The organism is Pseudomonas sp. NPDC087336 (assembly GCF_044744285.1).
Classification (GTDB): Bacteria; Pseudomonadota; Gammaproteobacteria; order Pseudomonadales; family Pseudomonadaceae; genus Aquipseudomonas.
The window spans coordinates 169541-227211 of record NZ_JBIUYA010000005.1; the positions used below are offsets into that span (position 1 = coordinate 169541).

General features: G+C 61.0%; 35 protein-coding genes and 3 pseudogenes (2 of these 38 running past the window's edge). 15 read left to right on the forward strand and 23 right to left on the reverse strand.

What is annotated here, in order from left to right:
* Positions 1-42, reverse strand: partial view of a TorF family putative porin gene (locus ACIO0C_RS07180; protein WP_401309611.1) — the beginning only. It extends 696 nt beyond the left edge of the window; the window shows 42 of its 738 coding nt (coding positions 1-42); it begins with the start codon at positions 40-42; its stop codon lies off the left edge, out of view.
* A gap of 107 nt (positions 43-149) precedes the next feature.
* A complete protein-coding gene (locus tag ACIO0C_RS07185) occupies positions 150-1892 on the reverse strand; it encodes an amidohydrolase (protein WP_401309614.1) in 1743 nt (580 codons plus the stop codon).
* 103 nt (positions 1893-1995) lie between these two features.
* On the opposite strand from ACIO0C_RS07185, the gene ACIO0C_RS07190 reads away from it, so the two are divergent.
* From ACIO0C_RS07190 to ACIO0C_RS07210, 5 genes are read left to right on the forward strand one after another with little or no spacing between them, the layout of a single operon-like run.
* Complete coding sequence (locus ACIO0C_RS07190; protein WP_401309617.1) at positions 1996-2913, forward strand: LysR substrate-binding domain-containing protein; 918 nt, start codon at positions 1996-1998, stop codon at positions 2911-2913.
* Positions 2914-2951: 38 nt separating this feature from the next.
* Positions 2952-3569 (forward strand): transcriptional repressor LexA, encoded by a 618-nt coding sequence (lexA, locus tag ACIO0C_RS07195; RefSeq protein ID WP_401309620.1) that lies wholly within the window; start codon positions 2952-2954, stop codon positions 3567-3569.
* Positions 3569-4186 carry a translesion DNA synthesis-associated protein ImuA gene (gene imuA, locus ACIO0C_RS07200; RefSeq protein ID WP_401309622.1) on the forward strand — a complete coding sequence of 206 codons (618 nt, stop codon included), beginning with the start codon at positions 3569-3571 and terminating at the stop codon, positions 4184-4186. Before lexA ends, imuA begins: the two co-directional genes overlap by 1 nt.
* 7 nt (positions 4187-4193) lie before the next feature.
* A complete protein-coding gene (locus ACIO0C_RS07205; RefSeq protein ID WP_401309625.1) occupies positions 4194-5609 on the forward strand; it encodes a Y-family DNA polymerase in 1416 nt (471 codons plus the stop codon).
* A complete protein-coding gene (locus ACIO0C_RS07210; RefSeq protein WP_401309628.1) occupies positions 5585-8683 on the forward strand; it encodes an error-prone DNA polymerase in 3099 nt (1032 codons plus the stop codon). Before ACIO0C_RS07205 ends, ACIO0C_RS07210 begins: the two co-directional genes overlap by 25 nt.
* Positions 8684-8806: 123 nt before the next feature.
* Here ACIO0C_RS07210 and ACIO0C_RS07215 read toward each other — a convergent pair whose 3' ends face one another.
* From ACIO0C_RS07215 to ACIO0C_RS07245, 7 genes are all read right to left on the reverse strand, one after another.
* A complete protein-coding gene (locus ACIO0C_RS07215) occupies positions 8807-9469 on the reverse strand; it encodes a flavin reductase family protein (RefSeq protein ID WP_401309631.1) in 663 nt (220 codons plus the stop codon).
* Between the two features lie 12 nt (positions 9470-9481).
* Positions 9482-10969, reverse strand: coding sequence for an amidohydrolase family protein (locus ACIO0C_RS07220; protein WP_401309634.1), 1488 nt, complete (start codon positions 10967-10969; stop codon positions 9482-9484).
* On the reverse strand, positions 10966-12162 hold the full coding sequence (locus tag ACIO0C_RS07225; protein WP_401309637.1) for an amidohydrolase family protein: 1197 nt from the start codon (positions 12160-12162) through the stop codon (positions 10966-10968). Before ACIO0C_RS07225 ends, ACIO0C_RS07220 begins: the two co-directional genes overlap by 4 nt.
* A 148-nt stretch (positions 12163-12310) precedes the next feature.
* Entirely contained in the window at positions 12311-13363 is a 1053-nt protein-coding gene (locus ACIO0C_RS07230) for an extracellular solute-binding protein (protein WP_401309640.1), read from the reverse strand.
* A gap of 17 nt (positions 13364-13380) precedes the next feature.
* Positions 13381-14169: an ABC transporter permease gene (locus tag ACIO0C_RS07235; RefSeq protein ID WP_020795454.1), complete on the reverse strand. Its 789-nt coding sequence runs from the start codon at positions 14167-14169 to the stop codon at positions 13381-13383.
* Complete coding sequence (locus tag ACIO0C_RS07240; RefSeq protein WP_401309643.1) at positions 14166-15083, reverse strand: ABC transporter permease; 918 nt, start codon at positions 15081-15083, stop codon at positions 14166-14168. Before ACIO0C_RS07240 ends, ACIO0C_RS07235 begins: the two co-directional genes overlap by 4 nt.
* 1 nt (position 15084) lies before the next feature.
* A complete protein-coding gene (locus tag ACIO0C_RS07245; RefSeq protein WP_401309646.1) occupies positions 15085-16167 on the reverse strand; it encodes an ABC transporter ATP-binding protein in 1083 nt (360 codons plus the stop codon).
* Between the two features lie 140 nt (positions 16168-16307).
* Between ACIO0C_RS07245 and ACIO0C_RS07250 the strand changes: the two genes are divergently transcribed.
* The 4 genes and pseudogenes from ACIO0C_RS07250 (at position 16308) to ACIO0C_RS07265 (ending at position 23895) form a co-directional block, all read left to right on the forward strand.
* A complete protein-coding gene (locus tag ACIO0C_RS07250; protein ID WP_020795451.1) occupies positions 16308-16997 on the forward strand; it encodes a GntR family transcriptional regulator in 690 nt (229 codons plus the stop codon).
* A 500-nt stretch (positions 16998-17497) separates the two neighbouring features.
* Positions 17498-18826, forward strand: a pseudogene (gene tssF, locus ACIO0C_RS07255) (type VI secretion system baseplate subunit TssF); the annotation flags it as partial.
* 261 nt (positions 18827-19087) lie between these two features.
* A complete protein-coding gene (locus tag ACIO0C_RS07260; RefSeq protein WP_401309650.1) occupies positions 19088-21199 on the forward strand; it encodes an ATP-binding protein in 2112 nt (703 codons plus the stop codon).
* A gap of 50 nt (positions 21200-21249) precedes the next feature.
* Positions 21250-23895: an excinuclease ABC subunit A gene (locus tag ACIO0C_RS07265; RefSeq protein WP_401309652.1), complete on the forward strand. Its 2646-nt coding sequence runs from the start codon at positions 21250-21252 to the stop codon at positions 23893-23895.
* Positions 23896-23980: 85 nt separating this feature from the next.
* Here the strand turns inward: ACIO0C_RS07265 and ACIO0C_RS07270 are convergent, their stop codons facing one another.
* From ACIO0C_RS07270 to ACIO0C_RS07285, 4 genes and pseudogenes are all read right to left on the reverse strand, one after another.
* Positions 23981-25924, reverse strand: coding sequence for a response regulator (locus ACIO0C_RS07270; RefSeq protein WP_401309655.1), 1944 nt, complete (start codon positions 25922-25924; stop codon positions 23981-23983).
* Positions 25914-26679 (reverse strand): annotated as a pseudogene (locus ACIO0C_RS07275) (sensor histidine kinase); the annotation flags it as partial. The pseudogene ACIO0C_RS07275 and the gene ACIO0C_RS07270, both read right to left, overlap by 11 nt.
* Positions 26672-26920 (reverse strand): annotated as a pseudogene (locus ACIO0C_RS07280) (ATP-binding protein); the annotation flags it as partial. The pseudogenes ACIO0C_RS07280 and ACIO0C_RS07275, both read right to left, overlap by 8 nt.
* A 60-nt stretch (positions 26921-26980) precedes the next feature.
* Positions 26981-27502 (reverse strand): DUF4142 domain-containing protein, encoded by a 522-nt coding sequence (locus tag ACIO0C_RS07285; protein ID WP_401309658.1) that lies wholly within the window; start codon positions 27500-27502, stop codon positions 26981-26983.
* Between the two features lie 217 nt (positions 27503-27719).
* Here ACIO0C_RS07285 and ACIO0C_RS07290 point away from each other — a divergent pair, with 217 nt between their 5' ends.
* Together ACIO0C_RS07290 and ACIO0C_RS07295 are read left to right on the forward strand one after the other, a co-directional pair.
* Positions 27720-27953 carry a DUF465 domain-containing protein gene (locus ACIO0C_RS07290; RefSeq protein ID WP_008059225.1) on the forward strand — a complete coding sequence of 78 codons (234 nt, stop codon included), beginning with the start codon at positions 27720-27722 and terminating at the stop codon, positions 27951-27953.
* Positions 27954-28063: 110 nt separating this feature from the next.
* The gene (locus tag ACIO0C_RS07295; protein WP_401309661.1) at positions 28064-28291 is read left to right on the forward strand and encodes a hypothetical protein; all 228 of its coding nucleotides are present in this window, start codon (positions 28064-28066) and stop codon (positions 28289-28291) included.
* A gap of 82 nt (positions 28292-28373) precedes the next feature.
* Here ACIO0C_RS07295 and ACIO0C_RS07300 read toward each other — a convergent pair whose 3' ends face one another.
* The 6 genes from ACIO0C_RS07300 to ACIO0C_RS07325 form a co-directional block, all read right to left on the reverse strand.
* The gene (locus ACIO0C_RS07300) at positions 28374-29459 is read right to left on the reverse strand and encodes an SMP-30/gluconolactonase/LRE family protein (RefSeq protein WP_401309664.1); all 1086 of its coding nucleotides are present in this window, start codon (positions 29457-29459) and stop codon (positions 28374-28376) included.
* Positions 29456-30607 (reverse strand): SRPBCC family protein, encoded by a 1152-nt coding sequence (locus tag ACIO0C_RS07305; RefSeq protein ID WP_401309667.1) that lies wholly within the window; start codon positions 30605-30607, stop codon positions 29456-29458. The genes ACIO0C_RS07300 and ACIO0C_RS07305 overlap by 4 nt, the downstream gene beginning before the upstream one ends.
* 193 nt (positions 30608-30800) lie before the next feature.
* Complete coding sequence (locus ACIO0C_RS07310; RefSeq protein WP_401309670.1) at positions 30801-31664, reverse strand: LysR family transcriptional regulator; 864 nt, start codon at positions 31662-31664, stop codon at positions 30801-30803.
* Positions 31665-31759: 95 nt separating this feature from the next.
* Positions 31760-33598: an amidohydrolase gene (locus ACIO0C_RS07315; RefSeq protein ID WP_401309776.1), complete on the reverse strand. Its 1839-nt coding sequence runs from the start codon at positions 33596-33598 to the stop codon at positions 31760-31762.
* Between the two features lie 303 nt (positions 33599-33901).
* Positions 33902-34216 (reverse strand): SCP2 sterol-binding domain-containing protein, encoded by a 315-nt coding sequence (locus tag ACIO0C_RS07320; RefSeq protein ID WP_323606383.1) that lies wholly within the window; start codon positions 34214-34216, stop codon positions 33902-33904.
* Positions 34217-34294: 78 nt separating this feature from the next.
* Positions 34295-35005, reverse strand: coding sequence for a histidine phosphatase family protein (locus ACIO0C_RS07325; RefSeq protein ID WP_401309673.1), 711 nt, complete (start codon positions 35003-35005; stop codon positions 34295-34297).
* A gap of 201 nt (positions 35006-35206) precedes the next feature.
* On the opposite strand from ACIO0C_RS07325, the gene sohB reads away from it, so the two are divergent.
* From sohB to ACIO0C_RS07340, 3 genes are all read left to right on the forward strand, one after another.
* On the forward strand, positions 35207-36229 hold the full coding sequence (gene sohB / locus ACIO0C_RS07330; protein ID WP_401309676.1) for a protease SohB: 1023 nt from the start codon (positions 35207-35209) through the stop codon (positions 36227-36229).
* A 129-nt stretch (positions 36230-36358) separates the two neighbouring features.
* Positions 36359-41224 (forward strand): NEL-type E3 ubiquitin ligase domain-containing protein, encoded by a 4866-nt coding sequence (locus ACIO0C_RS07335; protein ID WP_401309679.1) that lies wholly within the window; start codon positions 36359-36361, stop codon positions 41222-41224.
* A complete protein-coding gene (locus ACIO0C_RS07340) occupies positions 41221-45120 on the forward strand; it encodes a dermonecrotic toxin domain-containing protein (protein ID WP_401309681.1) in 3900 nt (1299 codons plus the stop codon). Before ACIO0C_RS07335 ends, ACIO0C_RS07340 begins: the two co-directional genes overlap by 4 nt.
* Before the next feature lie 84 nt (positions 45121-45204).
* Here the strand turns inward: ACIO0C_RS07340 and ACIO0C_RS07345 are convergent, their stop codons facing one another.
* From ACIO0C_RS07345 to ACIO0C_RS07355, 3 genes are all read right to left on the reverse strand, one after another.
* Positions 45205-45699 carry a DUF934 domain-containing protein gene (locus ACIO0C_RS07345; protein WP_272602423.1) on the reverse strand — a complete coding sequence of 165 codons (495 nt, stop codon included), beginning with the start codon at positions 45697-45699 and terminating at the stop codon, positions 45205-45207.
* A complete protein-coding gene (locus tag ACIO0C_RS07350) occupies positions 45683-47341 on the reverse strand; it encodes a nitrite/sulfite reductase (protein WP_401309684.1) in 1659 nt (552 codons plus the stop codon). The genes ACIO0C_RS07345 and ACIO0C_RS07350 overlap by 17 nt, the downstream gene beginning before the upstream one ends.
* Positions 47342-47839: 498 nt before the next feature.
* The gene (locus ACIO0C_RS07355) at positions 47840-48070 is read right to left on the reverse strand and encodes a DUF2970 domain-containing protein (protein WP_401309687.1); all 231 of its coding nucleotides are present in this window, start codon (positions 48068-48070) and stop codon (positions 47840-47842) included.
* A gap of 152 nt (positions 48071-48222) precedes the next feature.
* Here ACIO0C_RS07355 and ACIO0C_RS07360 point away from each other — a divergent pair, with 152 nt between their 5' ends.
* Complete coding sequence (locus tag ACIO0C_RS07360; protein WP_401309690.1) at positions 48223-55182, forward strand: NEL-type E3 ubiquitin ligase domain-containing protein; 6960 nt, start codon at positions 48223-48225, stop codon at positions 55180-55182.
* Between the two features lie 55 nt (positions 55183-55237).
* On the opposite strand, the gene metH is transcribed toward ACIO0C_RS07360, so the two are convergent.
* Positions 55238-57671 carry the 3' portion of a methionine synthase gene (gene metH / locus ACIO0C_RS07365; RefSeq protein WP_401309693.1) on the reverse strand. It continues 1277 nt past the right edge of the window, so only the last 2434 of its 3711 coding nucleotides appear in the window; its start codon lies beyond the right edge, outside the window — the gene reads right to left on this strand; its stop codon occupies positions 55238-55240.

A 57671-nucleotide genomic window follows, 5' to 3' on the forward strand; every position in this document is an offset into this window, starting at 1 on the left:
CAGACTCAAGGAACTGAGGGCGAACAGGGTGAAAGCTTTCATGGGGGTACGTCCCGCTATTGTGATTGTTATGGGCAGAAATCGGGGAAGGCTGCGCCGTGCCCCGTGTTGAAAAAAAACACGGGGTCGGGCAGGGGGGGCAGTTTTTATCAGAGGGTTGGCGCGTAGACCTGCCGACCGGCGAACCAGGTCTGCAGCACTTGAGTGTCGTGCAGGGCTTTCTCATCGACGCTGAACACATCACGGTCGACCACGATGAAGTCAGCCTGCTTACCGGCGCTCAGCGAGCCGATCTGTTTGTCCAGGCCAATGGTGCGTGCCGCATTGAGGGTGTAGGCGTAGAACATGGTTTCGCGGTCGATGCGTTCATCGGCGTTGAGTACCCCTAGCGGACCTTCCCGGGTGATGGCCTGGGCCATGGCGTTCCACGGGTTGGGCGAAGACACCGCCCAGTCACTGGCCCCGGCGATGGTCGCGCCCTGTTTGAGCAACGAGTGCGCCGGGTATTGGTAACGGAACGCCAGGGCACTGACGTAAGGCTTGATCATGTCGGTGGTGTAATCGTCGGCGCTGGCCCAGAGCAGTTGCATCGAGGCGATGACGTCGAGCGGTTTGAAGCGGGCGAACTCTTTCGGATTGACGATCTGCAAGTGCGTGATGGAGTGGGGCACGCCGCTCTGTCGGTCCTTGCGCGCCTGGGCGATGCCGTTCAGCGATTCGCGTACCGCGCGGTCGCCGATGGCATGGATGTGCACCAGCCAGCCGCGCTGATCGATGGCGCTGACCAGCTCGCCGAAGTGTTTCGGATCGATCAACAGTTCGCCCGGTTTGTGCGAGTTGGTGTAAGGGTCGATCATCGCGGCGCTCTGGGCCGGGTATTCGATCACGCCGTCGGCGAAGATCTTGATGCCGGGCAGCGTCAGGTTGGGGATGCCCTGGAACTGTTGGCGGACCTTGTCCAGAGTGTCGAGGTCGGCGGGCGCGCTTTTCGAATTGGCCACCAACAGTGCGGCGACGTGGGCGGTCATGCCACCACTCTCGGCCAACGCCTTGTACGTCGGCAGCACGCCGACGGTTTTCTCCGTGGGCTTCATTGCAAACACCGGCTCGCCCGGCGCGGCGTTGGCAGCGGGGTCCATCCACGCGGTGATGCCGAGGCTGTTGTTGTAGCTCACGGCGGTTTGCGCCGCCTTGAGCAGGTCGGCGGCACTCGGCGAGGGCATTTTCGAGGCGACCCGATCCCAGCCGGCGTCCACGAGGAAGCCGTTGGGGCTGCCGTCGGCGAGTTTGCCAATGGTGTCTTTCTCGGCGTCCGGCAGGATTTTCAGCAGCGCGGCATCGATGCCTGCGCGTTTGAGCATCACGTTGTTGACCCAGGCCGTGTGATGGTCGCTGCCGATGAACACCACGGGCACCTCGGCCCATTCGCCGCTGTTGAATGTCCTGCCCAGGTCGTGGGCCTGCGCCCAGTAGGCCGAACTCATGCCGGCCACGCTCAGGACGTCGCCGTGCCTGGCCTTGCCGTCTTCACGCCAGGCCAGCAGGCGTTTTTCCAGCTCGTCCAGGTCGACCACCTCATCTTCCATGTTGGCCGAGCTCATTTCCAGGCCGCCGAAAATCGCGTGGGAGTGGCTGTCGATCAAGCCGGGCATCAGGGTCTTGCCACCCAGGTCGATGACCTGGGTGGCCGAATCGATCAGGGCCTTGATCTGTGCATCGCTGCCCACTTGCAGCACTTTGCCATCCTGCACCGCGAGCGCCTGGACCTTGGGCTGGTTGCGGTCGGCGGTGAAGATCTTGCCATTGAACAGCACCAGGTCAGTCGCCGCCATGGCTTCCAACGAGGCAAAACTGACGGCCAGCATCAACAGATTCGGGATGAATCTTTTCATTGAGTGTTTCCTTGTTATTGCGTCTGATGGTCAGATTAGTGACTTGCCGTGGTTGGCAGAACGCCACACTCACGAAAAACGTTTTTGCCTGAATGGAAAAGGAATGGACAAGCTGGGTGCACTGAAAATGTTCGTGGTCACGGCGCAACTGGGTAGCTTCAGCCGCGCCGCCGAGCAATTGGGCAAGACCCCGTCGGCCCTGACCAAAGCGGTCAATCACCTGGAGGCGGAACTTGGCGCGCGTTTATTCGAGCGCAGTACCCGGCGAATTGCTCTGACGGAGTCGGGGCGGCTCTACCTGGAAACCGCGCGCCAGGTGTTGCAGCGACTGGACGAGGCCGGTGAGGAAATCGAGCAGTTGCAGCATGGTTTGCGTGGCAGCCTGAAAATCACCGCGCCGCTGGCCTATGGGCAGGCCTTTCTCGATCAGGTGTGTGGCGGTTTTCTTGAGCAATACCCGCAGATCAACCTGCAAGTGGACCTGTGCGATGACTTCGTCAATCTGCTGGAGAGCGGCTACGACCTGGCCTTGCGCGAAGGCCATGACGACTTGCCGGGGCTGATCGCCCGTGTGGTCGGCAGCAATCGCCTGGCACTGTGCGCCAGCCCGCACTACCTGGCGCGCAAGGGGCTGCCGGTCACCCCGCAGACCCTCGATGAGCACGAATGGTTGCTGTATCGCCATCCATTGCTCAGTCGCGAGTTCTGGTGGGCCGAGCGTGACGGCCAGCGGTTGAGCCTGCCGCAGCCTCAGTCGCCACGCTTGCGCAGCGATAACTACAACTTGTTGCTGGCCAATGCACTGGCCGGGCGGGGGTTGCTGCATACGCCGTTGTGGAGCGCGGCACCGTACATCGCGGACGGACGGCTGGTGCGGGTGATGGCCGACTATGACATCGACCCGGACAGCTTCGGCCCGCACATCCTGGCGGTGTACCCGAGCCATCGGCGGGCCACGGCCAAGGTGTTGGCGTTTATCGATTACATTGCGGCGTTTCTGGTGTCCCGCGGTTTGAATTGATTGGCGGTGCTTGCCAGGAAATTGCGGAAAGAGTACAAATGTACTCCATGACGACATTAACTCCCCGCCGTACCGCCATCCTGACCTTCATCCGCGAACGCATCGCCGAACACGGTCAGTCCCCGAGCCTCGCTGAAATCAGCGAGGCGTTCGGTTTCGCCTCCCGCAGCGTGGCGCGCAAGCATGTGCTGGCACTGACCGAAGCCGGATTTATCGAGGTCAACCCGCATCAGGCCCGGGGCATCCGCGTGCTCGGGCAGCCGCCGCGCCCCGAACTGCTGGACATCCCGGTGCTCGGCCGGGTGGCGGCCGGTGCGCCGATCGGTGCCGATGCCGAGATCCATAGCCGCTTGCTGCTCGATCCGTCGATGTTCTCGCGGGTGCCGGACTACATGCTGCGGGTTCGCGGCGACTCGATGATCGAGGACGGCATTCTCGATGGCGACCTGGTGGGCGTGCACCGCAGCCCCGAGGCCGTCAATGGCCAGATCGTCGTGGCGCGGCTCGACGGCGAAGTCACCATCAAGCGCTTCGAGCGGGTCGGCGAACGGGTTCGCCTGTTGCCGCGCAACCCGGCCTATCAACCGATCATCGTCGAAGCCGACCGGGACCTGGCCATCGAAGGGGTGTTCTGCGGCCTGGTGAGGCAAGGCTGATGGGTGCCGTCGTCGCGCTGGATACGCTGTTCAATGGCGGCCAGGTCTGGAGAGGCCGGCCTGCGCCGCCGGCCGTCAGCCCGCAACCCACCGGGCATGCCGCACTGGATGCGGCGCTGCCCACGGGCGGCTGGCCGGAGGCGGCGCTGACGGAAATCCTCCTGGCCGGGCAGGGCGTGGGCGAGTTGCAACTGGTGTGGCCGGCGCTGGCGCGGCTATCGGCGGCGGGCGAGCGCATCGTGCTGGTGGCGCCGCCCTGCGTGCCATACCCCCAGGCCTGGCAAAACGCCGGGGTCGATCTGCGCCAGTTGTCGATCATCCAGGCCAGCGAGCGCGATGCGTTGTGGGCGGCGGAACAATGCCTGCGTTCGGGCAGTTGTGGCGCGGTGCTGTGCTGGCCGCACAAGGCCGATGACCGCGCCTTGCGTCGCTTGCAGGTGGCGGCGGAAACCGGCTCGACCCTGGCGTTCGCCTATCGCTCGCTCAGCGAAGCGATCAACCCTTCGCCCGCGGCCCTGCGCATCGCCATCGATGCCAAGCCCACGCAATTGCGGGTGCTCAAGTGCCGCGGAGGATTGGCCCGCTCGGCACCGATTGCCTTCGCCGTGGGGCATTGAGGTTGCCATGCGCTGGGTCTGTATTCTGTTCCCGCAATTGGCGCTGGACGCGGTACTGCGTCAGCGCGCCGACCCCCAGGAGCCGCTGGCGCTGCTGACCGGCCCGGCCCAGCGTCGGGTGCTGCAGGCGGTCAACGGGCCGGCGCGGGCGCTGGGCCTGCGCCCCGGCCAGTCGATGAGCGCCGCCCAGGCCTTGAGCAAGGGCTTTGCCACCGCCGAGTACGACGTCGCCGACATCGAACACTGGCAGCAATTCCTGGCCGCCTGGGCTTATCGCTTCAGTTCCCAGGTCAGCGTGCATTACCCGCGGGCGCTGGTGTTCGAAATCGAGTCCAGCCTGGGGCTGTTCGGCCCCTGGCCGCAATTGGAGGCACGCCTGCGCAGCGAACTCGGCGAACTGGGCTTTCGTCACCGCATCGTCGCCGCGCCCAATCCGGTGGCGGCGCGGATGCTGGCCAACGCCTATGACGGCCTGGTGGTGCCCGACGAGCAAGCCTTGCAGCATTACCTGGGGCAAATGCCCGTCGACCGCATCGGGCTGCAGGCCAGCGTCGCCACGGCGCTATCGCGCATGGGCCTGCGCACCTTGAGCCAGGTGCAGGCGTTGCCCCGGCATAGCCTGGCCCGGCGTTTCGAGGCCCAAGTGCTCATGCACCTGGATGCCTTGCAGGGTACACGACGTCTGGCGCTGGCATTCTACCTGCCGCCGGACCGTTTCGACGTACGCATCGAGCTCAATTTCGATGTGCAATCCCATCAGGCCTTGCTGTTTCCGTTGCGCCGCCTGACGGGGGACCTGTCGGCGTTCCTGTGCGGTCGGGACAGCGGTGTGCAGCGTTTCGACCTGCACCTGGAGCACGCCGGATTGCCGGACACGCTGATCAAGGTCGGCCTGCTCAGCGCCGAGCGCGATCCGGCGATGCTGTTCGAACTGGCCCGGGGGCGTCTGGAGCAAGTCCAGGTCGAGGCCCCGGTGCGCGGTTTTCGCCTGCGCGCCGAAGACTTGCCGAGCTTCGTCCCGCAATTTCAGGAATTGTTCGACGATCGCCCGCAGCAGACCTTGCCCTGGGAGCAACTGCGCGAACGCCTGCGCGCACGGCTGGGGGATGACGCCGTGCATGGCCTGCGCTTTCAGGCCGATCACCGGCCCGAGTGCGCGTGGCAGGCCAGTGCCGACAGCCAGCCCGGTGCGCGATTGCCGACCGTGCAGCGACCGGGCTGGCTGCTGACCGAGCCGCTGGCGGTGCCCGAAGGCTCGACGCGCATCCTCATGGGACCGGAACGTATCGAGTCCGGTTGGTGGGACGGTGATGACGTGCGCCGTGATTACTACTTGATCGAAACCCGTGCCGGCCAGCAAGGTTGGGCCTACCGCGCAGTGGGCGAGGGTGGTCCGTTGTGGCTGCAGGGCTGGTTCGCATGAGCGCCGACTATGCCGAGCTGCACTGCCTGTCGAACTTCAGTTTCCAGCGCGGTGCTTCCAGTGCCCTGGAGTTGTTTCAACGGGCGAAAAAACAGGGCTACCAGGCCCTGGCGATCACCGACGAATGCACCCTGGCCGGTATCGTCCGCGCCTGGCAAGCGGCGAAGTCCGTGGAGCTGCCACTGATTATCGGCAGTGAAATGCGCATCGAGAATGGCCCAAAACTGGTGTTGCTGGTGGAAAACCTCGAGGGTTACCAGACCCTGTGCCGACTGATCACCCGAGCCCGACGTCGTACTCAAAAAGGTCAGTATCAAGTGCTGCGCGAAGACTTCGGCGAAGCGTTGCCAGGGCTGCTGGCGCTGTGGGTACCGGACGCGGTCAATGACGTCGAACAGGGGCATTGGTTGAAGCAGGCCTTCGCCGAGCGGCTGTGGCTGGCGGTCCAGTTGCATCGCGGCCAGGATGATACCCGGCGGCTGAACGATCTCCTGGCGCTGGCCAGGGAACTGCGGATACCCGCGGTGGCCAGCGGCGATGTGCACATGCATGCGCGCGGGCGCCGGGCCCTGCAGGACACCATGACCGCGATCCGTCATCACTTGCCGGTGGCAGATGCCGGGCTGCGCCTGCACCCCAACGGCGAACGGCACCTGCGCAGCCTCGATGTGTTGCGCGAGCTCTATCCGCCAGCCTTGCTCGACGAAACCCTGGAGATCGCCCGGCGCTGCACCTTTGACCTGGGCCAGTTGCGTTATCAGTACCCGCGGGAGCTGGTGCCCGATGGCCACAGCGCAGCGTCCTGGCTCCGGGAATTGACCGAGCGTGGCATTCGCCAGCGATGGCCCCAGGGTGCGAGCGAGAAGGTCCGTGGGCTGATCGACAAGGAGCTGGGGCTGATCGCCGAACTGGGCTATGAGAGTTATTTCCTCACCGTCCAGGACATCGTCGCCTTCGCCCGGCGCGAAAAAATTCTCTGCCAGGGCCGAGGTTCTGCGGCCAACTCGGCGGTGTGTTTCGCCTTGGGCATTACCGAAATCGACCCCGACCGGATGAACATGTTGTTCGAGCGCTTTCTCTCAAAGGAGCGCGACGAACCGCCGGACATTGATGTGGACTTCGAGCACGAACGCCGCGAAGAAGTCCTGCAGTACGTGTTCCAGCGCTATGGGCGGACCCGCGCGGCATTGACTGCGGTGGTCAGCACCTATCATGCCGCCGGCGCCGTGCGTGATGTGGCCAAGGCGTTGGGGTTGCCGCCGGACCAGATCAATGCCCTGGCCGATTGCTGCGGTCACTGGAGTGATGAAACACCGCCCGTGGAGCGCCTGCGTGAAGGCGGTTTCGATCCCGAGAGCCCGGTGCTGCGTCGGGTGTTGAGCTTGACCCGGCAATTGATCGGTTTCCCCCGGCACTTGTCCCAGCACCCCGGCGGTTTCGTGATTTCCGAGCATCCCCTGGACAGTCTGGTGCCGGTGGAAAACGCAGCCATGGCCGAGCGCACCATCATCCAGTGGGACAAGGACGATCTGGACGCGGTCGGCCTGCTCAAGGTGGATATCCTGGCATTAGGCATGCTCAGCGCGATTCGTCGTTGTCTCGATTTGCTGCGCCGTCATCGCAACCTGGACTTGAGCCTGGCGACGATCCCCTCCGAAGACCCGTTGACCTACGACATGATTGGCCGCGCCGACACCATCGGCGTGTTCCAGATCGAGTCCCGGGCCCAGATGTCGATGCTGCCCAGGCTCAAGCCCCGCGAGTTCTATGACCTGGTGATCGAGGTGGCCATCGTTCGCCCCGGTCCTATCCAGGGTGGCATGGTGCACCCGTACCTGCGTCGGCGAAACAAGGAAGAGCTCGAAAGCTATCCCTCCGAAGAATTGCGCGAGGTGTTGAAGCGCACCCTCGGCGTGCCGCTGTTCCAGGAGCAGGTCATGCAGATCGCCATCGTCGCCGCCGACTACAGCCCCGGCGAAGCCGATCAGTTGCGCCGGTCCATGGCGGCCTGGAAACGCCATGGTGGGCTGGAGCCCCACAAGGATCGCCTGGCCGCCGGGATGAAGAAAAAAGGCTACACCGCCGATTTCGCCGCGCAGATCTTCGAGCAGATCAAAGGCTTTGGCAGCTACGGTTTTCCCGAATCCCATGCCGCCAGTTTTGCCTTGTTGACCTACGCCAGTTGCTGGTTGAAATGCCACGAACCGGCGGCCTTCGCCTGTGCCCTGATCAACAGCTGGCCCATGGGTTTCTACAGCCCGGACCAGATCCTGCAGGACGCGCGCCGTCACCATTTGCAGATTCGTCCGGTAGACGTGCGGGCCAGCGACTGGGATTGCAGCCTCGAACCGATTGCCGGTGCGCAACCGGCGATTCGCATGGGGTTGCGCATGATCAAGGGCTTTCGCCAGGACGATGCCCGGCGCATCGAGGCGGTGCGTTCGAAAGGCGCCTTTGTCGACATCGCTGACCTTGGCGAACGGGCATGCCTGGATGCCCGCGCCCAGGAACAACTGGCCGATGCCGGTGCATTGCGGGGGCTGGCCGGTGATCGGCATCGAGCACGCTGGGAAGTGGCGGGGGTGCAAAAGCAGCTCGGCCTGTTTGCCGGCCTGCCCCGTCAGGAGGAAGGCGCGGTGGCGCTGCCCAAACCCACGGTCGGCGAGGACCTGCTGGCCGATTACAACAGCCTCGGCACCACCCTCGGGCCGCATCCGCTGGCCTTGTTGCGTGGTGAGTTGAAAGCCCGGCGCTGCCGCAGTTCGAAGGAGTTGCTGGAGGTGGAGCACGGGCGACCGGTCAGCGTCGCCGGGCTGGTAACCGGCCGACAACGCCCGAGCACCGCCAGTGGCGTGACCTTCGTCACCCTGGAAGACGAGTTCGGCAACGTCAATGTGGTGGTCTGGCGCGACCTGGCTGAGCGCCAGCGCCAGGTGCTGGTGGGCTCGCAGTTGCTCAAGGTCGATGGACGCTGGGAGAAGGAGGGAGAGGTGCGGCATTTGATTGCCGGGCGCTTGAGCGACTTGAGCCCACTGCTCGACGGCATCACTGTGCGCAGCCGCGATTTCCATTGACCCTCCGTACGCTGATCGTTCCCATGCTCTGCGTGGGAATGCCGCCAGGGACGCTCCGCGTTCCGCTTCTGGAAGTGACGCAGAGCGCCACGGGATGCATTCCCACGCAGAGCGTGGGAACGATCATTTACCTGTCGGCCAAAACCGTTCGCCACCCCCCGGTGCGTCCGTCCACGCCTGCAACGAGCGGGTCGGCAGGTCGAAATAGTCCCGGGTACGCGCATACCCATGCCCACCCATCCGTCCGATTGCATCAAGCCCGAGTTGATCGATGTACAACGTCTTCGGGTCGATCAGCTCATCACGCACATGGGCCATCAGCACTTCACCAAAAATGATCTCCCGCGACTGACCAATGTTCAGCGCCATCATCCGCCGGCACTCCAGCGCCACCGGAGCCTCGCCGATGCGCGGGCATTTGACCGTGGTGCCAGGGATGGCGGTGAGGCCGGCGGCGGTCAGTTCGTCGAAACCCGGTGCGAAGGGGACGGCGCAGACGTTCATGGCTTCCACCAGGGCATCGCTGACGATGTTCACGGTGAACTCCTGATTGAGCTGGATGTTGCGGGTGGTGTCCTTGGGACTCTGGTCGCCGTAGTTCTCCACGCCCAGCGCCAGGATCGGTGGGTCGGCCGACAGCGCGTTGAAAAAGCTGAACGGCGCGGCGTTGACGCGGCCTTCAGCGTCGACGGTGGTGACCAGGGCAATCGGCCGAGGCACCACGCTGCCGATCAGAATCTTGTACTTGTCCCGAGGGCTCAGTTGGCTGAAGTCGAAGCTTTGCATGGGCAGGATTCTCTAAAGGAGTGGATCAATGGCGCACAGCGGTGCCTGTGCGCTGTAGTCGTCGGCGAACGGGATGGCCGGTTGGAACAGGGTCTTCCAGTCCGGTTGGCCGAAGGCCCGGTCGCTGTGGCTGCGCATCAGTTTCTCGAATTGCTGTTGGGCCTGGCGTTGCAGGGCGGGGTAGTCGACACCTTGAACCTGACCGTCCTGCATCACGCAGCGGCCATTGATATAGCTGGCGATGCAATCGTCGCCGCGCCCGGCCAGGACCAGGTTTTTCAGCGGGTCGAACAGCGGCCCCAGGTGCAGTCCGCGCAGGCTGAACACGGTGATGTCGGCCTTGGCCCCCGGCGCCAGGCGACCAATATCGTCGCGGCCCAGGGCCTTGGCGCCACCGAGGGTGGCGGCGTTGTACAGGTCCAGCGTGCTGGTGAGCGAATTGCCGCCTTCCATCAAGCGCGCGATGTTCAAACCCTGGCGCATGTTATCCAGCAAGTCCGCCGGCCAGGTATCGGTGCCCAGGGCGAAGTTGATGCCCTTGGCGCGATAGCGACCAAACGAATTCAGCGCCTCGCCATCGCGGGCAAACACCACCGGGCAATGCACCAGGCTGGCGCCACCATCGACCACGCGTTGCAGGTCGTCGTCGCCGTGGGTGTAGATGCCGTGGGGCAACAGGCTGCGCGGGGTCAGCAGGTCCAGGTCCTGCAGCCAGCCCAGCGGCGAACAACCGCGAAGTTGTTCCACCATCGCCACTTCACCGAGCCCCTGGCAGCAATGCAAGCGCATCGGCGCGTTGAGTTCCCGGCTCAATGCAGCAGTGCGTTGCAGCAATGCTGGCGTGCACGTCTGGATGCGATCCGGCAGCAGAGCGCCGCGGATCAACCCTTGATGAGCACCGTCGAAGTCCTGGAAAAATCGCTCGGCCGTATCAAGCCCGGCCAGGCCCCGGGCTTCGTCCCAGTGATGGCCCAGCGTGCCGTCGGCCTGCCAGTAACTCATGCCGCTCATGTAGCAGGGGCCGAGGTAGGTGCGCAGTCCCAACTCGGCCGCCACGCCGGCCACCGCGGCAAACTCGTCGTAGGTCTCGGCCCACTCGCGGTAGTACATCGAGGTAATCGGCATGGCTGTGGTGATGCCGTTACGGATCAATTGGGTGAAGGCGTAGCGGTACTTGAAGACTTCTTCTTCGGGGCTGTAACTTTCCCGTGGGCCGCGCGCCAGATACTGCGCCGACCACATCCGGCCCATGTCGCGCTCATCAAAGTTGTCCAGGGTCAGCACCGTGGAGTCGAGATCGCCCAGGGCATCCAGATCGATGAAGCCGGGACCGATCAACGCGTTGCCGTAATCGATCCACTGATCCACCGGCCCGGCATAATCACGCCCGACAAACACAATGCGCGAGCCTTCGAACACCACTTCGCCGTTGCGCCATAGCACATGTTGCGTGCCGTCGAAGCCGACCACGCAGCTCGCTTTAAGGGCGATGCGTTTCACAGGCGACTTTCCAGCAAGCGCCCACCGCAGGCAATCAACTGCCCACCGCGATAGACCTCGCGCAGCGGCCGCGCCACCACGGCCTCGCCCAAGGTCTGCACGGGCATCAACAGGAAGTTCGCCGGTTGGCCAATCTCCAGGCCAACACTTTCATGACCCAGCGCCCGGGCACCATTGACCGTTGCCGCCTCAAACGCCGCCGCCAGTTGATCGTCCTTGTTCAGATCGAAACGAAACGCCAGCAGCATCGCTCGCTCCAGCATGTCGCCGTTGCCCATGGGCGACCAGGCGTCGCGGATACCGTCCGAGCCCAGGCACACATTCACGCCAACCTCGCGCAACGCCAGGAACGGCGGCACCGCGCAATCGGCCGGCGCCGAACTCATCAGCGAAATGCCCAGTGTTGCCAGGCGTTCGGCCACCGGTTTGACCTGGTTCCACGGCAACATCCCCAGGCAATAGGCATGACTGATCATCACCCGGCCTTGAAGTCCGAAGCGCTGGGTGTAATCGGCGATCAGGGCGATCTGCCACAGGCCCAGCTCACCCTTGTCGTGCAGGTGAATGTCGACGCCACGGTCGAACTCACTGGCCAGTTTGAACACAAAGTCGAGTTGCGCGATCGGGTCGTTGTCGATGCCGCACGGATCAAGACCGCCGACGTTCTCCACACCCAGGGTCATGGCTTCGCGCATCAGCTCGGCGGTGCCGGGGCGGCTGATCAGGCCGGTTTGCGGGAATACCACCAGTTGCAGGTCGATCAGGTCGCGGTATTGTTCCTGCAGTTGCTGCATGGCTTCGACATGGCGCAGGCCGAATTCAGGATCGATATCGACGTGGCAGCGCAGGGTCAGCGAGCCGCGGGCGATGCAGTTTTCCAGCAGGGCACCGGCGCGTTGCGCGATCGGTGCGCTGACTTCACGCAGGATGCACCGCTCGTTGGCGATGTAGTCCTTGAGGGTGGGACCTGCGCTGTTCGGGCGCCAGGGTTGGCCCCAGAGGGTTTTGTCCAAGTGCACGTGGCTTTCCACCAGGGCGGGGGTCAGCAGTTGGTTTTGGCCGTCGATGTTGGTGGCCAGCAGCCCGGTGGTCGAGGCGGGGCGGCGTTGGGTGAAGCGGCCGTTTTCGATCAGCAGGTCTTCGGCGGGGGCGCCGTAGGGGCGCACGTTTCGTAGCCAGCGGGGTTGGGTCATTGCATACCTCGAATTTTGTGTTGTTCAGGCGGGCCTCATCGCTGGCAAGCCAGCTCCCACAGGGTTTGGGGGTGTTGACAAATGTTGTGATCAACACAATTCACTGTGGGAGCTGGCTTGCCAGCGATGGCCGCGACTCGGTCTCGGATCAGCCCTTGAGCTTCGCCCAAATGCGGTCCTGCAGCTCACGCGCCTTGTTGCTGCATTCCTTCTCCGGGCGCAGACGCGAGGCGAATTCGTCGGGCATGTTGATGGCGTCCATGACTCGCCACTTGGCGTCGATCAGCTTGTCGCTCTGGATGCCGTTGGCGTAGGCAATGGCGTTGGACACGGCGGCGGCGTTTTCCGGCTTCATCATCCAGTCGATGAAGATCTTCGCGTTGCCGGGGTGCGGTGCGCTTTTCGGCACGGCGAAGTTGTCCTGGAACATCGCCAGGCCTTCTTTCGGATACACGTACTTGATGGTGCTCTTCTGCAGGGTGGCCCGGGCAGTGGAACCGTTCCAGTTCTGCATCATGATCACCTCGCCGGAAGCCATGCGGTCGACGGTGTTGTCCGAGCTGTACATCTTCAGGAAGGGCTTCTGTTTTTGCAGCAGTTCGAGAATGCGCTTGGCGTCCTGCGGGTTTTCCGTGCATTCGTCGACGTTCAGGTAATGGCTGGCGGCGTTGATCACGCTGCTGGAGGTGTCGAGGGCGGCCAGTTGCCCTTGCAGTTCCTTGCGTGGTTCGAAGAACTCTTTCCACGAATCGTCCAGCTTGCCGCCAGGCACCCGCGCGCTGTCATAGGAGAACCCGGTGCTGCCCCACAGGTACGGAGCCGAGAATTTGCGGCCGGGGTCGAAGCTTGGGTCGCGGAACGCCGGCTTGACGTACTTGAAGTTGGGCAGGGTCGAGGCGTCGATTTGCAGCAGCAGGTCCTGGTTGATCAAGGTGCGCATGATCGACTGCGACGGCACGATCACGTCGTACGCCGCGCCACCGGCCTGCAATTTGGCCAGCAGGGTTTCGTTGCTGTCGTAGCCGTCCATGGTGACCTTGATCCCGGTCTCCTTTTCGAACTTGGCCAGCAGGTCGACCGGGTAGTAATCGGTCCAGTTGTAGAAGAACAGTTCCTTGGGCTCGGCGGCCTGGACGCTGAACGCGGTGAAGCAGCTCAGGGCCAGACTGGCAACGGCGAAACGCAGGCTTTTCACTTTCATGGACGAATACTCCAGGCTCATTGTTGTTTGCCGCGCTGTCCCAGCCAGAAGGCCAGCACCACCAGCACGATGGAAATCACCAGCATCAGGGTCGAGATCGCGTTGATCTCCGGCGTCACGCCGGCCTTGATCGCGGAGAAGATGTACACCGGCAAGGTGGTCGAACCGGGGCCGGCAACGAAGAAGGTCATGATGAAATCGTCGAGGCTGACCACGAACGCCAGCACCGACCCGGACAGCACCGCCGGCCACAACAGCGGCAGCGTCACCCGACGGAACACCTGCCACGGGTTGGCGTACAGGTCGTTCGCCGCTTCCAGCAGGCTCTTGTCCAGGTCATTGAGCCGCGCGCGAATCGGCAGGTAGGCGAAGGGAATGCAGAAGCCGATGTGCGCGACGATCACCGTCAGCAACCCCAATTTGATCCCCAGCGCCATGAACAGCAGCAGGGTGGCCACGGCGGTGACGATCTCCGGCAGGATCAGCGGCAGGTTGATCCCGCCTTCGACCATCTTCTGGCCATAGAACGGCCGGTAGGTCGCCAGTGCCGCGAGCAGCGCAATGGCCGTGGCGCAGACCGTGGCGATGCCGGCGACGATGATCGAGTTCAGCGCGGCGGTCTGGATCGACGGGTTGGCGAGGATCCGCCCGTACCAGGCGAACGAAAACTCGGTCCACACCGTCGCCGAGCGGTTGGCGTTGAAGCTGTAGGCGATCAACACGAAGATCGGCAAGTAGAGGTAGGCCAGGATCAGCAGGCTGACTTCCCGGGTCATCGGCAGCTTTTTCAGGTGCAGGGCGATCATGCGGTGGCTCCCCGACGAAGAGTTTTGGCGGCGCTGCGGCTATACAGTGCGTACAGCACCAAAGACAGCAGCAGAATCCCCAGCAGCAGGAACGACAACGAACTGCCCAGGGGCCAGTTGCGCGCGGTGCCGAACTGCTGCTGGATCAGGTTGCCGATCATCAGGGTCTTGCCGCCACCGAGAATCGCCGGGGTGATAAAGGCACCCAGGCTCGGCACGAACACCAGCAGGGAGCCGGCGATCACCCCCGGCATCGACAGCGGCAGGATGATTCGCTTGAGCGCGTGCCAGCGATTGGCGCCCAGGTCATAGGCGGCTTCCACCAAACGCCAGTCGAGTTTTTCCAGGGTCGAGTAGATCGGCAGGATCATGAACGGCAGGAAGCTGTAGACCAGCCCGACGCTGACCGCGAAGTCGTTGTAGAGCAGGGTGATGCCGCCGGCACTGGGGAACAGCGCGTTGAGGCTCTGGGCGACCCAGCCCTGTTCGCGCAGGATGATCAGCCAGGCATAGTTGCGGATCAGCAGGTTGGTCCAGAACGGGATGGTGATCAGCAACACCATCAGGTTGCGCCGGCGCGGTGTCAGGCTCGACATCCACAGCGCCACCGGAAAGCCGAACAGGAAACACAACACCGTGGTGCCACCGGCCTGGAACACCGAGCGCAACAGCGCCTGGGCGTAGACCCAGTTGAGCTCCAGCTCACCATCGAAACCTTCCTGGAAAAACAGCTGCACGTAGCTTTGCAATTGCCAGTCGGCCTGCCAGTCGACGCCGCCATAGACGTTGCGCGGTAGCAGGCTGATGTAGCCCATGATGCCCAACGGAACGGCGATCAGGGCCAGCAGGGTCAGGACCACCGGGCTGAGCAACAGCGCGCGGTTGAGGGCTGGGGAAGTGCTGCTGACGCTCATCTCAGGCCTCCATCAACAGGCAGGCGTGGGGTGGCAGGTTGACCGCCACGCGATCACCGACGCCACGGCTGCGGTTCAGGCCTTCATTGTTCTCGCGCAGCATGACCTTGATGTCGTTGTTCAGGCGGCACTGGTACAAGGTCGCGGTGCCGACGTAAAGCACGGCTTCGATCACGCCGCGCAGGTGGTGCGGTTGCGCCGGGTCCACCAGTTGCGAACGTTCCGGGCGGAATGCCAGTTGCACCTTGCCGTCGACGCCTTGAGGCAGGCAGGGGATTTCCACCGGCATGCCGTTGGGCACGAACAGGTTTTCATTGTGCTGTCCGCGCTTGAGGTGGCCGGGCAGGAAGTTGATATCGCCAATGAACTGCGCGACGAACTGATGCTGCGGCCGTTCGTAAATGTCGTTGGGCGTGCCGATCTGCAGGATCTTGCCGGCGGACATCACCGCAATGCGATCGGACAGGGTCAGGGCTTCTTCCTGGTCGTGGGTGACGAAAATGAAGGTGATCCCGGCTTCCTTCTGCACGCGCTTGAGTTCGACCTGCATTTCCTTGCGCAGCTTGAGGTCCAGCGCCGACAGCGGCTCGTCCAGCAACAGCACTTTGGGTTTCGGCGCCAGGGCCCGTGCCAGAGCCACCCGTTGCTGCTGGCCGCCGGACAGTTCGGCGGGTTTACGCTTGGCCAGGTGCTGCATTTGCACCAGCGCCAGCATTTCATCGACCCGCTGCGCGATCAGCGTGCGATCAAGACCCTGCATCTCGAGGCCGAAGGCGATATTCTGCGCAACACTCATGTGCGGAAACAGCGCGTAACTTTGGAACACAGTGTTGACCCGGCGCTTGAACGGCGGCAGATCGTTGACCGGTTCACCGGCGAGGCGAATTTCACCCTCGCTGACATGCTCGAAGCCAGCGATGGTGCGTAGCAGGGTGGTTTTACCGCAGCCGGAGGGGCCGAGCAGGGTGAAGAACTCGTTATCGGCAATGTCCACCGATACGTTGTCGAGGGCCGGTGCCAATCCGGGATCGTCGGAATAGCGCTTGGAAACGTTTCGCACTTCAATTGCAACTGGATGACCCATAATGGTGCATTCCTCTAATTATTGTATGCAAAATCTGGATGCAATTTAGAAATACCCGGATTAACCTGCTCGTGCAACCCCCTTTTTCAAGGCTGTTGGTTCGCCTGGGGCTGGTTGCACAGCACTGAAGGAGTCTTCGAATGGCGGAAAAGAAACTGGAAACCACGGTGGACCGTGTCTACCAAGGGGTTTACGAGGCGATCAGCAAACGCTCGCTGCGTCCCGGCATGAAGCTGGGCGAGGCTTCGTTGGCCGAACTTTTCAACGTCAGCCGCACGTCAGTTCGTGCCGCGCTCAAGCAATTGGAAGCCGATGGACTGGTCACCACCGAGCCCAATAAAGGTGCGTCGGTGTCGCTGCCGAGCGACGAAGAGATCCGTTCGTTGTTCGAAACCCGGCGCCTGGTCGAGATCGGCATCGTCAGCGAATTGTGTCGCCGGCGCGATACGGCGGTGACCCGGGATCTGCGCGATCACTTGCTGCTTGAGGATGAAGCGCATCGCAACGGTGACCACGAACGGTTGATCCACCTGCTCGGCGAGTTCCACATCAAACTGGCCCGCAGCCTGAACAACCCGGTGTTGCTCGATTGGTTCCAGAAGCTGATCTCCCGGGCCTCGCTGTACGCCGCCGCGCTCGATGACGACAGCCACGAAGCCTGCCGCGACGACGAACACTTGCGTTTGATCGAGTACATCGAGGCGGGCAATCAGAGCGCGGCGATCGAGCTGACGTGTATCCATTTGAATGGCATCGAGAAGGCGATTCTTGATGTGGCAGCGACCTTGAAAAGTAGCTACAACCCGCTCAAGCACCTGATCGAGGTCTAATGTTCCCACGCCCCCTGTAGGATCTGCCGCAGGCTGCGATCTTTTGACTTTGATTTTTCAAGATCAAAAGATCGCAGCCAAGTTGCTCTATTCAGGCGGATCAATCCGCAGCTGTGCGCACGTTAGCAGACCGGTAACCTTCCAAACCCGGCGCATCCGAAGACGCCATGCGCACAACTACCATCAAGTGCAGACGAACGACAAGACGGCGGATTCTGGCGTAACCGTAGGCAACGACGCAAGGCGCTGTGGCTTTCGGGAAGTAACCTGAGGGGCTTTTAAACACGCTGCAAATGGCTCGCAAAAGCGCTGCCAATAAAGGCCGGAAAACCCTCGCTCCAAACGCTTAAATGCTCTGGGATAACGCCACGCGCCTCCCTTCCCGAAACCCGTAAAAAAACCTACAGATCAGACGCGCAGCCATCTCGGACCCATCCTACGCCGTGGATCGGAAGCGTCCTATCTCAACCTTTATCAGATTCCTGAAAGCTGTCGGGTGCTTGGCCCATGAGCCGGACGGGCGTTCAGTGCTGCGACTGCGTTTCGCCCGCGGGGCGATGAGCGCCTGGAGTGAGATGGACCTGAGTCGCCTGCCGCTGTATCTCAATGCCGACGCACCGCTGGCCAGTGCGCTGCACCAGGCACTGACCCTGAACGCTCAAGCCTTGTATGTACGCCTGCCTGAGCAGGCGGGCCGCACTCTGCTGGAGGGGTATTTTTCGCCCAAGGGGTTCGCCGAAGACGATCGATTATGGCCCAAGGGCGACAGCGCCTTCAGCGGCTATCAGCTGTTGCTGGAGTATTTCACCTTCCGCGAGAAGTTCATGTTCGTCACCCTGTGTGGGCTGGAGCATTTGAGTATCAAACCGGGCGATCTCTGGTTCGAACTGGATGTGGTGTTAATCGAGCCGTGGCCGCAAGCATTCAACCTGGCCAACGGGCACATTCGCTTGCATGCGGTGCCGGTGATCAATGCGTTCACACTGGAGTCCGACCCGCTGGCGCTGCAGCCGCTACAAACCGACTACTTGCTGCGCCCCATGCGTTTGCAGGACGGTCATACCGAAATCTATTCGGTGGATCAGGTCACTACGTCGAGTAATGGCGAGCGCCGGGACTACATACCGTTCAGCAGCTTTCGCCACAAGGGGGGCATGTTGCGGGATGAGGTGCCCGAGCGTTATTTCCATACCCGCTTGAAACGAGGCGCCAATGGCCTGCATGACACCTGGCTGATCCTCGGCGGCGACGGTTTTGACAAGGACCGGCTAGACGTGAACCAAAGCCTTTCGCTACGCCTGACCGGCACCCATGGTCAGCTTCCGCGCAAAGCATTGCAAGGCACGCTGCTCGACACGCCGGCACAAACCTCAAAGATCGCTTTGCGGGTGCGCAATCTGTGCGCGCCGACCTTGCCGTGCTATCCGCCGAACCGTGACCGTTTCCACTGGCGAGTGCTCAGCCACCTTGGCTCGAACTTCCTGCCGATGCTCGACAACGCCGAAGTACTGCGCGGCACGCTGGCGCTGTATGACTGGACGGACGACGAACTGAACCGGCGGCGCCTGGCGGCCATCGTTGAGGTCAGGCACCACCTCCTGCAGCGTTTTGAAAAAGGCTTTTTGCTGCGCGGCGTCGACATCGAAGTCACGCTCGATGCCAACGGTTTTTCCGGCGAGGGTGACATCAGCCTGTTCGGCGAGATGCTCAATCGCTTCTTCGGTTTGTACGCCGACATCCACCTGTTCAACCGGCTCACGCTGATCCTTCAACCTTCCGGGAAGTGCCTGCGATGGGCCGAGAATCACAGTCAGCGTATCCCCGGCTGAAAGCCCGCAATTGCTCCAGGCAATGGAGGGACCCGGTACTGGGTGGCGAGCAGCGCCACCTGGCAGGAAGCGGAACACGATACGATCAACACCGACTGGGCCGCTACCAGGGCCTGAAAAGCAACGCTGACGAGAGTTTTGCCAGCCACAGATTGCGGTCGTTGCAGATGGACCGCGAGAATCAGCTACCCTCTATGAAACCATTGCCATCCGCGATGCTCGAAACATACGGGTGCAATTACCGGGGCGCAGAGCCAGTCGATGCAGTTTCTAGAGGATAACCACGGGTGTGCCGGCTGGAACGGCGAAATGGCCGGGCGCATTCGTGCGTTCGACTGGAGCCGGACCGAGTTAGGGCGCCTCGATTCCTGGCCTCAAAGCCTGATCAGCGCGGTGCAGTTGATGCTCGCCTCGCCATTGCCGATGGTGATGCTGTGGGGGCGACCCGGCTACATGATCTACAACGACGCCTATTCGAAATTTGCCGGCGGGCGCCACCCCTATCTTTTGGGTTCTCCGGTGGAACTGGGCTGGCCCGAAGTCGCCGAATTCAATCGGCATGTGGTCGATACCTGCCTGGCCGGCGGCACCTTGTCCTACCGCGGTAAAGAGTTGGTGCTGCTCAGGGATGGGGTCCCGGAGGATGTCTGGCTGGACCTTTATTACAGCCCGGTGGCTGACGATGAGGGCAGGCCGGCCGGAGTCATGGCGATGGTCGTCGATACGACGGAGCATGTGATTTCCGAACGCCGTCGTCGGGCTGCCGAAGATGCTTATCGCGCCGATAACGAGCGGGTTCGCCTGGCACTGAATGCCGGCGCCTTGCTCGGTTCGTTCGTCTGGGACATCAAGGCCAATGTGCTCAGCGGCGATGAGCGTTTTGCCCGTACCTTTTGCTACCCGATCGAGCAAGACCTGGCCGACCTGCCTTCGGAGATCGCCGAGGCACGGATTCACCCCGACGACCTGAACTGGCTGCAGGAACAGGTGCGGCAATCGGTGACAACCGGCGAGCCCTTCAATGCCGAATATCGGGTGCTGCGCACCGACGGCAGCTACCGTTGGGTGCTCGGCAGTGGCTGCTGCGAGTTTAACCCGCAGGGCGAACCGTTTCGGTTCCCCGGGGTGTTGATCGACATCCATGAACGCAAGAGCGCCGAAGAATCCTTGCTCAAGTTCACCCGCAACCTGGAGCAGCGAGTCGCCGACGAAGTCGAAGCGCGGCTGGCGGCGGAAGAGCAATTGCGTCAGTCACAGAAACTCGAGGCCATTGGTGGCCTGACGGGTGGCGTGGCCCATGACTTCAATAACCTGTTGCAAGTGATCGCCGGCAATCTGCACCTGCTGGCCCGGCATGAGCCGCAGAACGCCAATGTGCAGCGCCGGGTGTCGGCGTCGATTGCCGCCGTCGAGCGGGGGGCAAAATTGTCTGCGCAACTGCTCGCGTTTGCCCGTCGCCAGCCGTTGTCCCCGGCAATCTGCACGCCGCAGCAGATTTTCGACGGTCTGGGTGAGCTGTTGCAGCGGGCGCTGGGGGAAACCATCCACGTCCATATGCGCGCGCCCGCCGACTCCTGGCAGGTCTTCGTCGATCGCAATCAACTGGAAAACGCCATCCTCAACCTGGCGATCAATGCCCGTGATGCCATGAAGGGCGAGGGGACTATCAACCTGAGCGCCGAGAACATCTGCCTTGATCAAGGGTTTTGCGCCGGCAAGGGCATCGACGCTGGCGATTATGTGCGGGTGTCCGTGGCCGACAGCGGTGCAGGCATGGCGCCGCAGGTGCTCGCCCAGGCATTTGAACCGTTCTTCACCACCAAGCCCGACGGCCAGGGCACGGGACTGGGCTTGAGCATGGTGTTCGGTTTCGTCAAGCAGAGTGGCGGGCATATCGAGATGTCCAGCGCCGTTGGACAGGGTACCCGGGTACAGATGTATTTTCCGCGCAGCCTGCGCGAGGTTGACACTGAAACACCCCGTTGCGAGGTGCAACAACGGGGCGCGAATGAGCGGATCCTGGTGGTCGAGGACAATGAGGCGGTGCGCGTTTCAACCGTGGAGTTGCTGCGCGAAGAGGGCTATCAGGTGCTCACCGCCGCCAATGCCGACCTTGCCATGCAGATGTTGCTGGAGGGGGCGGCGGTGGACCTGATCTTCACCGACGTGGTCATGCCTGGCCTGATAAAAAGCTCGGACCTGGCGGCCTGGGCCAAGGTCCAGAATCCCCCGGTGGCGGTGTTGTTCACCTCGGGCCACACCCGTGACATTATCTCGCGCAACCATCAGCTGAACCCGGATACGCATTTGCTGAGCAAACCCTATGGGCCGCAGGCGCTGACCCGGATGATTCGCACGGTTCTCAACGGCTGAACGCCCCCACACTAATCATTCTTTTCAGATCCTTAATCAAGGCTGGCCTCATGACCTCCACTCGCACCCCCAACCCTCCCTCAGGCATGGTCAGGGTGCGCGGTGCCCGGGAGCACAACCTCAAGAACGTCGATGTCGACATTCCCCGCGATGCCCTGGTGGTGTTCACCGGGGTGTCCGGTTCAGGAAAATCGTCTCTGGCGTTTTCGACGTTGTACGCCGAAGCACAGCGCCGCTATTTCGAATCCGTGGCGCCTTATGCGCGACGCTTGATCGATCAGGTGGGCGTGCCGGATGTCGATTCCATCGAAGGCTTGCCGCCCGCGGTGGCCTTGCAGCAACAACGGGGCACGCCAAGCACGCGTTCCTCGGTGGGCAGCGTGACGACCTTGTCGAGCCTGATCCGCATGTTGTATTCGCGCGCCGGCAGTTACCCGGCGGGGCAGCCGATGCTCTACGCCGAAGACTTCTCCCCCAACACACCCCAGGGCGCGTGCCCGCAATGCCATGGCTTGGGCCGGGTGTACGAGGTCACCGAGGCGTTAATGGTTCCAGACCCGAGCCTGACCATTCGCCAGCGTGCCGTCGCCTCCTGGCCGATGGCCTGGCAAGGCCAGAACCTGCGGGACATCCTGGTGACCCTGGGCTATGACGTCGATGTGCCCTGGCGTGACCTGCCAAAAAAACAGCGGGACTGGATTCTCTTCACCGAAGAAACCCCGACGGTACCGGTCTACGCCGGGCTCACCCCGCAAGAAACCCGGGTCGCCCTCAAGCGCAAGATGGAACCGAGTTACCAGGGCACCTTCACCGGCGCACGGCGCTACATCCTGCACACCTTCACCCATTCGCAAAGTGCGCTGATGAAGAAGCGCGTCTCGCGCTTCATGCTCGGCAGCCCTTGCCCGTTGTGCGAAGGCAAGCGCCTCAAACACCAGGCTTTGTCGGTGACCTTCGCCGGCTACGACATCGGCGAACTGTCGCAGATGCCATTGCTGCAAGTCGCCGAAGTCCTCAAGCCGGTAGCGGCCCGGCAGTATCTTGACGAAGGGGAAGAGGGCGGTGAGGCGGGTGAGGTATTGACCCACCTGCAGACCCGTCAGGCCCGTGAGCAGCGCGTGGCCCACGGCGCCAGTGGTCACGCCAACGCCCCCGATGTGCGCCACACGCCCAATCTCTCGGTGGAAAAACGCCTCGCCGCGCAACGCATTGCCCAGGACTTGCTGGAGCGGGTCAGCACCTTGACCGACCTGGGCCTGGGTTACCTGGCCCTGGAGCGCAGTACGCCGACGCTGTCGTCCGGCGAGTTACAACGCTTGCGCCTGGCGACGCAATTGGGCTCGCAGTTGTTCGGCGTGATCTACGTACTGGACGAACCCTCGGCCGGTTTGCACCCGGCCGATGGTGAGGCGCTGTTCGAAGCCTTGCAACGCTTGAAGGCGGCGGGCAATACCTTGTTTGTGGTCGAGCATGACCTGGAAACCATGCGCCGCGCCGATTGGTTGATCGATGTTGGCCCGGCGGCGGGCGAGCATGGCGGTCGGGTGCTGTACAGCGGTGCACCGGCGGGGTTGGCAGAAGTGAGGGATTCGCAGACTCGCCCCTACCTGTTCTCCGAGCACGTCAGTCAACCCCGTCGCGCGCGCAAGGCCAGCGACTGGTTGCGCCTGGAAGCTGTCACGCGCAACAACCTGGACAACCTCAGTGTCGAGTTTCCGTTGGGCTGTTTTACGGCGGTGACCGGCGTGTCGGGTTCGGGTAAATCCAGCCTGGTCAGCCAGGCATTGCTGGAACTGGTCGGCGCGCAACTCGGGCGCCCGGGCGTCGACAGTGAATCACTGGAGGAGCTGAGCCTGGAAGATGATGCACCGACCGTCGTTGGCGGGCAGGTCACGGCTGGGCTGGCGTCGATCAAGCGGCTGGTGCAGGTCGATCAGAAGCCCATTGGCCGCACACCGCGCTCCAACCTCGCGACCTATACCGGGCTGTTCGACAATGTGCGCAAGCTTTATGCCGCAACGCCCCAAGCGCAGGCGGCGGGCTACGACGCCGGGCAGTTTTCCTTCAATGTCGCCAAGGGCCGCTGCCCGACCTGTGAAGGGGAAGGTTTTGTCAGCGTCGAATTGTTGTTCATGCCCAGCGTCTACGCGCCTTGCCCAACCTGTCATGGTGCACGCTACAACCCCGAGACGCTGGCGATCACCTGGCAGGGCCGGACCATCGCCCAGGTGCTGCAACTGACCGTGGACCAGGCTGTGGAGGTGTTCGCCGAACAAGTGGCGGTGCGCCGGTCCCTGGAGGTGCTGCGCGATATCGGCCTGGGTTACCTGCGCCTCGGCCAACCGGCGACCGAGCTGTCCGGAGGCGAAGCCCAGCGCATCAAGCTGGCCACCGAACTGCAACGCAACCCGCGCGGGGCGACGCTCTACGTGCTCGACGAACCCACCACGGGCCTGCACCCGCGTGATGTCGATCGCTTGCTCGAGCAGTTGAACAATCTGGTGACGGCAGGGCACACGGTGATCGTCGTCGAACATGAAATGCGCGTAGTGGCGCAGAGTGACTGGGTGATCGATATCGGACCTGGGGCCGGGGATCAGGGGGGCAAGGTTGTGGTGGCGGGTGAGCCGCAGAAAGTGGCCAAGAGCAGCAAGAGCCGGACGGCGCCGTTTCTTGCTCGAGTTCTTGGGGCGTGATGGATCAAAAGATCGCAGCCTGCGGCAGCTCCTACATGGGGCGGTGAATAAATGTGGAGCTGCCGTAGGCTGCGATCTTTTGCTTTCAGGCGCCATCGAGGCTGCGTCGTACCTTGTCCAGCAACTCATTGATCTGAAACGGCTTGATCAATATCTCCATGCCGTCCCCAAGAAACACCTGGCGGTTGATCGCGGTTTCGGCATACCCGGTCATGAACAGGATCGGCAGGTGTTTGCGCCAGCCCCGCGCGATATCGGCCAGTTCGCGGCCGCTCATGCGCGGCAGGCCGACATCGGTCAGCAACAGGTCGATGGATTCGTCGTTCTGCAGGCGTTCCAGGGCGCTTTCGATATCGCCCGCCTCGGTGCAACGGTAGCCGGCATCCACCAGCACTTCGGCCACGAACATGCGCACTGACGGCATGTCTTCGACGATCAGCACATGTTCACCGCCACCCTGGACGAGAGTCGTCGCCGATGCGACTGCGCCGGCCGAGGGGTCGGCACTGGCCGGCAACATGATGGTCACTTCGGTACCGCGTCGCGCCACGCTGCGGATGTGCGCATCGCCGCCTGACTGGCGGGCAAACCCGTAGATGGTCGACAACCCCAGCCCGGTGCCCTGGCCCAGGGGCTTGGTGGTGAAGAACGGATCGAACACCTTGTCGATGACGTTGTGTTCGATACCGGTGCCGTCGTCTCGCACCGACAAGGCGACATAGGCGCCATCGGCCAGGTTGGGGTCACCGTGGGAAAAGGCGGCATAGGTGTTGACCCAGATATTGCCCCCCTGGGGCAGGGCGTCGCGGGCATTGATCACCAGGTTGAGCACGGCGCTTTCCAGTTGGATCGGATCGACCAGGGCAATGGCCGGTTTGCTCGTCAGCTCAAGCTTGAGGGAGATGCGTTCGCCAATGGTGCGCACCAGCAACTCCTCGAGGGAGCGGATGTGCTCGTTGATGTCCACGGGCCGGGTGTCGAGTGGCTGCTGGCGGGCGAAGGCGAGTAGGCGATGGGTCAGGGAGGCGGCACTCATGGCCGAGTTCAACGCCGCTTCGGCATAGAAGGCCACCTTGTCGGTGCGCGACTCGGCAACGCGTTTCTGGATCAATTCCAGGCTGGTGATGATGCCGGTGAGCAGGTTGTTGAAATCATGGGCAATGCCTCCGGTCAGCTTGCCCAGCGCGTCCATCTTCTGCACCTGTAACAGCTGGGCTTCGGTGCGCGCGCGTTCGGCGACTTCATTGGCCAGCCGGGTCGTGGCATCGTCCAGGCGCGCCAGGTGCGAGCGTTCGCGGTGGCGGTGCTCGCTGACATCCTCGACGAACACCAGGCTCAATGCCGGTGTGCGATAAGGTGAAATCTGCCACTCGGTTTCGCGAACTTCCCCTTGCACCCGCATGCTCAAGGTGCCTTTCCAGCGTTCGCCATACGCCAGGCGCAGGCGCAGTTCTTCGATGACGGCGCACTGGTCGTCGGCGAAACACTGGCGCAGGGTATCCGGGTCGAGGTTGTCCTGGATCAGTTGGGCGAACGCATGGTTGCATTCGTGGACCTTGAGTTGTGCATCCAGCACGGCGATGGGAGCCGACACATTGACGAAAATCTCGCGAAAGCGCGCCTCGCTTTCACGCAGGGCATTCTCGGTTTCGCGAACCCGCAGCAAAGTGCGCAGGGTCGCCAACAATACATCCGGGTCCACCGGGTGGATCAGGTAAGCATCGGCACCGGCGTCCAGGCCGGTGATGATATCGCCGGTCTGGATCGACGCCGCGGACACGTGAATCACCGGGAGCAGGGCGGTAGCAGGCTCCGATCGCAGTTTGCGCACGATGTCGAAGCCACTCATGTCCGGCAGGTTGACGTCGAGGATCAAGGCGTCGATCGCCACGCTGGCGATCAACTCCAGGCCTTCGCTGCCGGTGCCGGATTCCAGCACTTCATAGCCGTGGCGTTCCAGGCGCCGACGCAAGGCGTAGCGCGTGGCCACGTTGTCATCGACGATCAGCAAGCGCAGGTCACGTTTCATCGGCAGGCTCCATGACGAAGGCCAGCGGGATGATCACGAAAAAGGTCGAGCCCACCCCCGGTGTGCTCTGTACCCCGACTTCGCCGCCCAGCAGTACCGCGAAGCGTTTGCACAGCGACAACCCGAGCCCGGTTCCACGCAGGCGTTTTTGCAGCGGGGAGTCGACCTGGGAGAAGTCTTTGAACAATGCGCCATGCAGCTGCGGGGCGATACCGATTCCGCTGTCGCTGACGGCGAAGCGCACGTAGTCGCGGTTCACCAGTTGCGCCGAGACCCGGACTTCCCCACGGGGGGGTGAACTTCAATGAATTGGAAATGAAGTTGCGCAGGATCTGCGCGAGCTTCTTGTCGTCGGTGTACAGCTGGGGAAGGCCCACCGGTTCCTCGAAGATCAGGTCCACGGCACTGGTATCGACTATCGGGCGAAACATGCCGCGCAGCGCGGCGAACAGGTCGAGCATGTCGAACCAGGCGGGTGAAATGGTAATGCGCCCGGCTTTGATCTCTGCCAGGTCCAGCAGGTCGTCGACCATGTCGCTCAGCTCCCGCGCGGCATTGCTGACGAAGGCCACCTGCTTGTGTTGCTCGCTGCTCAGTGGCCCGTCAAGTTCATCGCTCAGCAGGCTGGCGATGCTCAGGATCGAGCCCAATGGCGTGCGAAACTCATGGCTCATGCAGGAGAGGAAGCGGCTTTTGAGGTCAGAGGCCTGGCGTAGCTGTTCGGCCTGGGTATCGAGTTCGGCGTATTCAGCCATGGGCTGCCTCCAGGGCAATGACCAGCACGGTGACATCGTCTCGTCCACGACAGAAATCGCGGTGCAGGATGGCGGCAATCACGGCGGGATGGCGGTGCACCAGGCCGGGGTAATCCGCAAGGTTCCAGCGCGACTGCAGGCCATCGCTGTACATGATCAGCAATTGTCCGCTCACCTGAGCATAGTCAAAGGGCTGCGCCTTTCTAAACTGCCCGCCGACGATGCCGGGGTGGGAGGCCAGGTGGTCTGCCCAGATAAAAAGACCGCATCGATTGATGCGGTCTTTTTATTCTGATGAGGATTACTTGTCTGGATGGGCGGCTTGAAGCTTTTTCGCCATATCCAGGTGTTTTTCCAGCCCCGGCAACATTTTTTGCGCAAAGCCCTTGAGTTCGGTTGCGCCTTTGGTCCTGTCGTCGGTCACGGTATTGGCTTGTTTCTTGAACAGCTCGATGGCGTCTTCGTGAGCCTTGACCTGGTTGTTGGCATAGGCCGAATCGAAGGATTCGTCACGCATGTCGAGGATCTTTTCCTTGGCCTGTTTCACCAGCGTCGTGTTGTCCGGCAATTCAATGTCATTTTTTTTCGCGATGGCCGCCAGTTCATCGTTGGCTTTGGAGTGATCGGTGATCATCATGTTGGCGAACGCCTTGACATCGGCTGACTGGCTTTTTTCCAGGGCCAAGCGACTGGTTTCGATCTCGGCGATGCCGCCGGCGGCCGCCTTGTCGACGAAATCATTGTCGGTTGCCGCGAAGGCCGCGCCCATGCTGGTGCTCAAGGTGATGGCCAGAGTGAGTTGGCGCAGGTTGAATCTGTCCATTGGTTCTTCTCCACACGGTTGTCATGGGCGATCGAGTTGATCGTTAACCTGTGGAGGTCGCGGTGGGGCTAAAGGTTTTATCGCATTTGCGACAGGACGACGAATGGGCACCGCTGGTCTGACAGATGGTCGACAGAACCGACCAACCAAGGCCATTCTGATAATTGGCGAACGCAATCAATCGCGTTTGCTACCGATTAACAAACGGAGGTGTTCCATGCCGGTGCCCCACGACCTTTTTCAGGATCTGAAACGCACAAAGGAAGAAATCCAGAAGAAACGCGCCGAGGATCCGTTACTGGATTCACTGATCAACAAGTATTCCCAGGCGGATAAAGCTGTGGTGGAGGCAGAGGAAGCCAAATCCAGCGACGACGCGGTGACCAAGCTCAAGGCGAAACGCCTGGAGGTCAAGGACAAGATCGTCAAACAGCTCCAGTCGTCTTCCTGATGTTCCGTGATGAGCCACCGACAATCGGTGGCTGAATAATTGGAACGGCGATATTGACCGGCACCTCGAATGTTCAGAGTCCGATGATGCGGCGACAGGCGAGGTGCCCCATGGCTGATCCAAGATTTCCCAGCGAAGAACAAGGGGGCTACGACCCCATTCCGACCCATCCCGAACCCTTGAGTCCCGGCCGCACTACCGTCAATCCGGAGGACGAGCCGGGCATTGATGAACTGCCCGACAACGAAGGTGCCATCCCCATGGATCAGGACGACGGCACTGACATCGATCGGGAACGGGTGCGTGAAGAAACCGATAATGCGGTGCGCGATGTGTAGGCGCCAAGCGTGCTCGCGAAAGCGTCATCGCTATCAATGAAGATGTTGAATGACAATTCGCCTTCGCGAGCAAGCTTCGCTCCTACAAGGCGGTACTCAACGGTAATCGCGCCATGTTTTTCGCTTTCAACGAGCCAAAATACAACCAGTCCCCATACTCACGCACGGTGGTGATCGGCGAATAGCTGTCGCTGCTGCCGTCCTGCAGGTTGGCGATCACCTTGCCCTCAAGGTCCAGTCCCAGCGCGAAAGCGCGTTTTTCCACTGGCTTGGGCAGAACGCTCAGCACTCGCGCGATCATCTTGCGCACGAAAGGGTGTGGCGCGGTTTTGTCGAGCAAGACGTTGCGCGGTGCATACAGCGCCACCCAGAAACGGTCGCGGCCGTTGAAAGCCAGATTGTCCGGCAACCCTGGCAGGTTATCGATGAACAGCTCATGGGTGCCGGCTTTCGGCCCGCTCAACCAGTAGCGAGTGATGCGATACGCACCGGTTTCGTTGACCAGCACGAAGGCATCGTCCGGACCCAGGGTGACGCCATTGGCAAACTCCAGTTTGTCCAGCAGCATCGTGGTCTTGCCGGTCTGGAAGTCATAACGCAGCAAGCGTCCGTCGCCGCCGTGTTCGATGATGGCATCAACGTCCTCGCCGTAGCCGAAACGACTGGAGGCGTCACTGAAGTAGGCGTAGTGCCCGGACTTATCGATGGCCACGTCGTCGGTGAAGCCCAATGGCACGCCGTTGGCGCTGGTGGTCAAGGCCACCAGGCGACCCTGGGCGTCCAGTGACAACAAACCCTTGACGGCGTCGGCGATCACCAGCAAGCCATTGGGGTGGCGGGCCAACCCCAGGGGGCGGCCGCCGGTGTCGGTCAACATCTTGGTGTCCTGGCCGTCCAGGCTGGTGCGAATGACCCGGCCATCATGCAACCCGGTAATCAGCGCGTTGTTTTCCAGGAGCAGCGCTTCGGGGCCGTCGATGTTCTGTGCGCCGACGCGTGCCACGCCCTTGAGGCGCTGGTTGTCCGCGTACAGGCCGCTGCTCAGGGATGGCGCCGGTTGCGGTGTCCAGGCCACAGGGTCGACCTTGGTCGGCATCAATAGCAGGAAGGCGCCGAGGGCAACGATCAGCAGCAATACCCCATGGTGAAACCTGATCGGTCGGCTCACGCACGGACTCCTGACTGTGCCAGGTGTATTTGCGCGGTGTCGCGAAGCGCCAGCATCGACGCCGCCGATTCGCGATCGATCCGTCGCTTGAACAGCAATTGGTTGGCCATTCGCATTGCCCACCCGCTGAACCGATATTGCAGCGTGCGCACGAACCGCGTGCCATTACCTTCGGCGGCGCATTCGTAAGTCAGCAGCAATGACAGGCCATTGTCGCCATGGGCCCGGGCAATCCAGCGGCGTCCAGGCAGATACTCATCGACCACCCAACTCAAATGCCCGTCGCGACCTCCGGCGCGGATGTCCTCCTCGAACCGCGCGCCCGCATGCAAAGGTCCCTTCGGGCCGTTGATCCGTAGCGACGACGGATGCCACTGCGGCCAACTGGTCACGGTGCTGGCATAGGCGAGCACGGCAACGGGATTACCGGCGATGTCGATCTGATGCTGGATGCGGGTCATGGGCGTTCTCTTCAGGTACTCGATGGCCGGTTCCGGTTCTGGCTCCCAGTAGAGGGTGCCGAACAGGTAGTCCATCAACGGAAAAACGATGTTGAAATTACGTTGCTGCATCATCTCGCGGCGGTGATGCAGTTCATGCAGGCGACGCATCTGGCGGATCCACGGCAGGCGCGTAATCCGGTTATGCGGTGGCAGATGCTCGCAGGCATGGAACACTTCATAGGTCAGGTACCCCAGGACCAGGCAGCCACCCACGAGCCCGGCGACGTTGACGTCCAAGGGCTTGAGCAGCCACCACAGGGGCAGGGCGACCAGCAGCGTGTGCACCACGATCAACCAGGCCGGGAACAGAATCACCCGCCAGTCGCGAGCGCTGTCATAAGTCATTTTGCCAGGGGCGAAAAAGCTGTGATGGTCGCCAGCATGGCGGGCATAGAACATCCGCGCGAAGCTTTTTTTATGATGGCCAAGGTGGCGATGGACCATGTACACGATGAAACTGAAGAACAACAAGGACGCCGGTACTGCCAGCCATTCGAGAGGTTTTACCTGGTGCACGGTGCTCCAGAAAATGGCGATCGCCACCAGGCCGAACACCAGCACGAAGGTGCCATGCAGCCAGGGGTTATAACGGGGGTGAATGTCGCAACGGTAACGGGCGCGGAATGCTTCGGTGGTCTGCCTCACTGCAATCACCTGTCGTTATTGTTATCTCCAGCAGATTAGTCGATCCCGGGGTTTTGGTTGGCAAATGAGCTGGATCTTTGGTGGTGCTGCGGTGATGGAGACTACACCGCAGCGTCAGGTTCGCCTGTAGGAGCGAGGCTTGCCCGCGAAGAACGATAACGCGGTGTTAGAGATACACCGCGGCGCCTCGGATTCAGGTCAGCGGGTTCCAGCGTTGTGACCAGTCGTCATCGCCCTTGATCACCTCGCGCAGCAGAACGAAGGCCCGCTGCAGTGCTGGTGAGTCGCGGTCGCGGGAGTACACCAGGTAGGTCGGGTAACTGAATTCCGGGGCCTTGGGCACGGGCTCCAGCATGCCGTTTTCCAGGTAGCTCTGGACCACCCGGGTACGGAAGTAGCCGCTGCCACCGTGCTCGAGGATGTACTGCAAACCCAGGGGGCCGAGGTTGAAACTGAGCGCCGCCTTGGCTTTTTCCGGCAGGGCGGCGTCGTGCTGGCGCCGGAAGTGCTGGCCCCAGTCGATGTACACGTAGGGTTCGGGGCGTTCGGGATGGCGCACGAGGATGAGTTTTTCTTCGAGGATCTGTTCGACTTGCAGGCGCGGCCAGTATTCGGGCTGATAGACCAGCGCCGCATCGAGCACCCCAAGCTCCAGTTGGCGCAGCAGGTTTTCGCCGTCGCGGATTTCCATGCGTAGCGCATGGCCGGGAATCCTGTCGCGCAGTACACCGGCCCAACTGAGCATCAACGGATTGCACAGGCTGACCTCGCCCCCGATGTGCAGGACGTCGTGGAAGCCCTCGGGCAAGGGCAAGTCCCGGCGCGCGGCTTCCCAGGTCTCCACCAGTTGGTTGGCATAGATCACGAAGGCCTCGCCATTGGGCGTGAGGCGCGCGCCGGCACGGTTGCGTACCAACAGCGTGCTGCCCAGGTGACTTTCCAGCTTCTGTACACGTGCGGTGATCGCGGTCTGGGTGACGTGGAGTTTCTCGGCGGCTGCGGCAAGGCTGCCGTGGCGGACGATTTCCAGGAAGGTGCGGGCGAGATCGATGTCCATGGGGAAGCCGGTGCGGGAGGTGCTGGCATTGTAAGGCAAATCTAAAGATCGTCCGAACGCGGCCCAAGCCTTCGGACGATCTTTTGCTTTTCAGATCAAAACGCAAAGCAGGAGCAGCCAAACGCTCCCCAGAAGCCGCGAAAATCACTGACCGGCGCATTCGACAAGCGCGCCCGTTCGTGACTGTGCGCATGCACAGCGCAAGACCCGACGCATTGATGAACCTGAGCCGTCAGCGGTGCCGATGGCTTCCAGTGGCCGGGCACCTTGGCCACGGGCGACCACTGCGGCACGACCGGGATGGGCGGGGGGCCGAGTTTTTCGAACTCGTTGCTGGCGTAGACAACCTTGCCATCGACAAGGGTCAGCACCGATTCGATACCCTTGATGCCCTCGACCTCCATATGGAAATAGTCGCCCGACAGCGCGATCAGGTCCGCCAGTTGCCCGACCTTGATCTGGCCCTTCTTGCCTTGCTCGGACGAGAACCAGGCGCTGCCATGGGTAAACAGCTCCAGCGCGGTGTCGCGGCTCAAGCCTTGTGGATACAACGCCAGGCCGCCGACAGTCCGGCCACTGACCAGCCAGTACAGCGACGTCCACGGGTTGTAGCTCGACACCCGTGTCGCATCCGTGCCGGCGCCTACCGGTACGCCCTCGGCGAGCATGCGTGCAATGGGCGGCGTGTGTTCGGCCGCCTTGGCGCCATAGCGGTCGACGAAGTACTCGCCCTGGAAGGCCATGCGATCCTGAATGGCGATGCCGCCGCCCAGCGCCTTGACCCGCTCGATGTTCTGCGCGGTGATGGTTTCGGCATGGTCGAAGAACCACGGCAAGCCATCGAACGGAATGTCGCGGTTGACCTTCTCGAACACATCGAGCATGCGGCTGATGGATTCGTTGTAGGTGGCATGCAGGCGAAATGGCCAGCGTTGCTCGACCAGGTGCCGCACCACCGGTTCCAGGTCCTGCTCCAGGGTGGACGGCAGGTCCGGGCGCGGCTCAAGGAAGTCTTCGAAGTCCGCTGCCGAGAACACCAGCATTTCCCCGGCACCGTTGTGCCGCAGGAAATCGTCGCCCTGGCCATAGCGTGAGGTACTGGTCCAATGCTTGAAATCGGTCAGTTCTTCCTTGGGTTTCTGGGTGAACAGGTTGTAGGCGATACGTACGGTCAGCTGCTGATCCCTGGCCAGTTGCTGGATGACCTGATAGTCGTCCGGGTAATTCTGATAGCCGCCGCCCGCGTCGATCGCGCTGGTGACACCCAGGCGGTTGAGTTCGCGCATGAATTGCCGGGTGGAGTTGACCTGATGCTCCAGCGGCAGCTTCGGCCCCTTGGCCAGGGTTGAATACAGAATCATCGCGTTGGGTCGGGCGATCAACATACCCGTGGGATTACCGTTGGCGTCGCGCTGGATTTCGCCGCCCGGCGGGTTCGGCGTATCGCGGGTATAACCCACCACTTTCAACGCGGCGCGGTTGAGCAGCGCACGGTCGTACAGGTGCAGGACGAACACCGGTGTGTCGGGCGCGGCCTTGTTCAGTTCGTCGAGGGTGGGCAGGCGTTTTTCGGCGAACTGGAATTCGTTCCAGCCACCGACCACCCGTACCCACTGCGGCGTTGGCGTGCGGTCGGCTTGCTCCTTGAGCATGCGCAGCGCATCGACCAGCGACGGTACGCCTTCCCAACGCAGTTCGAGGTTGTAATTGAGGCCGCCACGGATCAGGTGCAAGTGTGAGTCATTGAGGCCGGGAATCACCGTGCGCCCGTGCAGGTCGATGACTTGTGTGCCGGGGCCTTGCAGGGCCATGGCCTGGGCGTCGCTGCCAACCACCACGAAGCGCCCGTCCTTGATCGCGACGGCGCTGGCCTGGGGTTTCTTGCGATCGACGGTGTGCAGTCGTCCGTTGTAGAGAATGAGGTCGGCGGGGATGTCTGGCATGGTTTTACTCCCTGCGAACAGCGGGCTGATCCAGGCACCGATGGCGCCGGCGGACAGGCCTTGGAGTACGTGGCGGCGGTTGACGCCGTTGTGGTCCTCAGGTGGGCTCATGTCAGTGCTCCGCGCAACGTGAGTTGAGGGCAAACAGCTGAAAGCAGCCGCATGCGGCCAGATGGAATATAGACGGCAAATTCACAGATAGCCGTTTTCAGGGGCGTAAAACGACGAATCCCGCCACAAGGGGCGGGATTCGTTTACAGCCAGGGTCGCTTGCGCAAGCCGCAAGCGTCGCGCTTAGGCCGGGAACAGCTCGGACAGTTTCATCGCCAGCATCATGTCGCCTTCAGCGCGCAGCTTGCCGCCCATGAATGCCTGCATGCCGTCGGTTTCGCCGCTGACGATGCCTTGCAGGGTTTCGCCGTCCATCACCAGGGTCACCTGGGCGTCCGGGTTTTCGCCTTCTTGCAGCTCGCAGGTGCTGTCCTTGACGACCAGCGAGAAGTTCTTGGTGTCGTCGATGCGGAAACCGAAGACCAGGTCCAGACCGGCAGCAGCGGCTGGGTTGAACTTGGCTTTCATTGCTTGTACGGCATCTGCTACGGAGGTCATGGTTTGATCCTTTTTTTGGTAATTGACGCAGGGTAATAAGAGCTGGGTGATTACAGCCAGGGTGACAATAGTGGGGACTCAACGAAACGTGATGAGTTCCGGGGCCTTCAACAGTTGCAGGTGCGCCTGACTGTTGAAGGAAGCCAGGGCCACCTCGCGACCACGAAACTTCAGGTGGTTGAGCGAGGTGTTGACGATTTGCCAGTTCAATTCAAAAGCCTGTTTTGCCGGCATTTGCGTAATGAGGTGGAGCAGGGCGGTGATGGTGCCGCCGGAGGTGAACACGGCGATTTTCTGGGTGTTGTCGGCTTGGTCGAGGATGCGCTGCAAGCCGGCCTGCACGCGTTCGACAAAGCCCAGCCAGCTTTCCAGGCCCGGCGTATCGTAGGTGCCGGCGAGCCAGCGTTCGATGATCAGGGCAAAGATGCGCTGGAACTCGCCGCGGTTCTGCGCGGCGTTGCGCAGGATGTTCAGCGCTTCGGGCTCGTCCGCCAGCATGGCAGGCAACAGCGCGCGGATCACCGCGTCGGCGTCGAATTCATTGAACGCGCTATCGGTCTCCAGGATCGGCACCGGCAGGCCCGCGGCGGCGTATTGTTCGAGCGCGCTATTGGCCGTATGTTGCTGACGGCGCAGGTCGCCCGACAGGCACCGGTCGAAGCTGATGCCGAGTTCGGCCAGGTGTCGGCCGAGGATTTCCGCCTGGCGGATTCCGGTGGGCGACAGGACGTCATAGTCGTCTGCACCAAAGGAGGCCTGGCCATGTCGAATCAAGTAGATGCTGCCCACGTCCGCGTCATCCCGGTACGTTGAAGGTTTGGCGAGGTTATGGGGATGGCGGTGAGCTGTCAATGAAAAAACATACGCTTGTTTGAAATGCCCGTTACAGGCCTGTTTCCAGAGGTTTCACGACTGGTAGCAGGGGCGGAGCATGGGTATGCTGGTGGTATCCCGCGCGCTTGCATGCCGCGCAACGTTTAAGGAGTCCCTGTGGAGTTTTTGTCCGAGTACGCCGTTTTCCTGGCCAAGACCGTGACCCTGGTGATCGCCATACTGGTGGTCCTGGCCAGCTTTGCGGCCTTGCGCAGCAAAGGTCGACGCAAATCCGCCGGTCAGTTGCAGGTCAGCAAGCTCAATGATTTCTACAAAGGGTTGCGCGAACGCCTGGAGCAAACCTTGCTCGACAAGGACCAGCTCAAGGCCTTGCGCAAGACCCAGGCCAAGACCGAGAAAAAACAGAAGAAACAGCCCGACGCCAAACCCCGGGTATTCGTGCTGGACTTCAACGGCGACATCAGGGCCTCGGCCACTGAAAGCCTGCGTCACGAAATTACCGCGCTGCTGACCCTGGCAACGCCCAAGGATGAAGTGGTGCTGCGTCTGGAAAGCGGCGGCGGCATGGTGCACAGCTACGGCCTGGCGTCTTCGCAACTGGCGCGTATCCGTGAGGCTGGCGTGCCATTGACCGTGTGCATCGACAAGGTCGCGGCCAGCGGTGGCTACATGATGGCGTGCATCGGCGAGAAGATCATCAGCGCGCCGTTCGCCATCCTCGGTTCGATCGGCGTGGTGGCACAGTTGCCCAACGTCAATCGCCTGCTGAAAAAACACGACATCGATTTCGAAGTCCTGACCGCCGGTGAATACAAACGAACCTTGACCGTGTTTGGCGAAAATACCGAGAAGGGCCGGGAAAAGTTCCAGGAAGACCTTGATATCACCCATCAGCTGTTCAAGAACTTCGTCTCGCGTTATCGCCCGCAACTGGCCATTGACGAAGTGGCTACGGGTGAAATCTGGCTCGGAATTGCGGCATTGGACAAGCAATTGGTGGACGAACTCAAGACCAGTGATGAGTACCTCGCTGAACGGGCGAAAAAATCAGAGCTTTACCACTTGCACTACGCCGAACGCAAAAGCCTGCAGGAACGCATCGGCATGGCGGCCGCCGGTTCCGTTGATCGCGTGTTACTCAGTGGGTGGAGCCGGTTGACCCAGCAACGCTTCTGGTAACGCCTAAATAAAGGGGGCCCTTTCATTGTCTGGCAATGAAAGGGCCTTTTTTTAGCGGTACATATGTAGCACCTTTGAAAAAAGAACACTCGATATGCTGACGACTCTTGTCAGTTCGAGTAAATCACCATGTCTTCTGTCCCCGACAATCAACCTGTTCCTGAGTTAACGCCCGAGCAGCAAGGCGTTTTTTATGATCTGTTACGAACCAACGTCCCTGCCTGGTTGTTGGCCGCGTCAGAACCGTTGCGACGCCAACTCTATGAAAGCCTGATCGCGAGCCATCGCACAAGAGATGAAGTTGCTACAGTTGTGAAGCGACTTCAATCTCCTGAAGGCTTCTGTGCGCCTTTGCTGGCCAAGGCCATGTCGGATAAGCTGGGTACGCCCCTGGATGTGGCGGGAGTGATCTTCCAACATGTACGGTCCACCTCCAGCTTGCTGGGCCTGCGCAAGAAGCTGGTTCTGCCGATCGACCGGGATTTACTGACCGCGGCCTGTGAAAATTTTGAACTGAGCGAAACGCTGTCCACCAACTACACCGACACTTCACTGATTTATATCCCTGAAAAAATCACTGGGCGTGCCGCAACTATATTACCGATCGAGCCCCATGAGTTTGCCCTGCTGTGTCGGACACTTGATTTAGGAAAACAGTATCAATCTCATCTTCAGGGCGTGTTCTATCCCGCCTCCGCCGTTAACGCGTTTCGCGATAAATATGTTGCCCACGCAACGAACAGCTTTGAAACAATCCGGCATCAGGCGCTGATGAAACAACATATAAGTGTTGAATTACATCAGGCATTGACCGCAGTAAAAAGTCAGCGGCCAATCAAGTTGGGTAATAACACCCTGAATTACCAAGCGCTGAATATGTTCGATATCACCCTCAATAGTGCGATTTTCATCGGCCCGGTCGTCGAGCATGAGGATGATGATTACCGTTGCGTGGTTTATCTGCCGGATGATCCGCTGCACCCGCTTAAAGAGTATTCGTCGTTCCATCTTTTTGAGGTGGAATTAAGTGCGCGATTGAGAGACACGGCATTTCGCAAATCTTTTATGCGTTACATCAAGCTGGGTGATCGCGTGGCATTTCTGCAAGCCCTCGACAAAGGGTTGTTGTCGCCCCCTTCCTCGCCACTCCCACCGAGCAGCCTTTACGTCTCGGTGCAAGGAACAGGCATACAAGGCCATCCGTTTCAGGAGAGCTTCCGTCAGTATTCGCAAAAAGTTCTGGCGGATGCCCGGCTACTGGTCGTACCCACGGGCGATGAAGATGAGAAATCCAGGCTCGAGCGGCTGGAAACCTACCAGTCGATAGGCCTTAACCTCATTTTGGTCGGTGCGTCTTTTGTGCCTGTGATTGGCCAGATCCTGACGGCGGTGACCGTCATGCAACTGCTGTCAGAGGTTTATGAGGGGATCGCCAGTTGGTCCAGGGGAGAGCTGGAGCGGGCCACGGATTATCTGTTCGATACCGTGGAAAATCTTGTCCTCATGGCGGCTTTCGCGGCAGGAACAGCGGCCGTGGGCCAGGCTTACAAAAACATCCGGACTTCGGTTTTCGTCGAGAGCCTGAGAATAGTGATGGTGGCGAATGCTCGAGGGCGCTTGTGGAAACCTGATCTGGCGGCCTATCACCAGCCCCGGCTACTACCACAGGCGCTCGCGCCAGATGCCAGAGGCCTGCGTTGGGTTGACGGCCAGGCTTATCTTCCACTCGACAACCGTGTTTTTGCCGTGCGCCCCCAAACCGAAACGGATCTATGGGAGGTGTTGCCCCCGAGCGGCACCGGCGACGCCCATTTCCCCTTGCTCGAAAGCAACGACGCAGGCGCCTGGCGCCATGACTCCGAGCTGGTGCAGGAATGGAGTCGGCTGAAGTTGTTTCGCCGGTTCGGCCACATCAGCGATGGCTTTGCGGATGCCACCGCTCAACAGATCCTTGCTGTCTGCGCAATTGCTGACAATGTCCTGCGCCGGGCACACGTTGACCGAAGCAAACCTCCGGCATTGCTGGTCGACACCGTGCAACGGTTCCGGGCAGACGCCGCGGTCACGGGTTTCATCGAGCAGATCAACCAACCTGCGTCGGCATCCCTGGCCGATCCAGACCTGCAATTGTACCTGCTGACGCGCTCCAGTCACTGGCCAGGCAATGCCGCGATCAAGGTCGTCAATGCTGCCGGTCGGCAAGCGGGTTTCCATGGCGCGACCACCGCGCAGGCAAGCCATACCGTCATCCTCCAACAGGACGCACTGCTTAAAGGGCAATTGCACACGTCGTTGTTGTCGACGTTGAGCCGTGCTCAACGCGAGGCTCTTTTAAGTACGGCAACGGCGGACTCGCAAGCTCAGGTCAAGGCCTTGACGAAGGTCATTGCCGATCAAGCCGAAAGCAACAGAGTGGGCCTGTTCCAGCGGATCTATCAACGCACCGAAGCGCCGGTCGACACGCGTACGGCGGTGCTGATGGAGAGGTTCGTCAATTTGCCCGCGGCGGTTGCCGATGAGCTTGTGAGGTATGCCGAAGCCGGAGAGTGGGCTGACCTGGATGCTGACAAAGTGCCGTTACGGCTGGCAGAAGAGGCCACTCGCTACATGCAGGTCGTGCGTATCAGTCGGGCTTACGAAGGGCTGTACCTCGACGCCGCAGGTGGCGTTGACACCGATCGCCTGGTACTCGACACCCTGGAAAACCTTCCCGGCTGGACCGGCAATGTGCGGGTGCAGATAGGGGAGGCATCCGGTGATCAAACCGGGTCGGCCAGTATCGGATCGGTACAGGCCACGGAAAAGATCCAGGTCAACGTCCATGCCGATCGATACAGTGTGTTAGTCGACAACACCACACCCTCGACCACATTCGCCAAGCGTACCCGTGAACATTATTTCCAGGCGCTGTGGCATGGGCTTTCGGCGCAGCGAAAAACAGCGCTGGGTGTGGGCGTGGATGACGCCGGAGCAGCGTTGCGCGAGAAAATCACGCTACTTGCACTGGGGCGACGCGCCACCATTGCGCGGATCCTGGGTGCCTCCCCCCTGCGGATGCGTTATGTATCGCCCATGAGATTGGCTGACAGAGGGGGAGCGCCGAATACGCCAGGGCTTTCCAAGCCTCTGGTCGTCAAAGACAGCCACGATGTGTTGGTGCGCAGGGCGCTGGAGCTCTATCCGATGCATTCGCCGACGCAAATTCATGCCCTGGTGAATGCGCTGGGGACCAATGCAATTCTGGTACTGAAGAAACTGGAAGCGATGAGGCGCGAATTCCAGGCAATCAGGCAGGGACTGAGCCTGTGGGTGAATCGGCAAACCTGGCATCAGGCGCCGGAGGGTTCAAGGCTTGAAGTCCCGACGCTCAGCAAGTTTCGCACCGCTCAGGAGATCATTCGCTGTTGGCGCAATGAGTCCGGATATGCCCAGACCGGGGACAAGCTTGCGCGCACGCTCAGGTTTGAGGCCGAGCCCTTGGGAGAGTTGCCGGTCATCATCGGCGACTTCGGCCATGTAGACAGGCTGGTGATGGACGGCGTGGGAGCCAGCACCGGGCTCAATACCTTTTTGCAAAACTTTTCCAATCTACGAAGCCTGTCCTTGAGGGGCAACCATTTGACGAGGTTGCCGCTGGCGCTGAACAACATGTCCAGGCTCGTTCATCTGGATCTGAGCGACAACCTGATTCAACTGACACCCGAGTCGGTGACTCAGTTGGCCGACATGAGCAGTCTGCAATCGCTGAACCTTGCGTTCAATCCGCACCTCACCCGGGCCCCCGATGTCAGCAAACTGCAACGCCTGGAGCAACTGAACCTGCAAGGAACCGCAATAACCCAGTGGCCGCAGGGCGCCTCCAGTCTGCCCCGACTGCGTGAGCTCGATTTACGTGACAATCAGATCAAAACGCTCCCGCCAGAGGTTTTTCAGGCCGGTCCGCTGGCGAACAAAGGGACCAACCTTCATGGCAACCCTTTATCACCCGACACTCTGAAAAAGGTCGTTGCACATCAGCAAAGGACCGGCGTCAGTCTTGGCATCATTGCTTCAGAGTATCGACGGCCCAGCGTACCCATTACGAGCGATGCACTGAGCTCGTTGTGGCTGACAGGACTGAGCCTGGACGACGCCACTGCCAAGCGTGCGTTGTGGGAGTCATTGCGCACCTCTGCAGATTCCAGGGATTTTTTCAACGTGCTGGCGCGCCTGACCGCCACCGCTGATTACACGCGCCTTTATTCGCACTTCATCCAGCGAGTCTGGACCGTCCTCGAGGCGGCGGCCGAAGATGACCGCTTGCGGCGCTCACTGTTTCGCCTGGCCCGGGCCGCAAGGTTCAGTGTTGATGGCTACTCAGCGCTTTTCAATGAGATGGAGGTGCAGGTGTTGTATTACCGCGCCATGCAAGCATCCATCACCGGGGCCGCCTCCCTGGAGCAGCGACTCATGACCCTGCTAAGGGGGTTGTTCCGACTGCAAGAGGTCGAGGCAATAGCGCTGGCTGATATCAACTCGCGCACCGCCTCTCCATCGGCAAACTATGAGCATGCCCTGGAGATCGGTCTGGCGTATCGCGTGGGGCTGGCAGAACGCCTGGATTTGCCGGCCCAGCCAAGGGCTATGGTGTCCCGGTTGAACCACGCTGTTACCTCGCAGATGCTGGAGCAGGCTTATCAGAGCGTTCTGGCAACTGAACGATCTCGCTCGCTGCTGGATTGGGTCATCGCCCAAAGATTTTGGGTGGAGTACCTGGAGGCGACGTATCAAGATCAGTTCCTCGAGGTCACGGACCGAACTGCGCGAGCGTTTGCGACGCTGGAGAGAGAGACAGGGCTTTCCCGCGCCGTTGCCACCGAACGCATGAATGCCATTGTCGACAATTTCAGAAACGAACATCGGGCATTGATCAACCAACTCACCTCCCAGGCACTGCGACGTTACCGCGCACCTGAAATTGCGGGCACCCGTTCAGGCCTGGAGGCATCGCTATGAACGACTCTTCACAGAATGTCGCTGGCGCTGCGGACACCTCGACAACGCCGAAAATGCGTAACGAATTGAAAGCCGTCCTGGACGTTACACTGCCGCAAACGCCCAGCCAGTTTGGCGAGCACTTGATCAAGGGAAAATGGGGACAAGGCATCGACCCGCAGACGGCCATGCTGGTAACGCTCGATTACAATTACAAAGGCCATCCCGCGCGCGATGGCGTTCAACAGGGGCAAGTGGCGAGTTCGCAATCTTTGTTGCAGGCCCTGCTCTTGAACCATCAGGCGGTGGGTGACGGTCGATTTGCGGAAAATGCATTCGGCCTGTACACACCACCCGAAACCGGGCCGTCCGTGCAGATTGTACAGAACGTCGATGAGTTCGCTGACCACGGCAGCGGTAATCACCAGACGTATGAAGGCATCTACCGCCGAACCATTCCACAAACCTATGGGCCGCTGACGCAGATCAGCGTGCGACCCGCCGACTTCAAGAAGTGGGTCTGGGAGCTGGATTTGCAGGCGGTGTACAAGACCTATCTGGATCAGGCTTGGCCATCCGACGAAGTCGTCGTCGGCACCGCATCCTGTGCGTTGAGGACGTCGGCCAAAGCCGCTTTCGTCATGACGGCCTGGTTGCAGCGTCACGAACTGCGCTTGAGCGAAAAAGGCCTTGCCCTTGCGATGCAGGCAGCCGGTTTACCAGTGGATCAGCCTTGGGAAACCCTGAAGATCGAACAGCTGCAGGCGCCCACCCGGATGCCGCCAAAGGTCAAAGCGAGCCGACTGAAGCTTTATCGATATACCGCGACGGATATCTGGGTGTTTCGTGGAGCGGCCAGTGACCGGGTGCTGGTGTACATCCCGGGCAATTCTTCGCCGCTGCACGAGTTCACTGACGTCTCGCAGCTGCATCAATGGGTGGTGAAACAGGGCAGCGCCGAGGACACGAAGCAGGCCCTGGCGTCTCACTTTACCGAGGATGATCGTCAGGACGGCACATTCCATGCGGGTGTGCTGACCGCACTCGACGGCATGGCGATGTACCCGAAAAAGCATTGGCTGACCAATAATGCCGGCTTCTTCAACAATGACGGTTACTGGGATCCGGCCGATTACATCGGCTTCGACGATCAGGCGCCGGAGACCGATCCGTTCGCGCAGTTGGTACTGGCGATGAAGCGGGCTGCACGGAACAGTGCCACAACTATCCGTGACGACGCACAGGTCAATCGCGACAATTTGAGTGCCGTGGTCGAACCGATCGTCCAATGGGTCAATCTGTTTGGTCCGTTGGCATTGTTTGTACCGGGCGGCGAGGGGGTGTTGGCGCTGGCCGGGTTGATCGATGCCGGTTACGGGTTGGACCAGGCCATCAACGGCGATACGGCCGACAAGCGTTCGCAAGGAATCACCCGCACGGTATTCGGCGTGCTCAATGCGCTGCCGCTGTTCGCAGAGGCGGCGTCGATCGGCCACGCAGGGGCAGGGGAGGAGGGCTCGTTCAAAGTGGGGGAAGGCGCTCGCGAATCCTCGAAGCCTTCCGAGGCAGGTCCGGTTTCCGGGGCGGATATCAGCCAGGCACCGGTCTTGCCATTGCCCTCGCGTACCGATCTGTTGCGCGGAATCGGTGCGCCGGCAGGCACCTTCAGTGACGAAGTGCTGGCTCAGATCGCCAGGGTCAGCGCAGTCGACGATGACATGCTGCGCCTGATGCAGGCCGGACGCGCGCCGACCCCGTTACTGGCCGATACCATCGACCGCTTCAGGATCGATCAGGAAGTCGCAGGCCTGGCTGACTCACCGGCAGCACGTGCGCAGTTGTTCGATCGTCGCTATCAGCAACTGCAAAAGACCGAGAACGAATGGGTCCGGTTGTTTCAGCGAGAATATCCCGACCTGCCCACAGCCGCCGTGGAACAGATGCTTGACCGTTACGGCGTTGATCTAACGGCATTGCCGGATGTGATCGAGGCAAAACGCCTGTTCAGTCAGTTGGACAGCAAGGCTCGCCAGTACCAGCAGCATGTGCGTCTCAACCGTGCTTATGAAGGACTTTATCTGCGCTCGGTCGCCAATCCCGAGTCGCACTGCCTGGCCTTGCACTCATTGAAGAACCTGCCTGGTTGGCCCGAAGGTCTGCGAATTGAAGTCCGCGAAGGGTCGATCGTTGGTCGGCTACTCGATCGTAGTGGGCCACTGGACACGACCGATTGCCGTACAGTAATCAGGTCCGGCGAGGGTTATCTTCACAATGGCCTGTCCACTCAGCCGGATTTTTATGAGGCTGTTGTCGAGATTCTGTCCGGGGACGAGTGTTCGGCATTGGGATTGACGTCCAAAACCCCTGCGGCGCAATTGGAGGTTAAAGTCAACGACCGACTGTTGTCCCGTTCAGAGCTGGCTCTTGGTCTTGCCAGAATGGACTCCAGGCTGTCCTTCGAACCGCAGGGGCTAAGAGGGGGAGCATTCCCGGGTACTGTTCAAAATGAGGGTTTGACCCATCATATGATGAGACTGCACCTCAAGGAGATCTACCCGGAATTTTCCAATGAAGACGCCGATTTGCTGATACAGCAACTTGGAGGCGACGTTCTGGCTCATATCAGCAGCGTAAATCTGCAAATGCAGCAACTGCATGTGGATATGGATACCTGGATGATGCAGGTCTGGGTTGACGTCTACCACACGGATATCCCCTTCTTGCGAGCCGGGGAACCTGAGGCTGCGGGACTGACAGTCCGGCAAATTGCGCTACATAATTTCGATTTGCTGCAACGTACGGCAGCCAGTGAGCAACACACCCGGCAGGAACTGGCTGATGAACTGATTGCAATCTTTCAAAAACGCGATCCGCAGCAAGGTAGTAACTATTCAGGGAACCATACCCAAGGCTTCACGATGAATATGAGCCACGAAGACTACTATCGATTGCCGGAGCTCAATGTGCGATTCAATGATGTCGTCAATTTGAATCTGCAACACTTTCACTTGATGGAAAGGCAAACGCTAAACGGCTTTTTCGAAAGTTTTCCAAACTTGCGGATCTTGAACCTGCAAGACACGGACCTGCGATTGCCCAACGTCAATGGCCAACTGGAAAGTGTGTTGCCTCCCGTGATTCCTCAATTACAGCATCTCACTTCGCTGAATTTGCGCTCCACTCATCTGACGTTCAGCGAAAATACGGCAGGGCAACTGAGCCAGTTGGTGAATTTGCAAGCGCTGGATCTGAGCGACAATCCATTGGACATCCCTCCCGTCGTATTGGGAATGAACCAGTTGCGATCTCTGAATTTGAGAAATACCCGCATCACCCGGTGCCCGGTGGGGATCATGGATCAGCCATACCTGACAACCCTGGACCTAAGGGATAACCAGATTCAGCGTGTCCCCCAGGCCGTACTTGATCAAGCGATCGCCCCTGACCGGGTGCTGCTGTGGAACAATCCGTTGACCGATGAGGACACTTTGCAACGGTTAGTCACGCATCGCCAGCAAACGGGCATCAACCTTTGGCTGAGTGCGCCGCGGCCGGAGTATTCGGAACCGACGGTATGGTTGGCCGGCATTGAGGCGCAGCAGAGCGGTCCATTGCTTCAGGTCTGGCACAGCGTGGCGCTGAAGCCTCGTGGCATGCGGTTACTGGGGACCGTGAATACGTTGACCCTGACGCCGGATTTCCTGGTCAATTATCCGGATCTTCAGGCAAGGGTATGGCAACTGCTGGCGCAAGCGGATGCTTGGGATGGGTTGTGGGACCAATTGACCCTCAATCCTCCGATGCCGGGGGGCGCTTTCAATAACCCGATCGCGGTATTCAGCGCATTGGAAGACCGGGCAAGGCTTTACGCCAACTGGGTGGCGATGGGGCAGCCGTTTCCGGTCGCAGAACATTAACTGCGCGAGCAACGCGCTGGCTCGCGAGGGGGTATCAGTCGCCACTGATGTGGCTGACACCCCTTCGCGAGCGCGCTCGAACGCTTAACGGCGACGGAACAGCGGCAGCGGTTCGTCAGTGGCGGCCTGATAGGTCACCGAGAAGTCCTTGAGACCTTCCAGGGCTTCGTACGGATCCTTGTCGGCGCGAATCGCGAACGCATCGAAACCGCAGCGGTGCAGGTAGAACAACTGGTCGCGCAGCACGTCGCCAATGGCCCGCAGTTCGCCTTTGAAACCGTAGCGGTCACGCAGCAGGCGGGCGTTGGAGTAGTTTCGGCCATCGGTGAAAGCCGGGAAGTTCAGGGCGATGACCTGGAAGTTGGCCACGTCTTCACCGATCTCTTCGGCTTCTTCATCGGCATCGAGCCACACACCCAAGCCGCCATCGCGGGCCAGGAGCATACGACCGTGCTCACGCCACAACTGCAGCGGGACAATGTAGTCGTCGCAATTGGTGATCTCGTCGATGCTGAAATCCTTGGGCAGCAGGTGCCAGGTTTCGTCGACAACTTCGTTGTTCTTAATGATTCGCTGCATAGACGCGCTCCTTGAAGAGGTCGATGCCAATACGCTGGTAGGTGTCGATGAAACGCTCGTCTTCGGTACGTTGTTCGATGTACACGTCGATCAGTTTCTCGATCACGTCAGGCATGGCTTCCTGGGCAAAGGACGGGCCGAGGATCTTGCCCAGGCTGGCGTCGCGGCTGGCGCTGCCACCGAGGGACACCTGGTAGAACTCTTCGCCTTTCTTGTCCACCCCGAGAATGCCGATGTGGCCGACGTGGTGGTGACCACAGGCGTTCATGCAGCCGGAGATGTTCAGGTCCAGTTCACCGATGTCGAACAGGTAATCCAGGTCGTCGAAACGGCGCTGGATCGATTCGGCGATCGGGATCGACTTGGCGTTGGCCAGGGAGCAGAAATCGCCGCCCGGGCAGCAGATGATGTCGGTCAGCAGGCCGATGTTCGGCGTGGCGAAACCTTGCTCGCGCAGTTCGCCCCACAGGGTGAACAGTTTGTCCTGCTCGACGTCGGCCAGGATGATGTTCTGCTCGTGGGACGTGCGCAGTTGACCGAAGCTGTAACGTTCGGCCAGGTCGGCCACGGCGTCGAGCTGCTTGTCGGTGATGTCGCCCGGTGCAACGCCGGTCGGCTTCAGGGAAAGGGTCACGGCTACATAGCCCGGCTTCTTGTGGGCCAGGGTGTTGCGCACGCGCCAACGGGCGAAGCCCGGGTGCTGCTGGTCGAGCTCGGCCAGGGCGGCGCTCTGGTTGTCCAGGGCCTTGTAGTCCGGGTCGACGAAGTGTTTGGCGACGCGCTGCACTTCGGCTTCGGTCAACGTGGTCTGGCCACCGCGCAGGTGTTCCATTTCCGCATCGACTTTCTGGGCGAAGACCTCAGGGGTCAAGGCTTTCACCAGGATCTTGATCCGCGCCTTGTACTTGTTGTCGCGACGGCCATAACGGTTGTAGACCCGCAGGATGGCGTCGAGGTAGCTCAACAGGTCTTGCCACGGCAGGAATTCATTGATGAATGCACCCACCACCGGCGTACGGCCCAGGCCACCGCCGACCAACACGCGGAAACCCAGTTCGCCAGCGGCGTTGTGCACCGGCTCCAGGCCAATGTCATGCACTTCGATGGCGGCACGGTCGGAGGTCGAACCGTTGACGGCAATCTTGAACTTGCGCGGCAGGTAGGCGAATTCCGGGTGGAAGGTGGTCCACTGGCGGACGATTTCGCACCACGGACGCGGGTCGATCAACTCGTCGGCAGCGACACCGGCGAACTGGTCGGTGGTGACGTTGCGCAGGCAGTTGCCGCTGGTCTGGATCGCGTGCATCTGCACGGTGGCCAGTTCAGCCAGGATGTCCGGGATGTCTTCCACCGCCGGCCAGTTGAACTGCACGTTCTGCCGGGTACTGATGTGGGCGTAGCCCTTGTCGTAGTCACGGGCAATCTTGGCCATCATTCGCATCTGGCGCGAAGTCAGTTGGCCGTAAGGCACCGCCACCCGCAACATCGGCGCGAAGCGCTGGATATACAGGCCATTTTGCAGGCGCAGGGGGCGGAATTCTTCTTCGCTCAGCTCGCCTGCCAGATAGCGTCGGGTCTGATCACGGAACTGCTTGACGCGGTCCTCGATGATCCGCTGATCGTATTCGTCGTATACGTACATATAAGTCCTGTTCTCAGGCTTGGGTCGCTCGGATACAGCTGCGTTTTTTGCTTGCCGCAGTCCAAGAGCCTCTGCAATTCTGCGCGCACGGCCGCGCACTCCTAATGGAGCCGGGGCAAGATACCAGTTTGCGGTTATGCGCAAAAGTGATGTTTGAGTATATGTAAAGAACCAAAAGGACTAATGAGAATCGTTGTTGCAATGCCCCTGTTTGTGGTGCGGGCAATCGTCGTCTTTACTGTGATCGAGTCTTTATGCAATCACCGATAAAACCGACAAGAGGCGATGCAATGAGCAACCCTTCCAAAGCTTCAAAACCCGATAGCACGGTGGATGCCTGGGCCATTTTGTTCCTGATCATCCTGGTCGTGGGCACTGCCGTTTTTTGGGTCAGCCATCAATAACCGTTAGCGCCCGGGCCGTGGTCGGGCTTCCAGCGCCGACTGCGGACCGGTTATCCGTACTGGATTTGCGTTGCACAAATACCTGGCAATGACCTCAGATGCCTGCGAGGTACAGCACCAGCTTGACGATGGCAAACAGCGTCAGGGCGAATACGGCGGTGAACAGTATCCCCAGAATCACGAAGTGACTCGGCTTGCCGTGGGTAAAGTCCCGCGCCCGGTTTTTCCCGCTCTGTACCCCGAATGCTGCCGCCATCACGCTGTGCACCATTTGCCAGAAGGTCGGCGGCTTGCTGTTGGTGTTTTTGTCGACTGGATCGTCCATATACCCCTCGTCATGCAGAGATGATCTGTAAGCATAGCCAAACAACCCTGTTGGTGAATGAGCCCGATTGCCCTCAATAACTATGTACCGCCATGGCCCCGAATGGCCGTGATTTCCTGACGCTTCAACCACAGCGATCAGGATGCACCGTCATGCCCGAGCTTTCCCCACCCATGGATCATGGATTTCATGTTCCGTTCATCAAAAAACGCCTGCCCGACTGGACTCACCACCTCGCACCCGCACATATCCTCAACCTCTCACGGGCCAGGGATCCGGCCGAGGCATTTGCCAGGAACTATCCGCAGCTATACGCCGCGGCGTCGCCCGCACTGCGCCTGGCGCTGTACGACAGTCAAATGCGCAGCAACAGTTCCACCCAGGCGCTGGCCAAGACCCTCAAGGACTTCAAGGGCATCACCGAATTTGCCAAGCCGTTGCTGGCTGAGGCCATGACCAAGACCTTTGGCCAATCCCCCGATCCGACCACAACCATGCTGTATCACCTGCGGGCGCCCAACCGGGCCGATGAGCAGACATTGCTGCAGGCCGCATTGCGCAATTTCGAGGTCGATGAGCCCTTTGATGAAGTCGCCCTGCAGGAGACCAGTGCGCTGGCTCCCGCCGGCGCACTGCAGAACGAGCTTTACGATCGGCGTGAGCGCTACCCGTACTGGAGTACGCGCTACAAGATCCGCGACAAGCTGTCGATCAATCCCTCGGAGTTCGCCACGCTGTGCCGGCAACTTGACCTTGGCCAGCAGTACCAGGCCCACCTGAGCACCGTGTTCGATGCGCCGGGCACCAGCGCTACCGTGCGCGAGCAGATGATCACGGCCAACAAGGACCTGATGCGCCTGCAAGTACAGGTCGCGCGAATGAAGTCGGACGTCAGTGAATCGGCGTATGCGACCTTGCTGGCGATACTCGACGGTAGCCCGGAGCCCCAATTCGATGGGCGGGCAGTGGCTTATAGCCAGTTGACGGTATTGGGCTCGGAGTTGAGCGATGTGTTGATCATCGGTCCGGAGTCCCGCAAGCCCCTCTCGACCCTTGAGGATATCGCCGACCTGTTCGTGCCGGTGAAGGTCTTGAAGGCGGCAATCAACGCGCACGCGCGAGTCATCGTCTACATCCCGGGCGACACGACGCACCCGGTCAAGGAATTCACATCGCTGGCCGCATTTGCCAAAGACTTTGCCGTCCGGTTGCGCTCGCAAAGCTTTCAGCGCTTTATCGCCGGATTGCTGCCCCAGGACGAATCGCCCAGGTTTTTTCGCAGGCTCAAAGCCCAGCTCAAAACCCACCGGTGGAATCCGAATCCGATTTGGCCGGGCCCGCCCTACAATCCAGAAGCCTACCGCAACGGCATGTATGAGGAGATCTGGAACGACGACGCCAACCTGGCCCTGAGCGAAACCTTTATCGACGACGAAGTGTTCGGTGCACGGTATGCAGCGCATCTGGCCAGGATCAAATCCAATGCCAGGCTCCTGGCCGTTCCCACGGCTGCAGTTGACCACCAGGCCTGGATCGAACGCCTCGAACACCTGGCCGAATGGGGCTTGAACGTCCTCAACGTCGGCGCGTTCTTCGTTCCCGGGCTTGGCGAAGTGATGCTGCTGGTGACCGCGGTGCAATTGGGCCGTGAGGTTTATCAGGGCGTGGAGGCCTGGAAGGAGGGCGATGCCGAAGAGGCCTGGGGGCACCTCACGTCAGTCATGCAGAACGTGGCCTTCATGGCGGTTTTGGGCGCAGTGGCCAGCAAGGCACCACCGATCACGGCATCGCGGTTCGTCGGTGGCATGCGCAAAATTACCACGCCGTTCGGTGAACCACGCCTGTGGAACCCGGACCTGGTGGCGTACAAAAGCAGTATTGCACTCGATAACGTGACACCAAACGCACTGGGGCAATATGAGGTAGGGGACAAGACCTACATCAAAATCGAGGGCAATGCCTACGAGAAAACCTACGATTCGACACTCAAACAGTGGCGCATCAAGCACCCTACCGACCCAGGGGCCTACCAGCCGGTCTTGCGGCACAACCAGCTGGGCGCGTGGCGCCACCTCGACGAGCGGCCGCTGGAGTGGGACCGCCTGACGTTGTTGCGTCGTATCGGCTCACAGATGGACGGTTTCTCCGATGCTCAATTGCAGCAAATCTCGGAGGTCAGCGGGGTCAGTGATGATGCCTTGCGCCGGATGCATATTGATCATCAGCCTCCACCGCCGCGCCTGGTGGAGACGCTTGCGGCATTCAGCGCCGATCAGCAGGTGGACGAGTTCATCCTCGGACTGCGTCGTGGTACCCGCCTGAACGACGCCGCCGAATTTGCCGTGCCGTTAGTCCTGGAGCTGCCCAACTGGCCTGTTGAGGAAGTACTTGAGGTCTTCGAGGGGGCGGAACACTGGGGCGCCTCCCAGCGCTACGGTGCGGCGTCCGGGCAGCCCACTGCCAGGCCGACAATCAAGATCACTCGAGCCGAAGTCCGCGCCGGCAAGCTGCCGGATATCGTGCTGGCTGCGCTCGACGAACAGCAAAAAATTCAACTGCTTGGAACCCACAGCGCAGGACCCGGCGCGGACCGCATGCAGCTGTTCAGGGACCGTCTCGCCGATCGGGCACTGAGTCGCAGACAGTCACTGTTCGACCGTCTGCACACCCCCGAACCGACCACCCATCCCGATATCCAGCGTTTGCAGCGCAGTTTCCCGACGCTGTCTACCGAGGCCGCCCAGGATGTGCTCAATGGCTCCCGTGACAGCGATTTATCCCGGTTGCGTAGCAGCGGCAAAATGTCCCTGAGCCAGGCCAAGGCGATTCGTCGGCACATTCAGCAAGCCGCCCTGAACCGTGCACTCTGCGGCTTGCGCCTGGACAGCATGGCCTCGACCGCCAGTGACCGTTTGGCGCTGCACAGCCTGCAGCTCCTGCCCGGCTGGACCGCGCAGATGCGCGTGGAAGTGCGCGCAGGCTCCATCCTGGGTCCACTGCTCGACAGCGTCGGCAGCTTGACGGCGAGCCCCGGCTACTACCTGGTTAAAAGCCTGGATACTTACCGGGCGTTCGATGCACAGGGCGTGGCGCTCAACAGCATCCCCGCCCACGGGCGTAATCTGTTCGAGTCGCTGGTGGAGGTTTTGCCCCAAGCTGCCCGGGATAACCTGCAAGGCCATCAGGGGCAGGCCCTGCGTGAGGACCTGGCATCTTCTGCCAGCGCCCACCGCGAGGAGATGGCGCAGGCGCTCAATCAACGCCCCATCGACGGTCCGGGTCCGTCCCTGCGCCTGCCTTCAGGCCAGCTCGGTTATCTGGCCAGCGGTCGCGGGGCCGGTTTCTCCGACTCGCCCGATGCCGGATTGATTACCCGGGTACGAGTGCTCTACCCGAACATTTCCGATGAACAAGCCAGCCAGTTCATCAGCAGCCGCCTGAGCGGCGGGGACAGCCATCAACAGGTGTTCAACCTGCTGAACAATCGCCAGCGCGAATTCGAAGGGTTATCCCGACAGTTGAACAGCTGGATAGGTACCGGTGCCGGGCAAGCCGCGCGCAGGTTGCAGGCGCAAAAAGTGATGCGGTGCTGGCGCAACGGCCTCTATCGAGGTCAGGAACCTGCCTTTGAACTGGATTTGCGCGGGGCGGATGCCTTACCCGAGTGGGACGCCGACTTCAGCCATGTGAAAACGTTGCGCCTCAACAGCGGCCAGCTCACCGACGACGCTGGCCCGGCGTTGCTGGCCCGGTTTTCCCAGCTCAGCAAACTCGACATTGTCGTGTACGGGCAGGACACGGTCGCCCTGGCCGGGAAACTGCCAGAATGGACCACGGTTACCGAGCTGAGCCTTGCAGGCCTGGGGCAGACCTATGCACCCCAGTTCCTGCGTGCACTGGAGGGTATGACACAGCTGGAGGATCTGACGTTGTGGGGGGATGCCGATTCGATGGACTTCGGCAAACTGAGCCGCCTGCGATCCCTGAACTTGTTCGGCCATCCCGACCGTTGGCCGACCGGGGTCCTGGATCTGCCGAGGCTCGAAGTCCTGAATCTGCAGACCGTGGCGATCCCGGACCTGCCCGCCGAGCTCTATACCGGTCATCAAGCGCTCTGGCGTGGCCTGAGGTTGAACTGGGGAGCCCTGGAACCGCAGGCGTTGCGCAAGGCTTGCAACTACGTGCGCGACAATCCGGCGCATCTGGCGGATGAAGCGCAGATGGTCGCGCATTACTGCCGTGCGCGACTGGCCTCGTTGACGCCCCGGGATTATTCCTTCGCGTCCGACGCGTTGGCGCGGTTCAATGCCGACGGGGTAACGGGCAGGGCATTGCTTGACCGGGTCGACGTCCTGCACCAGCAGCACAATGAATTGAATCTGGCGCTGGATACTTGGCAGAACACTCCAGTGAGGGTCGAAGGGGAGCAGGTCCAGGTTCATCATCGTGAGGTGATTGCCGACAGGATTCGTGATTGTGCACGCAACAGCTTGCGCGCCCAATATGCGCCTGACGAACCCGTGGCAGGACCGTCGAGGGCGCCTGCCAGGTCGGGCAACGAAGTGCTCGACCTGACGGGGCTGGGGGCCATCGGTGATCTGCCTGCACTGGGCGATACGGTGTTTGCGCATATCCGCCGCCTGAATTTGGCCGGCAGCAGGCTGAGGAGCGCCCAGGTGAACGACTTCCTGCGAGCGTTTCCACAACTGCGTACCCTCGAACTCAGCGCCAACCGCTTGACCGAACTGCCCCAGGCCTTCGACTCGCTGACCGAATTGACCGCGCTCGACCTGTCGTTCAACGAGTTGATAATCACGGCGTCGGCGCAGGCCAGGATCAATCGCCTGAGTGCTTTGCAGACCCTGAACCTGGCGTATAACCGGGTAGGCACACTGGACGTCAGTTCGCTGACGAACCTGGAGAGCCTGTACCTGGGGCATACACGCCTGACACGCTGGCCCGACGGTGCGCTGTCGTTACCCCGACTGCGCCGCCTGGCCCTCAATCACAGCGCTATCACCGACATCCCGGTAGAGGCATTGACCGGTCATGATCGACTGCTGGGTGCGACCTCGCTGCAAGGTTGCCGACTCAGCCCGCATGGCCTGGCGGCAGTGCGCGCCTTCGCTGAACGCACGCCGTCCCAAACACCGATGGGCATCACCCGGGCGCACCTGGCGGCCGGTCGAACAGGCGGGGATCCCGAGTTTTTCCCGGTCGAGGTGTCGGAGCAGCCCAACCTTCTATTGCCGCAGAACCTCGCGCCAGTTGACGGTAATTTGCCGCCGACTTCCGCCGCCCGGCTGCAGCGTCTTGATCCGCAACTGGGCGAAGCGCAAGCCATCGAGCGCATCAATGCATGGCTGGCCGGTGGCCTGGGTGCGACGCAGATTGAAGCGCGACTGGTGTTATGGGAGCAGCAACAGACCCAACTGGTCAGTCGTTTGAACGAGTGGATCGATGCCCCGGCTTCACGCCTGCGTCGCGCATGGGTGAACGCCGTGGACCGGCGCCGGGCAGCTGACCAATTGCTGGAAAGCTGGCGGCTCACGCTGAGGGATATCCCCGGGGTCGAGGGGACGCTCGATTTTAACGGGCTGATCGTCGGCGACCTGCCGACAATGCCGTTCAGCTTCGATCATGTAGTGGAACTGGACCTCAGTGGCGTCGGGCTATCGGCGAACTCCGAAGGATTCCTGCGTTCATTTGCGCGCGTGCGCAGCTTGACACTCAATCAGAACGGCCTGGGCAGCTTGCCCGAGGCGGTGACCCAGTGCCAGGAATTGACCCGGCTGAACGCCTGTTTTACCGATTTACGCGCCAACGAGCCGCTACAGCGCCAACTGCGTTCCTTGCCGCGCCTGCAATGGCTGGACCTTGGCGAAAATCACTTGACCGAATTTGACATGACCGGCCTTGATCAGTTGCAAGGCCTGGATCTGCGTGGCAATAACCTGAGTGATTGGCCGACGGGGGTACTGCAGGCACCTGCGCTGACCACCCTGGAACTGACGGGCAACCAGATATCGACCATTCCCCAGGCAGCATTGCAACCTGAGCACATGAATCTCATGAGCGGCACCAACCTGTTCGATAACCTGCTGGAGCCGGATGAGTTCATGCGCTTGCAGGAATACTTGCGCCGAACCGGGCGGGGGCTGGGCTTCACCCAGCTGGATATCGAACATTTGCTGGCGGGATACGAATCCGAGGAGTCGGAGACTGGTGAGGGTGTCGCGCATCCTGATCGAGAATCGGAGGACGCCCAGAAAGAACGCTGGTTCCGGGGTATCGCGGCGGATTCGGAAAAACACGCGATGTGGAAGGCAATGAAAGAGCAGGACACGACCCAGGACTTTTCATACATTCTGTCGCAGCTTCGCCATACCCAGGATTTTCACGCGGATCGCCTGGGGCTGACCCAGCGAGTGTGGCGAGTGATTGAGTCGGCCCATGCCGACGATGCGCTCAGCGAACGCCTGATGGGCCTGGCGCGGGCATTGCGGCACCAGGCGACCTGCGGCGATGGTCGAATCCTGTTGTTCAACGAGTTGGAAGTCGAGGTGTTCGAGTACGAAGCCTTGAAGTCCATTGCCCCTGAGCATAAAGGTCGCGAGCTGCTCAAGCTGTCCAGGCGGCTGTTTCGCCTGTCGCAAGTGGAGGAGGTCGCCAGCGCAAGAATCGGTACTCGTCCGACCACCGATCCGGCGGAAATACGCCTGGCCTACCGCATCGGTCTGGCACAACGCCTGGACCTTCCCGATCAACCCAAAGGCATGCTCTACGCCAACCTGGCGGGGGTAGCGGCGGCTGATCTCGATCAGGCCTACACCCGGATCATTGCCCAGGAGCAGACACCGGTGTTCAACGACCAACTGATTGCGCGCAAATGCTGGACAGACTATCTGGAGGAAAAGTACCCGGCTGAGTTCACCCGGGTGCAACGGCAATTCCAGGAAAAATGCGCGGCCCTTGAAGACAAGTACGCCGAGTTCACCCAGGCGTACTTTCAGGAACTCAAGGCGCTGGAAGCGGACAACCGGGTCGACCGCAAGAACCTGCTGAGCGAACTCACGTCCCGTGAGCTGGCCGAGCAGGCCACGATGACCTGATCCTCGATTGGCAACACTCTGGAGTCGACAGCGCTCGACTCCAGAGCTCACCGTATCAGTTGTCGTAGCCGAGGTTCGGCGCCAGCCAGCGTTCGGTGACGCTCAACTCCTGACCCTTGCGCGACGTGTAGCTCTGCACCTGATCCTTGTCGATCTTGCCCACGGCAAAATACTGCGCCTGCGGATGCGCGAAGTACCAACCGCTGACTGCTGCCGCCGGGAACATCGCGTAGTGCTCGGTGAGGAACACGCCGCTGCGGCCGGCGCGCAGTTCGCTGGCCTCAGGGTCGAGCAGGGCGAACAGCGTGCTTTTCTCGGTGTGATCCGGGCACGCCGGGTAGCCCGGGGCAGGGCGGATACCGGAGTATTGCTCTTTGATCAACGCTTCGTTGTCGAGCGTCTCGTCCTTGGCGTAACCCCAGTATTCTTTACGCACTTGCTGGTGCAGCCACTCGGCACAGGCCTCGGCCAGGCGGTCGGCCAGCGCCTTGACCATGATCGAGTTGTAATCGTCGCCAGCGTCCTGATACGCCTTGGCCACTTCTTCGGCACCGATGCCGGCGGTGGTGATGAAACCGCCCACGTAGTCGGTGAGTTCGCTGTCCTTGGGCGCCACAAAATCCGCCAGGGAGAAGTTTGGCTTGCCGTCGGTCTTGATGGTCTGCTGACGCAGGTGATGCAGCTTGGCCAATGGCTTGCCATCATCGCCGTACAGTTCGATGTCGTCGTCGCGCACCTGGTTGGCCGGCCAGAAGCCGAACACCGCACGGGCGCTGATCAGTTTCTCGTCGATCAGTTTGGCGAGCATTTCCTGGGCATCGGCGTACAGGGCGGTCGCGGCTTCGCCGACCACTTCGTCCTGGAGGATGCGCGGGAACTTGCCGGCCAGGTCCCAGGAAATGAAGAACGGCGTCCAGTCGATGTATTCGGCCAGTACCTTGAGATCGATGTTGTCCAGCACCTTGGCGCCGGTAAAGGTCGGTTTGACCGGCGCGTAGGTGCTCCAGTCGAACTGTGGCTTCTTGGCGATCGCCGCCGCGTAGCTCAGGCGTTCGGTGCGCGCGCTGCGGTTAGCGGTGCGCTCGCGTACTTCGATGTATTCCTCGCGGGTTCTCTCGACGAAACCGGCCTTCAGTTCCTTGGACAGCAACTGGGTGGCCACGCCAACAGCGCGGGAGGCGTCAGTCACATACACCACCGCGTCATTGCTGTACTTGGGTTCGATCTTCACCGCCGTGTGCGCCTTGGAGGTGGTCGCGCCGCCGATCATCAACGGCAGGTGGAAATCCTGACGCTGCATCTCGCGAGCCACGTGGACCATCTCATCCAGCGACGGCGTGATCAGGCCGGACAGGCCAATGATGTCGCATTTCTGCTCCTTGGCCACCTGCAGGATCTTCTCCGCCGGCACCATCACGCCGAGGTCGACGATGTCGTAGCCGTTGCAACCCAGCACCACGCCGACGATGTTCTTGCCGATGTCGTGCACGTCACCTTTTACGGTGGCCATGAGAATCTTGCCCTTGGCTTGCGGTTTGTCGCCTTTTTCCGCCTCGATGAACGGGATCAAGTGGGCCACGGCCTGCTTCATCACCCGGGCGGATTTCACCACCTGGGGCAGGAACATCTTCCCGGCGCCGAACAGGTCGCCAACGATGTTCATCCCGGCCATCAGCGGACCTTCGATCACCTCGATCGGGCGACTGAAGGACAGGCGCGACTCTTCGGTGTCTTCGACGATGTGGGTAGTGATGCCTTTGACCAGTGCGTGTTCCAGGCGCTTGTTGACGTCCCAGTTGCGCCACTCTTCGGTCTCGGCTTCCTTGACGCTGCCGTCGCCCTTGTACTTGTCGGCGATGGCGAGCAGGGCGTCGGTGCCTTCCGGGGTGCGGTTGAGAATCACGTCTTCGACGGCGTCGCGCAGTTCCACCGGGATCTGGTCGTAGATCTCCAGTTGCCCGGCGTTGACGATACCCATGGTCAGGCCGGCGCGGATCGCATACAGCAGGAACACCGAGTGGATCGCTTCGCGCACCGGGTTGTTACCGCGGAACGAGAACGACACGTTGGACACGCCGCCAGAGGTCAGCGCATAGGGCAGTTCGTCGCGGATGTAGGCACAGGCGTTGATGAAGTCCACGGCGTAGTTGTTGTGTTCTTCGATACCGGTGGCTACGGCGAAGATGTTCGGGTCGAAGATGATGTCTTCCGGCGGGAAGCCGACGTCATTGACCAGAATGTCGTAGGAGCGTTTGCAGATTTCTTTCTTGCGCGCTTCGGTGTCGGCCTGGCCGGCTTCGTCGAAGGCCATCACCACCACGGCGGCGCCGTAGCGCTTGCACAGTTTGGCATGATGGATGAACTGCTCGACGCCTTCCTTCATGCTGATCGAGTTGACGATGCCCTTGCCCTGAATGCACTTGAGGCCGGCTTCGATCACTTCCCACTTGGAGGAGTCGATCATGATCGGTACGCGGGAGATGTCCGGT

Coding starts and splice junctions, on each gene's coding strand:
- ACIO0C_RS07205 (WP_401309625.1), top strand. CDS start 4,194: ATGCGCTGGGTCTGTATTCTGTTCCCGCAATTGGCGCTGGACGCGGTA.
- ACIO0C_RS07185 (WP_401309614.1), bottom strand. CDS start 1,892: ATGAAAAGATTCATCCCGAATCTGTTGATGCTGGCCGTCAGTTTTGCC.
- lexA (WP_401309620.1), top strand. CDS start 2,952: ATGTACTCCATGACGACATTAACTCCCCGCCGTACCGCCATCCTGACC.
- ACIO0C_RS07230 (WP_401309640.1), bottom strand. CDS start 13,363: ATGAAAGTGAAAAGCCTGCGTTTCGCCGTTGCCAGTCTGGCCCTGAGC.
- ACIO0C_RS07250 (WP_020795451.1), top strand. CDS start 16,308: ATGGCGGAAAAGAAACTGGAAACCACGGTGGACCGTGTCTACCAAGGG.
- ACIO0C_RS07310 (WP_401309670.1), bottom strand. CDS start 31,664: ATGGACATCGATCTCGCCCGCACCTTCCTGGAAATCGTCCGCCACGGC.
- ACIO0C_RS07290 (WP_008059225.1), top strand. CDS start 27,720: ATGCCGGTGCCCCACGACCTTTTTCAGGATCTGAAACGCACAAAGGAA.
- ACIO0C_RS07360 (WP_401309690.1), top strand. CDS start 48,223: ATGCCCGAGCTTTCCCCACCCATGGATCATGGATTTCATGTTCCGTTC.
- ACIO0C_RS07320 (WP_323606383.1), bottom strand. CDS start 34,216: ATGACCTCCGTAGCAGATGCCGTACAAGCAATGAAAGCCAAGTTCAAC.
- ACIO0C_RS07335 (WP_401309679.1), top strand. CDS start 36,359: ATGTCTTCTGTCCCCGACAATCAACCTGTTCCTGAGTTAACGCCCGAG.
- ACIO0C_RS07295 (WP_401309661.1), top strand. CDS start 28,064: ATGGCTGATCCAAGATTTCCCAGCGAAGAACAAGGGGGCTACGACCCC.
- ACIO0C_RS07350 (WP_401309684.1), bottom strand. CDS start 47,341: ATGTACGTATACGACGAATACGATCAGCGGATCATCGAGGACCGCGTC.
- ACIO0C_RS07285 (WP_401309658.1), bottom strand. CDS start 27,502: ATGGACAGATTCAACCTGCGCCAACTCACTCTGGCCATCACCTTGAGC.
- ACIO0C_RS07215 (WP_401309631.1), bottom strand. CDS start 9,469: ATGCAAAGCTTCGACTTCAGCCAACTGAGCCCTCGGGACAAGTACAAG.
- ACIO0C_RS07340 (WP_401309681.1), top strand. CDS start 41,221: ATGAACGACTCTTCACAGAATGTCGCTGGCGCTGCGGACACCTCGACA.
- ACIO0C_RS07260 (WP_401309650.1), top strand. CDS start 19,088: ATGCAGTTTCTAGAGGATAACCACGGGTGTGCCGGCTGGAACGGCGAA.
- ACIO0C_RS07265 (WP_401309652.1), top strand. CDS start 21,250: ATGACCTCCACTCGCACCCCCAACCCTCCCTCAGGCATGGTCAGGGTG.
- ACIO0C_RS07245 (WP_401309646.1), bottom strand. CDS start 16,167: ATGGGTCATCCAGTTGCAATTGAAGTGCGAAACGTTTCCAAGCGCTAT.
- ACIO0C_RS07355 (WP_401309687.1), bottom strand. CDS start 48,070: ATGGACGATCCAGTCGACAAAAACACCAACAGCAAGCCGCCGACCTTC.
- imuA (WP_401309622.1), top strand. CDS start 3,569: ATGGGTGCCGTCGTCGCGCTGGATACGCTGTTCAATGGCGGCCAGGTC.
- ACIO0C_RS07240 (WP_401309643.1), bottom strand. CDS start 15,083: ATGAGCGTCAGCAGCACTTCCCCAGCCCTCAACCGCGCGCTGTTGCTC.
- ACIO0C_RS07225 (WP_401309637.1), bottom strand. CDS start 12,162: ATGACCCAACCCCGCTGGCTACGAAACGTGCGCCCCTACGGCGCCCCC.
- ACIO0C_RS07190 (WP_401309617.1), top strand. CDS start 1,996: ATGGACAAGCTGGGTGCACTGAAAATGTTCGTGGTCACGGCGCAACTG.
- ACIO0C_RS07235 (WP_020795454.1), bottom strand. CDS start 14,169: ATGATCGCCCTGCACCTGAAAAAGCTGCCGATGACCCGGGAAGTCAGC.
- ACIO0C_RS07345 (WP_272602423.1), bottom strand. CDS start 45,699: ATGCAGCGAATCATTAAGAACAACGAAGTTGTCGACGAAACCTGGCAC.
- ACIO0C_RS07270 (WP_401309655.1), bottom strand. CDS start 25,924: ATGAAACGTGACCTGCGCTTGCTGATCGTCGATGACAACGTGGCCACG.